This window comes from Oxalobacter paraformigenes (assembly GCF_000158475.2).
Taxonomy (GTDB): domain Bacteria; phylum Pseudomonadota; class Gammaproteobacteria; order Burkholderiales; family Burkholderiaceae_D; genus Oxalobacter; species Oxalobacter paraformigenes.
Window position 1 is genome coordinate 526287 of the sequence record NZ_KI392031.1, and the last position, 57671, is coordinate 583957.

General features: G+C 58.3%; 42 protein-coding genes and 1 pseudogene (1 of these 43 only partly in view). 12 read left to right on the forward strand and 31 right to left on the reverse strand.

Annotation, left to right across the window (positions count from 1 at the left end):
- The first annotated feature begins 642 nt into the window (after nucleotides 1–642).
- From OFAG_RS05980 to OFAG_RS14295, 3 genes are all read left to right on the forward strand, one after another.
- On the forward strand, nucleotides 643–1962 hold the full coding sequence (locus OFAG_RS05980; protein WP_005877282.1) for an AAA family ATPase: 1320 nt from the start codon (nucleotides 643–645) through the stop codon (nucleotides 1960–1962).
- 4 nt (nucleotides 1963–1966) lie between these two features.
- Nucleotides 1967–2572 carry a hypothetical protein gene (locus OFAG_RS05985; protein ID WP_005877281.1) on the forward strand — a complete coding sequence of 202 codons (606 nt, stop codon included), beginning with the start codon at nucleotides 1967–1969 and terminating at the stop codon, nucleotides 2570–2572.
- A 644-nt stretch (nucleotides 2573–3216) separates the two neighbouring features.
- Complete coding sequence (locus OFAG_RS14295; protein WP_231371674.1) at nucleotides 3217–5751, forward strand: autotransporter outer membrane beta-barrel domain-containing protein; 2535 nt, start codon at nucleotides 3217–3219, stop codon at nucleotides 5749–5751.
- Between the two features lie 508 nt (nucleotides 5752–6259).
- Here the strand turns inward: OFAG_RS14295 and OFAG_RS14445 are convergent.
- The 3 genes from OFAG_RS14445 to OFAG_RS06025 form a co-directional block, all read right to left on the reverse strand.
- Nucleotides 6260–8626: a PatB family C-S lyase gene (locus OFAG_RS14445; RefSeq protein WP_020994943.1), complete on the reverse strand. Its 2367-nt coding sequence runs from the start codon at nucleotides 8624–8626 to the stop codon at nucleotides 6260–6262.
- 41 nt (nucleotides 8627–8667) lie between these two features.
- Entirely contained in the window at nucleotides 8668–9603 is a 936-nt protein-coding gene (gene cysK / locus OFAG_RS06015; protein ID WP_020994944.1) for a cysteine synthase A, read from the reverse strand.
- Nucleotides 9604–9880: 277 nt separating this feature from the next.
- Nucleotides 9881–10345: an RrF2 family transcriptional regulator gene (locus OFAG_RS06025; protein WP_005877270.1), complete on the reverse strand. Its 465-nt coding sequence runs from the start codon at nucleotides 10343–10345 to the stop codon at nucleotides 9881–9883.
- Between the two features lie 1058 nt (nucleotides 10346–11403).
- Here OFAG_RS06025 and OFAG_RS12800 point away from each other — a divergent pair.
- Nucleotides 11404–11631 carry a hypothetical protein gene (locus OFAG_RS12800; RefSeq protein ID WP_005877265.1) on the forward strand — a complete coding sequence of 76 codons (228 nt, stop codon included), beginning with the start codon at nucleotides 11404–11406 and terminating at the stop codon, nucleotides 11629–11631.
- Between the two features lie 785 nt (nucleotides 11632–12416).
- Nucleotides 12417–13103, forward strand: a complete 687-nt coding sequence (locus OFAG_RS06050) for a tetratricopeptide repeat protein (RefSeq protein WP_231371675.1) — start codon at nucleotides 12417–12419, stop codon at nucleotides 13101–13103.
- A gap of 246 nt (nucleotides 13104–13349) precedes the next feature.
- Here the strand turns inward: OFAG_RS06050 and OFAG_RS13750 are convergent, their stop codons facing one another.
- Together OFAG_RS13750 and OFAG_RS06055 are read right to left on the reverse strand one after the other, a co-directional pair.
- Nucleotides 13350–13508, reverse strand: a complete 159-nt coding sequence (locus OFAG_RS13750) for a hypothetical protein (RefSeq protein WP_155979185.1) — start codon at nucleotides 13506–13508, stop codon at nucleotides 13350–13352.
- A gap of 244 nt (nucleotides 13509–13752) precedes the next feature.
- Nucleotides 13753–14625, reverse strand: a complete 873-nt coding sequence (locus OFAG_RS06055; RefSeq protein WP_005877259.1) for a tetratricopeptide repeat protein — start codon at nucleotides 14623–14625, stop codon at nucleotides 13753–13755.
- Between the two features lie 438 nt (nucleotides 14626–15063).
- Between OFAG_RS06055 and OFAG_RS06060 the strand changes: the two genes are divergently transcribed.
- The gene (locus OFAG_RS06060; RefSeq protein WP_051347004.1) at nucleotides 15064–15921 is read left to right on the forward strand and encodes a tetratricopeptide repeat protein; all 858 of its coding nucleotides are present in this window, start codon (nucleotides 15064–15066) and stop codon (nucleotides 15919–15921) included.
- A gap of 7 nt (nucleotides 15922–15928) precedes the next feature.
- Here the strand turns inward: OFAG_RS06060 and OFAG_RS06065 are convergent, their stop codons facing one another.
- From OFAG_RS06065 to OFAG_RS06140, 13 genes and pseudogenes are all read right to left on the reverse strand, one after another.
- On the reverse strand, nucleotides 15929–17203 hold the full coding sequence (locus OFAG_RS06065) for a hypothetical protein (RefSeq protein ID WP_147617686.1): 1275 nt from the start codon (nucleotides 17201–17203) through the stop codon (nucleotides 15929–15931).
- Between the two features lie 663 nt (nucleotides 17204–17866).
- The gene (locus OFAG_RS06070; RefSeq protein ID WP_231371677.1) at nucleotides 17867–19450 is read right to left on the reverse strand and encodes an SEL1-like repeat protein; all 1584 of its coding nucleotides are present in this window, start codon (nucleotides 19448–19450) and stop codon (nucleotides 17867–17869) included.
- A gap of 56 nt (nucleotides 19451–19506) precedes the next feature.
- Nucleotides 19507–20649 carry a permease gene (locus OFAG_RS06075; protein WP_005877251.1) on the reverse strand — a complete coding sequence of 381 codons (1143 nt, stop codon included), beginning with the start codon at nucleotides 20647–20649 and terminating at the stop codon, nucleotides 19507–19509.
- 56 nt (nucleotides 20650–20705) lie between these two features.
- A complete protein-coding gene (locus tag OFAG_RS06080; protein ID WP_005877249.1) occupies nucleotides 20706–21044 on the reverse strand; it encodes an ArsR/SmtB family transcription factor in 339 nt (112 codons plus the stop codon).
- An 839-nt stretch (nucleotides 21045–21883) separates the two neighbouring features.
- Nucleotides 21884–22537, reverse strand: a complete 654-nt coding sequence (locus OFAG_RS12805) for a tetratricopeptide repeat protein (protein WP_005877247.1) — start codon at nucleotides 22535–22537, stop codon at nucleotides 21884–21886.
- A gap of 95 nt (nucleotides 22538–22632) precedes the next feature.
- A complete protein-coding gene (locus OFAG_RS12810) occupies nucleotides 22633–25806 on the reverse strand; it encodes a PAS domain-containing hybrid sensor histidine kinase/response regulator (RefSeq protein WP_020994950.1) in 3174 nt (1057 codons plus the stop codon).
- A 401-nt stretch (nucleotides 25807–26207) separates the two neighbouring features.
- Nucleotides 26208–28478 (reverse strand): ATP-binding response regulator, encoded by a 2271-nt coding sequence (locus tag OFAG_RS06105; protein ID WP_020994951.1) that lies wholly within the window; start codon nucleotides 28476–28478, stop codon nucleotides 26208–26210.
- A gap of 364 nt (nucleotides 28479–28842) precedes the next feature.
- A pseudogene (locus tag OFAG_RS13320) lies at nucleotides 28843–29273 on the reverse strand (GGDEF domain-containing protein).
- A complete protein-coding gene (locus tag OFAG_RS12820) occupies nucleotides 29261–29977 on the reverse strand; it encodes a PAS domain-containing protein (protein ID WP_005877239.1) in 717 nt (238 codons plus the stop codon). The pseudogene OFAG_RS13320 and the gene OFAG_RS12820 overlap by 13 nt, the downstream one beginning before the upstream one ends.
- A 3-nt stretch (nucleotides 29978–29980) precedes the next feature.
- On the reverse strand, nucleotides 29981–30217 hold the full coding sequence (locus OFAG_RS13755) for a PAS domain-containing protein (protein ID WP_147617685.1): 237 nt from the start codon (nucleotides 30215–30217) through the stop codon (nucleotides 29981–29983).
- Nucleotides 30218–30563: 346 nt separating this feature from the next.
- Nucleotides 30564–30977, reverse strand: a complete 414-nt coding sequence (locus OFAG_RS06120) for a rhodanese-like domain-containing protein (RefSeq protein WP_005877235.1) — start codon at nucleotides 30975–30977, stop codon at nucleotides 30564–30566.
- 102 nt (nucleotides 30978–31079) lie between these two features.
- A complete protein-coding gene (locus OFAG_RS06125; protein ID WP_005877233.1) occupies nucleotides 31080–31691 on the reverse strand; it encodes a YdcF family protein in 612 nt (203 codons plus the stop codon).
- 492 nt (nucleotides 31692–32183) lie between these two features.
- Nucleotides 32184–32471: a DUF5334 family protein gene (locus OFAG_RS06140; RefSeq protein WP_005877231.1), complete on the reverse strand. Its 288-nt coding sequence runs from the start codon at nucleotides 32469–32471 to the stop codon at nucleotides 32184–32186.
- Nucleotides 32472–32534: 63 nt separating this feature from the next.
- Here OFAG_RS06140 and OFAG_RS06145 point away from each other — a divergent pair, with 63 nt between their 5' ends.
- Together OFAG_RS06145 and OFAG_RS14450 are read left to right on the forward strand one after the other, a co-directional pair.
- Nucleotides 32535–32969 (forward strand): hypothetical protein, encoded by a 435-nt coding sequence (locus OFAG_RS06145; RefSeq protein ID WP_040719747.1) that lies wholly within the window; start codon nucleotides 32535–32537, stop codon nucleotides 32967–32969.
- A 17-nt stretch (nucleotides 32970–32986) separates the two neighbouring features.
- A complete protein-coding gene (locus tag OFAG_RS14450) occupies nucleotides 32987–33118 on the forward strand; it encodes a hypothetical protein (protein ID WP_020994953.1) in 132 nt (43 codons plus the stop codon).
- A gap of 299 nt (nucleotides 33119–33417) precedes the next feature.
- Here OFAG_RS14450 and OFAG_RS06155 read toward each other — a convergent pair whose 3' ends face one another.
- A complete protein-coding gene (locus OFAG_RS06155; RefSeq protein ID WP_040719751.1) occupies nucleotides 33418–34692 on the reverse strand; it encodes a hypothetical protein in 1275 nt (424 codons plus the stop codon).
- 438 nt (nucleotides 34693–35130) lie between these two features.
- Here OFAG_RS06155 and OFAG_RS13760 point away from each other — a divergent pair, with 438 nt between their 5' ends.
- A complete protein-coding gene (locus OFAG_RS13760) occupies nucleotides 35131–35295 on the forward strand; it encodes a hypothetical protein (protein ID WP_155979186.1) in 165 nt (54 codons plus the stop codon).
- Nucleotides 35296–35842: 547 nt separating this feature from the next.
- Here OFAG_RS13760 and OFAG_RS12825 read toward each other — a convergent pair.
- The 4 genes from OFAG_RS12825 to OFAG_RS13325 form a co-directional block, all read right to left on the reverse strand.
- Nucleotides 35843–36397: a hypothetical protein gene (locus OFAG_RS12825; protein WP_020994955.1), complete on the reverse strand. Its 555-nt coding sequence runs from the start codon at nucleotides 36395–36397 to the stop codon at nucleotides 35843–35845.
- A gap of 156 nt (nucleotides 36398–36553) precedes the next feature.
- Entirely contained in the window at nucleotides 36554–37408 is an 855-nt protein-coding gene (locus OFAG_RS06170; protein ID WP_005877226.1) for an SDR family NAD(P)-dependent oxidoreductase, read from the reverse strand.
- Nucleotides 37409–38134: 726 nt separating this feature from the next.
- Nucleotides 38135–38968, reverse strand: a complete 834-nt coding sequence (locus OFAG_RS06180) for a thymidylate synthase (RefSeq protein ID WP_005877224.1) — start codon at nucleotides 38966–38968, stop codon at nucleotides 38135–38137.
- A 74-nt stretch (nucleotides 38969–39042) separates the two neighbouring features.
- Complete coding sequence (locus tag OFAG_RS13325; RefSeq protein ID WP_155979187.1) at nucleotides 39043–40998, reverse strand: tetratricopeptide repeat protein; 1956 nt, start codon at nucleotides 40996–40998, stop codon at nucleotides 39043–39045.
- 732 nt (nucleotides 40999–41730) lie between these two features.
- Here OFAG_RS13325 and OFAG_RS12830 point away from each other — a divergent pair.
- The gene (locus tag OFAG_RS12830) at nucleotides 41731–42744 is read left to right on the forward strand and encodes a glycosyltransferase family 2 protein (protein WP_005877221.1); all 1014 of its coding nucleotides are present in this window, start codon (nucleotides 41731–41733) and stop codon (nucleotides 42742–42744) included.
- 198 nt (nucleotides 42745–42942) lie between these two features.
- On the opposite strand, the gene OFAG_RS06200 is transcribed toward OFAG_RS12830, so the two are convergent.
- The 7 genes from OFAG_RS06200 to OFAG_RS12855 all read right to left on the reverse strand — a co-directional run bounded on the left by OFAG_RS06200 (nucleotide 42943) and on the right by OFAG_RS12855 (nucleotide 49954).
- Nucleotides 42943–44406: an NAD-dependent succinate-semialdehyde dehydrogenase gene (locus tag OFAG_RS06200; protein WP_005877219.1), complete on the reverse strand. Its 1464-nt coding sequence runs from the start codon at nucleotides 44404–44406 to the stop codon at nucleotides 42943–42945.
- A gap of 232 nt (nucleotides 44407–44638) precedes the next feature.
- Complete coding sequence (locus OFAG_RS12835) at nucleotides 44639–45475, reverse strand: hypothetical protein (RefSeq protein ID WP_005877217.1); 837 nt, start codon at nucleotides 45473–45475, stop codon at nucleotides 44639–44641.
- A gap of 11 nt (nucleotides 45476–45486) precedes the next feature.
- Nucleotides 45487–46434, reverse strand: coding sequence for a hypothetical protein (locus OFAG_RS06210; protein WP_005877215.1), 948 nt, complete (start codon nucleotides 46432–46434; stop codon nucleotides 45487–45489).
- 99 nt (nucleotides 46435–46533) lie between these two features.
- Complete coding sequence (locus OFAG_RS12840; RefSeq protein ID WP_005877214.1) at nucleotides 46534–47193, reverse strand: DUF4376 domain-containing protein; 660 nt, start codon at nucleotides 47191–47193, stop codon at nucleotides 46534–46536.
- Nucleotides 47194–47202: 9 nt separating this feature from the next.
- Nucleotides 47203–48186: a phage tail protein gene (locus OFAG_RS12845; RefSeq protein ID WP_147617684.1), complete on the reverse strand. Its 984-nt coding sequence runs from the start codon at nucleotides 48184–48186 to the stop codon at nucleotides 47203–47205.
- Between the two features lie 97 nt (nucleotides 48187–48283).
- Nucleotides 48284–48943 carry a DUF4376 domain-containing protein gene (locus OFAG_RS12850; RefSeq protein ID WP_005877210.1) on the reverse strand — a complete coding sequence of 220 codons (660 nt, stop codon included), beginning with the start codon at nucleotides 48941–48943 and terminating at the stop codon, nucleotides 48284–48286.
- A gap of 9 nt (nucleotides 48944–48952) precedes the next feature.
- Nucleotides 48953–49954: a tail fiber protein gene (locus OFAG_RS12855; protein ID WP_005877208.1), complete on the reverse strand. Its 1002-nt coding sequence runs from the start codon at nucleotides 49952–49954 to the stop codon at nucleotides 48953–48955.
- 202 nt (nucleotides 49955–50156) lie between these two features.
- Between OFAG_RS12855 and OFAG_RS06245 the strand changes: the two genes are divergently transcribed.
- The gene (locus OFAG_RS06245; protein WP_005877206.1) at nucleotides 50157–50621 is read left to right on the forward strand and encodes a GNAT family N-acetyltransferase; all 465 of its coding nucleotides are present in this window, start codon (nucleotides 50157–50159) and stop codon (nucleotides 50619–50621) included.
- Nucleotides 50622–51608: 987 nt separating this feature from the next.
- Nucleotides 51609–51815 (forward strand): hypothetical protein, encoded by a 207-nt coding sequence (locus tag OFAG_RS06255; protein WP_005877204.1) that lies wholly within the window; start codon nucleotides 51609–51611, stop codon nucleotides 51813–51815.
- A 751-nt stretch (nucleotides 51816–52566) separates the two neighbouring features.
- Here OFAG_RS06255 and OFAG_RS13765 read toward each other — a convergent pair.
- Nucleotides 52567–57671, reverse strand: the 3' portion of a protein-coding gene (locus tag OFAG_RS13765) for a tetratricopeptide repeat protein (RefSeq protein WP_187138758.1). Its footprint extends 25 nt past the window's final position; only the last 5105 of its 5130 coding nucleotides appear in the window; the start codon falls outside the window, past its right edge; its stop codon occupies nucleotides 52567–52569.

The following is a 57671-nucleotide window of genomic DNA, read 5'->3' on the forward strand; positions in this document are numbered from 1 at the left end:
TACGGCGCTGTTTTCCGGGGGCGGGACGCCTGCCGTTTTTCCGTTTGCCTCTTCCCCGTTTTTGTTTTCCGCTTCTCCCATTCCTTTTTTTCGCATGCAACTGAGGGTTTTTCTTTTTTTGTTCTGCTAATACTCATTTCTGTATTTTTGGCTTTTTTTAACCGCATGATTTTTATCGGTTTTTTTGTTAAGTTGCCTTGGCGTGAAGAAGGCGGGCAACGGTGTCGCCCGCGGACGGTTTTCCGTTTTCGTCTGTTTTTCCCTGAAATTTGATAGACTTACGCTGTTCTCTTGTCGAAATGGAAAGAGTGGATGGGTCTGTTAATGAGTATTAACAGACCTTGACCGGATGGCGGGTTTCGTCTTTTCCGCACAACATCATTTTTTGCGGGTTTCCCCGTTCGGGGAAGCTTCTTTCGCCGGGCGGATTTTTGCGGCGGATTTTTTCCCGGCCTCAAAAAAAACGGCAAATCCGGGAGGCGGCAACTGCCGCGTTCCTGTCATGACCGCTGTGGCAGGGCGCGATTGCCGGCGCGGGACGGGAGGGAATGACGCCGGAACGGTTTTCATCGGGTATACTGACCGGATCGCAGGGGTTTGCGGACGGCTTTTGGCCATTCCGTTTTCTGAAAGGAGGCTTGTGTGCTGTCTTCGTTTTCGATTCGCAATTTCCGCTCCATTCTCGATATGACGGTCAATTTTTCCTTTGCGGAAAAAAAGGCGCCGGCCGGGTTCCGGGAGTCGGATACCGTTTTTTTCATCGGGTCCCAAAAGAACGGGCGGCTGGTGCCGGCGCTGGCCCTGTACGGCTCGAACGCTTCGGGCAAATCGAATGTCCTGATGGCGCTGGGGACGTTCAGGGAATGCGCGGTTTCCGGTGTAGAGGGCAAGTTCCATCCCAACAAGCTGCATCCCGGTTTACGCCCGACGATGTTTGAGGCCTCGTTTGTCCGTGACGGCAAACGTTTTGTCTATGCCATCGAGTATGACCGGGACGAATTCCTGAAGGAATCGCTGATGCTGGACAATACGGTGCTTTTTGCGCTGGAAGCGGAACGCCATTATGTCGATCCGGTGGCGACGCCCGCCTATCCGGCCGCGCGGCTGGAAGAGATTTTCCGGGTCGAGTGCAGTACGCCGCAGGGCAAGCAGACGGCGTCGTTTCTGTCGGTGATCGGCAAGCGTTATCCGGGATTGAATCCGCTGGTGACGGCGGTTTATGATTTTTTCAATGACGGGATCGTGGTGTTAAGCGAAAACAGCATTCATATTTCGCGCGGCGTGGATAGGCTGGCTGGCGTGCTGGAAAAGGCGGACGATCCCGACCCGTTAAGGAACGCGTTTGGACGGATTACGGAATTGCTGGAAAGTCTGGATATCCAGATCAACCGGATGGAACTGAACCGCAAACGCATGCGGCTCGACCGCGACGCGCGCGCGCGGAATTATCTGGATGTCGATCCCGAGTTTCTGACTTGCCTGACGAGTTTCGAGAAGGAAGGCGAGAATATCGTGTTAAATACCGACCGTATCCGCTCGTTTCATCAGGATGCCGAAGGCAAGGAGGTCGAGTTCGATTTCATGACGGAAGAGTCGAGCGGCACGCAGATCGTGGCGGGACTTCTGGGCGTTTTTCTGGCGGCGCTGGAAAGCGGCGGGGTGGTGGCGGTCGATGAGCTGGATCGCTCGCTTCATCCGCTTTTGCTGATCGAGATGGTGCGCCTTTTCAAGGACAGGCGGTACAACGACCGGGGAGCGCAGCTTGTTTTCACGGCGCACAATACCGATATCCTGGACGCGAATCTCTTGCGCGTGTCGGAGGTGGGGATCGTCAGCAAGACCTTGCGGGACGGTTCGGTGATGACCCGGATTTCGGATTTCCGCCATGTCGGCAATATCGCGAATTTCAGGAAACAGTATCTGACCGGCCGTTTTTCAGGCATTCCCTTTCCTTATATCTGAAACAATGGGCAAAAAGAAACGCAAACCGCTGACCGAGACGGTGGTCGTCATTTGCGAGGGCGCTTCGGAATATGTTTATTTGCAGGAGATAAACCGTTTTTTCCGCGAACACAAAATCCGGCTCGCCTTTGCCGCCAGGGTGATCGGCAGCGGTGTTTACAAGGCGGCGGTGAACCGGTACCGCGACGTTCGCCGCGAACTGAAAGACGCCGAGATCGTGATCTGGGTGGATCGGGACATTTATCTGCACAGCCAGAAAAAGCTCTATGAGAACAAGCCCGATACGGTGCCCGATTTTCTTTTTTCCCGCATGAATTTCGAGGATTTTCTCGCGCTGCATATGGATCGGCGGACGTTGATGAAATGGCAGGCGGTCTGCGAGGAACACCACCATTTTTCCGAACCGCTGCCGTCCGGGATTTATTTGCCGCTTTACAGGGTGGCCTGTTTTCCCGCTTACAAAAAGGGCAAGCTGCCTTTTAAAATCACCGATGAGACACTGGGGCGTCTTTTCGCCAACCTGAAACGCAAGCAGGTGCGCTTCAAATGCGATTTCGGCACGTTTCTGGAAGAACGGATGCGGATTGTGGAACAGCAGGATGAGGAGTGAGGGACTGCCCGTAAAGGGGGTGTTCTGTCTGCATGTCCGCTTCTGTTCAGGTGAAATCGCCACAGGGCAGGGCTGTTCCCGATAAACGAAAGGGTGTACAGGACAGGTTCCCGTGTCAGGCAGAATCGGTTTCAGGCAAACACAGCCGTTTTCCGGTTGGGCGGAAAGGAACGGGAAGCACATCGTACCGTCAGCGGGAAACGGGTGGAAGACCGGCGCTTTCATGTATCGCCATGCAGGCGGAAGGTCTCATGACTGGCCGGCGTATGACCGGTGTTGTGCAGGCGATACACCGTTCGGGAACGGTCAATGTCCGGCAATAACCGTTAACGGATTTATTTCTCATGCCACCCATACCGTGAACCACAGCGCCAAGTTTATCAAAAACAAGGGAAAAAACCGGAAGACCGCGGATTTCCCCTTTCCTTTTTTTCCGGACTGATTGACGGCATTTATCAGAATGGAAAATAAAAACCCCATTTAAATCATATTGTTACTGAATTCCAAACATCCGTTAACGGTTATTAACAGACATTTGCGGTGTCAATCAGGTTGGGGGAGAAATGAACCGGATATTCAGGGTGTTGTTTGGCAGGACAAGCGAGATGAATGGGGTATGCGGGGAGACGGCGGAAAACCGGGGGATGCATCCGCTAAAAGCAACGGTAGCCATCACGGCGCTGGCGATGACGGGGATGGCCGGGGAAGCGGTCGCGGCGGTTTCATGGGTTGATGGGGAATACCTTGTTTCAGGCAAGGGGATAACGACACAGGAAGAAGCGAATGCCATTCATTTTTCCGGAGACGTAACCCTCATCAAAAAATCACCGGATTTATATGCTGGCCTGATTGGTGATGCCGGAAGCAAAACGGATGAGGCTCTTTCATTCGATGGGCAAAATCAGTCCGCGGTGTTTTCCACGGAAGGGGATACAAGAGGTGTCGGCGGGGTTATCGGTAGTGTGAACAATCCGGTCCGTTTTTTGAACTTCAGGGATCTGACTTTTAAAGCGAATACCGGTAATGTCATTAACGGCACGCAACTGAATATAGGTCAGTCAGGCGCATCCATAGACACCCTGAATATTCTGACCCATGAGAAATCCGGCGCGAATTACGCCTGGATAGTGTACGGGAAGTACGACGGAAACGAATGGCAGAAGGCGACCAGTCAGGTTTACAGCAAGACCGTCAATATTGGCGCATTCGATAACCCGGCCAGGTATGGTGTCTCGGCAGCCAATAAAGGCACACTGTATGTTGAATCGGAACAAACCCGGATTTATTCAAAAGGGGCTGCAATAAACGCGCAAAAAGATACGAAACTCACGATCAGGGCGCGAAAGGCAGACGGCAGCGGTCAATTGGGCCTTTATACGAACGATATTACCCTTCATGCTTCTGGCGGCACTCTGGAACTTGATGCGGATAAGCTTGAGGTGGTTTCTTCATATGAAGATTCACCCGCTGCACGGAATCTTGCCCTGTTTGCTTATAATGGGGCAACGGTAGATATCAAAGCCGATACGGCGACTTTCAGCACGGTAAACAATGCGACCGGTGAAAATGATGCAAATGCGTTTGTATTAAATTCGACAGCCGGTTCAAACGTCAGTATCACCACCCGAAAGAGCCTGACCATTAATGGCGGGATTGGTTCAGCGCTTTCCAATACGGATGGTGAAACGTATCCGGGATCATCACTGACCTTGACTGCTGACGGTGGCAGGATGACTGTCAACGGGGATATTCAAAGTGTCAACAGCTATGAGGCAGGGGAAAGTTTTAATCATCAGAGGATAAACCTTGTTGCCCGTTCCGGCGCCATTGTGGAGACTCATGGCGAAATCAGGGATAACGGTACTTCAGGAGTTGGCGGCGTTTCCATTGAGCTGGCGGATTCGACATGGAATGTCGGCGGGATGAAAAATAACCTGAACACCATCACAGGCGATCATGCCCTCATCAACAACCATGTCGATGCGCAGATACAGGTGGGGGAACTGAAAACAGAACAGGGAAGCATGACCACCTATAATACGGGCAGCGCAACGGAAGGCCAGTTGAAAATCGGGAAAAAAGAGGGAGGGCTGACCGTCCTGCTCGATAGCCGGGGCGTGGATGAACTCGGTGGAAGCAGCGCAGCGGAAGCGGCTGGAAAGCTGGCGGCCATAGCCGAAGTGGAAAGCGGCGACAAGGCTGTCACGTATGCCACTGAAGAAGGTTCGGTTATCGGAAAAATGGAAGTCAAAACCGATGCATCGGGCAATATTACCCGTGTATCGGAAGCCAAAAACACGGTCACCGACAGCCTGCAAAAAATCGGCGCGATGAACTTTTTAAGCTTCCGTGCGCAGACAAACGACGTATCCAGACGCATGGGCGATTTGCGCACGATGCCGCAAGCCGACGGAGCCTGGGCCAGAGCCATTGCGGGCCAAAGCGAATACAAAAGCATCCACAACACCTACCAGACCCTGCAAATCGGAGGCGACAAACGGATCGGCAACTTCTATGTCGGCGGAACCGCCAGCTACACCGATGGAGACGGCAAACTCCATAACGGCACGACCGACGACAAGAACTGGAACTTCGGAATATACGGAGGGTGGATAAACGACGACGGCCAGTACATCGACGTGATCGTCAAACGGCACAAACTGGAAACCGACTTCGACCTGCACAACACAAGCGGAACCGGCGTATCGGGAAGCTACGATACCTGGGGAACTTCCGCCAGCGTCGAATACGGATGGAGAGTCGGCATAGGCGGTACCCCCTACTACCTCGAACCGCAGGCCGAACTCATGCTCGGTCACCTGAACGGCGTCAACTACCGAACCGGCGCGGGAACCGACGTCAAACAGGAAGGAATCGACACGGCAGTAGGGCGACTGGGCCTGGCAGCGGGCTGGGTCAGTCCGGAAAAGAAGGGAAGTGCCTACATCAAGGCCAGCGTCCTGCATGACTGGGAAGGAGACGCGAAGACACGAGTTGGCAAAGGAAACATCAGCCGGAGCTATACCGAAGAAATGGGCGGCACCTGGGGAGAATTCGCGCTGGGCGGCACCTGGAACATCAACAAGAGCCTTGCGGCCTATGGCGAAGTGGAAACGACCGCCGGCAGCCCGGTCAGAACCACCTATCAGGTCAGCGGAGGCATCCGTTACAGCTTCTGATGGACCCGAAAGCGCTTTCCCGTCTGACGGAGAAAGCGGGCTTTTCCCTTTCCCCTGTCTTTTAAAAAAAGGCGGGGGTTTTTGTTTGGGCAGTAGCGGGCAAAGAGAAGGGAAAAGAAACGAAAGAATGCAAACGGGAAAACCGGAAAAAGCGGAGAAGAAGCGGCGGGGGATGCCAGTCAAACAGGCAGAGGGGAAAAGGGATTGAAAAGGAAAGGAAAAAACGGGAAATACACGGAGTTGTCCACAGAAAACGGGGATAAACGGGCCGGCAGGTAAAAAAGGGAAACACGGGAGGGCCGTTCGGGATGTCCGGTTTCCTGTGGCGGTAAAAATGGAAAGGAAAAAGCGGGAATGGCCGGGGAAGGTATGGTGCGGTCAGGCTTTTTCCGGGGTGCTTGGTGAAAACGGCGATGTGGCGGGCGATGAAAGGGGAAACCATGCCCCGGATGTTTCCGGAGGAACGGGGGAACCTCCGGAAAAAAGGGGATGGCCGGCATGAAAAACCCTAGCGGTGTTTCCGTTTTTTCAGCGCGGTCTCAAGCTGTTTTAGCGCCTGTTTCAGCCTGGCGGCCGGGCAGGCGATGTTGATGCGGGCGAATCCTTTTCCACCGGGGCCGAAGATTTCGCCGTCGTCCAGCCACAGACCCGCTTCGTTCACGATGAAGTCGTCCAGTTTCTTGCCCATCAGGCCGGTACCGGAAAAGTCGAGCCAGGGAAGGTAGGTGCCTTCCGGTTCGATCAGGTCAACGCCCGGCAGGCGTTCGGCAACGAATTGGCGCAGGATCGCCAGATTGCCGGAGAGATAGGCCAAAAGAGCGTTCAGCCATTTTTCGCCGTCTTCGTAGGCAGCCTGCGCGGCGACGAGGCCGGCGGTGTTCATCTGGCTGTAGCCGGTGGCGTCGATTTCACGCTGGAACTGGCGGCGGATCGCTTCATTGGCGATGAAGATGTTGGAGACTTGCAAGCCGGCGAGGTTGAAGGTTTTGCTGGGCGCGGTGCAGACGATGGCTTCCTGAAGGTATGGGTCGCCCAGCGTGCCGAACGGGGTATAAGTATGGCCCGGGAAGGTGAAATCGGCATGGATTTCGTCGGAAATGACGGTGACCTTGTGGGCATGGCAGATGTCGGCCATTGCCGTCAGTTCTTTTTTCGTCCAGACGCGGCCGACCGGGTTGTGCGGGTTGCAGAGGATGAAGAGCCGTACCCTGTTTTCGACGATTTTGCGTTCGAAGTCCGCGAAATCGACGGTGTAGCGGCCCTCCCGCAGGATGAGTTCGTTGTTGACGACTTTGCGCCGGTTGTCGCGGATGGAAGCGGCAAAGGGGTAATAGACCGGCGGCTGGATCAGGATGGCGTCGCCTTCTCCGGTCAGGGCGCGGATGGCGGCGCAAATGGCGAAAACGACGCCCGGGGTTTTGACGAGCCATTCTTCTTTCACGTTCCAGTGGTGCCGCCGGGCGAACCAGCCTTGCAGGGCGGAAAAGTAGCCGGGTTTGGGTTCCGTATAACCGTAAATGGCGTGTTCGGCCATGTTCCGGAGGGCGGCGGTCACAGCCGGGGGACAGCGGAAATCCATGTCGGCGACCCACATCGGGATGACGTTTTCCGGTTTGCCGCGCGCTTTGGCGAAGTCGAATTTGAGCGATCCGGTGCCGGTGCGGTCGATGATTTCATCGAAGTGGTAAGGGTCCGGACAACTGGAGGAGGGGCAGGCGGACGGGATATCCATGTCCATGGCCTGCGCCAGATCGGCGATCAGGTCGCCAGCGTTTTCCAGCCCGACCGAGAGGCGCAGCAAGCGGTTGGTGATGCCGCGGGCGTTGCGTTCGGCTTCCGGAATGGCGGCGTGCGTTTGCGTGGCCGGGTAGGTAATCAGGGTTTCGGTGCCGCCAAGGCTTTCGGCGAACCGGATGAGTCTGACGCGTTCGAGGATGCGGCGTACCAGTTTTTCGCCGCCGGCCGCTTCCGTGACCTCAAAGGAAATCATGCCGCCGAAGCCGGTGGCCTGTCTGAGGGATGTGTCATGTCCCTTGTGGCCGGGCAGGCCCGGATAGTGCACCTTGCCGACTTTCGGGCAGGCCGCGAGCCAGTGGGCGATCTGCCGGGCGGTTTCTTCCTGTTTTTTCAGGCGGACGGCCAGGGTTTTGAGACCGCGGGAGACGAGCCAGCTGTCGAAGGGCGCCAATGCCGCGCCGGTGGTCAGCCGGATGAATTTGAGTTTTTCGGCGACGATTTCCGAGTCGCAGACGAGTATGCCGGCGACGGTGTCGTTGTGTCCGGCGAGATATTTGGTCGCGCTGTGCAAAACGATATCCGCGCCGAGTTCGATCGGCCGCTGGAAGACCGGCGACAGAAAGGTGTTATCGACGATCAGGAGGATATGGTTTTTTCGCGCGATGCGGGCGATCGCCCGGATATCGGTGACGTGCATTAACGGGTTGGTCGGCGTTTCGATGAAGATCGCCTTCGTTTCGGGCCGCAACAGGGCTTCGACTTTGGCGGGGTCGGAAGTGTCGGCCCAGTCGAAAGTCAGGCCGTTTTTCATCGAGATGCGGGAAAAGAGACGCCAGGTGCCGCCGTACAGGTCGTCGGAGGCGACGATGTGGTCGCCCGGCGAGAACAGTTCCATCAGGGCGGTGGCGGCGGCCATGCCGGAGGTGAAGGCCAGCGCGGCCGCGCCGCCTTCGAGTTCTGTCATGGTCGCTTCCAGCGCGTCGCGCGTCGGGTTGGTGTCGCGGGTGTAATCGTAGCCGGTGCTTTTGCCCAGTGCCGGATGGGCGAAAGTCGCGGTCTGGTAGATCGGGGTCGAGAGGGCGCCGCTTTTGTCGGTGTCCGCTTTCCCCGCATGGATACAGAGGGTTTCCAGTTCCATTGATCGTCTCTTTTTCGTTGTCCTGATGGGTCAGGTTTCCGTCACGCGTCGGGAAACAGGGCCGTTGAAAGGTAACGCTCGCCATTGTCGGCCAAAAGCGCCACAATGGTCTTGCCCCGGTTTTCCGGGCGTCTGGCCAGTTCGGTCGCCGCCCAGAGCGCCGCGCCGGACGAGATGCCGACCAGTACGCCTTCGGTGTGGGCCAGCTGTTGCGCGGCGGCAAAGGCCGCTTCGTTCGGTACCGGCAGGACTTCGTCATAAACGGCGGTGTCCAGTACGCCGGGGATGAAGCCCGCGCCGATGCCCTGTATCTTGTGGGGGCCGCTCTGGCCGCCGGAAAGGACAGGCGAGGAAGCCGGTTCGACGGCGACGACTTTGACGGCGGGATTTTTTTCTTTCAGGAAAGCGCCGGTTCCGGTCAGGGTGCCGCCGGTGCCGACGCCGGCAACGAAAATATCGACTTTTCCATCCGTATCCCGCCAGATTTCCGGGCCGGTCGTCGCCTTGTGGGCAGCCGGGTTGGCGGGATTGTCGAATTGCAGGGGAACGAAGCTGCCGGGGATGGATTCGGCCAGTTCCTGCGCTTTTTCAATCGCGCCTTTCATGCCTTTGGCGCCTTCGGTCAACACGAGGTCGGCGCCGTAGCCGCGGATCAGTTTCTGGCGTTCGACGCTCATGGTGTCGGGCATGGTGATGATGATGCGGTAGCCGCGGGCGGCGGCAACAGCGGCCAGGCCGATGCCGGTATTGCCGGAGGTCGGTTCGATGATTGTCGAGCCGGGCACGAGCTTGCCTTCGGCTTCGGCCGCGTCGATCATGGCTTTGGCGACGCGGTCCTTGACGCTGCCGGCCGGATTGAAGTATTCCAGCTTCGCCAAAATAGGGGTGTCGAGCGAGTTTTTGGCGGCATAGCGGGACAGTTCGAGCAGGGGGGTGTTGCCGATCAGGTCGGTGGCGCTTTTGGCGATGTTTGGCATGGTAGCTCCTTGATAATCAGTGAAATCGTTGACAGCATGAAAAACGGGAAAATGGCCGCGCATGGGCCGGCCGCTTCACATTCGGGAAAGCGGAAAGCGGCAACGGCAGAAAAGGGATGCGCGGACAGGAAAAAACGGCATTTGCCGTACCGGCAGAAGGGGCCGGTTTTCCGGAACGGGTTCACATCGGGCGGCGTCCCGAATGGAGGGAGCCGGAAAATGTCGGGTCATGGTTTTTCTTTCTTCGCTCGGTTAAAGGATATGTCTGTCGCGGCTTTCAAAAGCAGATGGGCAGTTGCCTGCCGGATTCATTCATGTCGGGGCAGGTTCCCATGCCGCGCATGTCCGCGAGCTCTTTCAGGTTTGTCGAGTTAAGGTAGTTCAAGACGACATGATGAAGGCCTTCCCAGAAGCGGACGGCTGTGCAGTTGGCGTATTGGGGGCATTCGTTCGGCGTCGTTTCCAGACAGGCCACACAGGCGAGATTGCCTTCGATGGGCCGGAGAATGTCGCCGATCGTATAACTTTCCGGCTGGCGGGAGAGTTTGTAGCCGCCTTGCGGCCCGCGGACGCTTTGGATCAGGCCGGCTTTGCCGAGCGCGGTCGCGATCTGTTCCAGATATTTGGGGGAAATGTGTTGCCGTGCAATGACGTCTTTCAGCGAGATATAGTTGCCGTTGCCATATTGCACCAGGTCGATCATGAAGCGCAGCGCGTATCGTCCTTTGGTCGAAATCTTCATTGTTTACTTTATCAGGCAGATTGTAACGTGAAGGTCTGGATTGTCTACAGGCATGATTTTACCTGTTTTGCCGTATTATACCCATTTCCTATGTATAAGGTAGGAATTTATGAAGAATGTTGGAAAATGGAAAATTTCCGGGTGTTTCCGGAAAAGGTCGAGGGGGAACTGGTCTGGTGTGCCGTTTCTGTCCGTTTCCGCCGGAGCGCTTTTCCCTTTGCGGGAAGGGGAGGAAAATGTTCCCGGCCTTTTTCCGGAAACCGGGTGGAAAAAAGCTTGTAAAAAGGGCGGGGGCTGGACTAAAATAAACATGCGGGGACTTGATGGACGGTTTCTCCGGAAACCGGAACCGATCGAAAACCCCATACGCGGCTTCGCCAGAGCCGCGTTTTCTTTTGGGCAAACGCGTTGCCTGTTTTTCCGTTTTTTCTTCTTTGCCGCCGCTTCCCGTTTTCTTTTCGCCTCTCGGCCGTTTGTCCGGCTGTTTTTTTCCTTTCCGCCCGCTTTGGCGGTATGCGGATGGGGTTTTGCGGCCGTATCCGTCTGGCAAGCGGATTGCGCCGCCGGTTTTTTCCGCGTTCGGCAAGCGTGCCATTTGGGCGGTTCGCTGCCGTTTTCCCTTTCCGACGGCCAGGTCGGGAGCCGGTTTTCAAGGGTCATGCCAGCCGGCGGAAAGCGGGATGGCCGTCTTTTTTCCATCCGGGACGTTGTTTTCCGGGGACAGGGCAGGCGATTGTGAGGCCGCGTTCCGAAGAGACGGCAGTGGGAAGAGCGGACGGCGGGAAAACGAAAGTTCCAGACAAATTAAGGGGATGCCCGCGCTCTGGCGGGCGTCGTCACCGCCGGGAAAACAGGGCAATAAAAAAAAGCTGAACAAACAGGTATAAAAAACTTTCTTGCCGGTGAACTGGAGTTGTTTTAAAACGTATCCCGCTGCCTTCACGCATCCTCTCCGGTGAAAACAATATGGCGGCATTGAGTTCAACATTAAACCTTAAAGGAGCGTTAGTTTCAAAAAATGGAGGAGAGAGAATTTTCAAAAAATCAAGGTACTTATAATGTCTACTCAAACCAAATCTCAAGCAGTCGGGGCATTCATGGCTTCGGTTTTCGTCTGTTTTATGGCGATCGGTGTTATTCTGGGCGGCGTATATGGCACGCAGCAAAAGGCGGAATTCAATCCGCTGCCTTATGCGCTGGGCAACGCGTATGACGCGGAGATGTTCCAGGCATTGAATACCCATCATGCCAGCTATGATATGGACGCGAATACCAGTCGTGCCTGATCCGGCTTTTTGAGTTCGGCCCGCATCGCGAGCGATGCGGGTTCGGCAAAAGCCGTTTTTTCTTTTTCTCCGTTTCCTGCCCTGACCGGGCTCTGCAACGGTTTGTTCCCGGTTCCTTCCTGATTTTCTGTCTGTGTTTTTTTCTGTACTGACGCCACTGTGACGTCGCTTGCCGCTTGTCGTCCTGTTGGCTGTTTTCCGGTTACCTGTCCGGAAAATGACGGCAGACCCGGAAGCGGTTTTCCTGCGTTATGGAAATCTCCGGTTTCGCGTCAGCGCAGGACGATTTCCTGTTTTCCCTTCCCGCAAAGGCCGGGCGTTTTTGCCGGACAGGTCAGCTTCGGCGATTGTTGTACCCCAAGGGGTCCCCGGAAGCCAGGCCCCCGGCTTCGGCGGGATCGCCGCGACGGTTTCTTCCGTTCTGGACGGGCTTTTGGCCGGCTATGTCGGTGAGGAAGTCGCTAAATGGGAGGGGGAACAGTTAAGCAAAATTAACACAAGCAAACGCTGATTTTTATAAATATTTTTAATAGCAAATCCGTTTTCAGGTTTGTTATTATATGAAGAGATTTGGAAAAACCCTTCTTTAATGAACCGTGCTTTTTTTCCTGCATTTATTAAATAAAAGAATCCATAAGCTCACTTATCTTTTTTGTGGGTTAGTGATTTCTTTTATGTTGCCTTCTTATGCACATGAAAATCCAAAATGCCTGAACTATTATAAAAATTATCAATATGGTAAAGCACTTGCCTGTTTCAAAGAATCTTCTACATCAGGAGATCCGGTGGTACAACGCAAATTGGGTTATATGTACCTTAATGGCCTTGCCGTTAAAAAAAACAGTTCAAAGGCAATGGAATGGTTTGTCAAATCGTCAAAACAGGGAAATGCGGAAGCACCTTTTGATATCGGAGTCATGTATCAAAACGGAAAAGGGGTGAAACAGGACTACAGAAAAGCTAAAGAATGGTATTTGATTGCAACTCAACGCGGTCATGCTGAAGCTGGAACCAATATCGGGTATCTTTATGAAAAAGGTCTGGGCGTTGCGCAAGATTGCTCACAAGCCAGAGAATGGTACGAAAAAGCCATGGCACAAGGCGATGTTTCCGCCATGATAAACCTGGGCAATTTATTTTATAAAGGTTGCGATGGCGAACAGGACAGGGTTCTGGCGTTCATGCTCTGCAAAAAGGCGGCCGAACTGGGTGACGCCTATGCCCAGTTCAATCTGGCCGAATTGTACCGCACCGGCCGCGTCACCTCGGAAAACTCCGGCAAGGCGCTTTACTGGTACCGGAAAAGCGCCGATCAGGGCACAGTCAAAGCCATGCGCAAGCTGGCGACGATCCATGACAGGGGCTGGCTGGGCCAGCCGGTCAACAAGCCGCTCGCCCGCGAATGGGAAAGAAAGGCTGATGCCGCCGAAGCGCGGCAACGACGTGAAGAAACGGAATCCGGTCCGGTTTGAAGCCGCATTATTGTTGGTTTGGCGGGGTATTGCTTGAAATGGGACGAGACAAATCCGCTTTCTTGCGGGTTAAACGACGTATCAGTTTCACGTGCACAGTCTGAAACAAAATCGCACACCGTAAAATCCGGATACTGACCCATCAACTCACTGGATTTCTCCGGTCGGGTTGAGCCGTCAACGGTATAAGCAAGCTCAACCGGCGGCATGTGGAGTTCGTCAAACGCCTTATGCATTTCAGGGATGTTACTGATTGAAGTAATCATCCGGCCACGGATGTTTGCGCAGTCCAGCCAATTCGTCATAATCGGCCAGCCGGAACCCGATATCGTGTGTTCCTCTGCTTGCCAGCAAGGCAGAGTACAGTAGAACAGGATAGGTAGCTGATCTACAGGTCAATGCCATCTTCCCTGTTTTGCCGTTGAATCGCCTTCCGATCCGGTCAGAGAAGAGCTATGGACAAATCCTGTTCCCGCTTTTGAAAACGCTTTCTGACAAGAGAAGTATTGCCCTTTCAAACGTTTGACTGACGACTTTTTCAGAAAAAACAGTTTTTGCAATGGAAAAATTCTGTCATCTGTTATCGGTCAGTGCCTCGTGTGTTTTCAAACGGCCTGTTCAGGCAGCCTATCTGCCAGAAAAAACAGGCCTAAGGCTCCATTTCCTCGCGTCGTTGCCGTGCTTCGGCGGCATCAGCCTTTCTTTCCCATTCGCGGGCGAGCGGCTTGTTGACGGGCTGGCCCAGCCAGCCCCTGTCATGGATCGTCGCCAGCTTGCGCATGGCTTTGACTGTCCCCTGATCGGCGCTTTTCCGGTACCAGTAAAGCGCCTTGCCGGGGTTTTCCGAGGTGACGCGGCCGGTGCGGTACAATTCGGCCAGATTGAACTGGGCATAGGCGTCACCCAGTTCGGCCGCCTTTTTGCAGAGCATGAACGCCAGAACCCTGTCCTGTTCGCCACCCAGCCCTTCATAAAACAAATTGCCCAGATTGACTATCGCAGAGGCATGGCCTTGTGCGGCAGCGCGGGCATACCAGAATCGGGCTTGTTCATAGCTTTGCTCTACACCATCGCCTTGCGCATAAAGGAGGCCCAAATAGTATTGAGCGTTTGCATATCCTTTGCTGGCTGATTTCAGGTGCCACTGTCGCGCTGTTTGATAATTCTGGGTAATGCCCTGCCCATTTCCATACATGACTCCGATATCGAACATGGCCTGTGCATTACCCTGTTTGGCCGATTTGAGAAACCAGTACAGCGCTTTTTCCGAATCTTTGGGCACAACGATCCCTTTCAGATACATGTAAGCTATATTCCGTTGAACTCTGGAGTTGCGTTGTGCATCGGGTTTGGAAAAGTATTGCCATGCTTTCTCAAATTGCCTGTCTTGATAATACTGAAGACCGGTTGAGGCATTATCAGCGTATGAAAGACGAAAAAAAGGCAAAACGGACAGGAAAAAAACAACGATAAAAAATCGGTGCTTTTTTAATAAAAAATGAAAATTCTTCAAAAATAGCATCCCCTTTTTCTTTCGTTTATCCACATTACCAAATAAATATGAATTTTTGAAGAGCTAATAATGGTTGTTTTGGTCTTGTTTTGGATAATTCTGTTTTAGCCATTCCCCCTCCCATTTAGCGACTTCCTCACCGACATAGCCGGCCAAAAGCCCGTCCAGAACGGAAGAAACCGTCGCGGCGATCTCGCCGAAATTGGGCGCGTAACGGCTGGGGAAAAGCCCCCCCCCCCCGGCACAAAACGCTCTGTCATCGCCGCGATCGCTCCGGCCGCAATGGACTGGGCCAGCAAGTCGTTTCCGGTTTAGTGGAAGAATGTGGGAGTCATGATGAATTGGAAAATGAATACGGTATTCCTCACTGACGGATAACGGATTTGTTATGATTGACTAACTATTCCCATTTTTTAATGACCATTGAAAATGCCTACCTCGTTTTATATGTCGAGTAAAACAGTCAAATGTCTTGTTTATTCTGCTTTTCTTTTTCTGGCAGTATTGATGACGGTCGCAAATGCGGACAATGTTTCAAAAGGCTTGATGTTCTATAAAAATAAACAGTATTCACAGGCGTTGACTTATTTGACCAGACCGGACGCACGGAAAAATCCGCAAGTGCAAACCACGTTGGGACGAATGTATTTTTACGGATTGGGCGTTAAACAGGATTATGCAAGAGCACTGGAATGGCACCGAAAAGCTGTTGAGCAGGGTTCAGCCAAGGCAGAGTATCGCATTGGAACGATGTATGGCTCCGGTAAAGGTTTACCTAAAGATTATAAAAAAGCCTTTGAATGGTATCTTAAAGCGGGCAAAAAGAACGATGAGGAAGCCCAGTACAATCTGGGTTACTATTTTCATTATGGATTAGGTATAAGGCAAGATTACGAACAGGCCCGGTTCTGGTATGCCCGGGCTGCCGCACAAGGCCATGCCTCTGCAATAGTCAATCTGGGGGTTTTCTTTTATGAAGGGCTGGGCGGCGAACGGGACAGGGTTCTGGCGTTCATGCTTTACAAAAAGGCGGCCGAATTGGGCAATGCCCGTGCCCAGTTCAATCTGGCCGAATTGTACCGTACCGGCCGCGTCACCTCGGAAAACCCCGGCAAGGCGCTTTACTGGTACCGGAAAAGCGCCGATCAGGGGACAGTCAAAGCCATGCGCAAGCTGGCGGTCATTTATGACAAGGGCTGGCTGGGCCAGCCGGTCAACAAGCCGCTCGCCCGCGAATGGGAAAGAAAGGCCGACGCCGCCGAAGCGCGGCAACGACGTGAAGAAACGGAATCCGGTCCGGTTTGAAGCCGGATTATTGTTGGTTTGGCGAATCGTCGATCAGCTTTTTCGCCTCCCATTCAGCGACTTCCTCACCGACATAGCCGGCCAAAAGCCCGTCCAGAACGGAAGAAACCGTCGCGGCGATCTCGCCGAAATTGGGCGCGTAACGGCTGGGGAAAAGCCCCCCCGGCACAAAACGCTCTGTCATCGCCGCGATCGCTCCGGCCGCAATGGACTGGGCCAGCAAGTCGTTTCCGGTTTTATCCAGGACTTGCCGGTGAATCTGTCCGGCCAGACGGTTCCATTCATGCGCCGTCCAGTAAATGGTGCTGCCCGGCAGCCTGCGCGACACGGCAATCAGGATAGCCGGTTCCACCACCGAACCCGACAAGGCGCTCATCTTTTCTTTCATTTCGTGAATCTGCTGGGCCGTCTTGTCCGGATATGAAAAGTCCTGCCGTTCTTTCTGATACGTGTCTTCCAGCCGCTTTTCCCAGTCCGCCAGATAGCGGGCGTCCGACTGCGCCTTGTCAAGCGGAGGCGTTCGGGCAAACCGGTCGGGGCGCTCGCTGGCCCGCTCGAAAACGGTCGCCTCATGATTGGGCCTCATGCCATTCAGAAACGACTGGCGAAGCGACTTGAAAAACGGCCGCGCATAATCGGGCCCCTTTTCCTGTTCCCACTGGTGCAAACGGGATAACTCGCTGTTGACGCGGGCGACCGCTTCCATACCCGACACGGGTGACGCGCTTTCCCGCATCTGCCGCCAGAGCAATGCCCCCGGCTGCCTGTCCGGATTGAACGCCATGTCAAAGGTCTTCTCCGGCACATCGTGCCGCGCGGCCTGCATGAGACGCACCGAGGGCGCATTGGCGAAATCGTGTTCTTCTTCCAGAGAGGACGCGACGGCTTTATGCTGTCCGGCCTGAAACAGGCGGGAAGACGCCTGATTGTCCGGATCGTGTTCTGTGCCGAGCGTATCGGCCGTTGCCTGCAAACCGGCGGCCAGACCGGACGGGTACGGTGGTTTGAGGGCGCGGGTACCGGAAATAGCCGGCGTAAAACCGCTCTGTGCCGGCGGGGAGGCGGCCGGCGTTTTCGGTGATGAAGGGGGCGTCAAGGCCTGTGTTTGCCCGAACGGCAGGGCATTACGTGCAGCCCGCGGGGGTTTGGCCGATCCGGACGCGCCCGGATCCGGCCGGGAAAAGTCGCCGTTTTCGTCACTGGCCCCGTCGCAGAGGCCGTCTTTTTGGAGCCGGGCCGGGTAGGGGGAAGCGGTCTTCCCCCATTCGATGCGGTCTTGCATGGGATTGTCCTTTATGAAAGCTGTTTGCCGGACGGCCGATCCCGTCCGGTTTTTATGTTCAGGGGCGCGCTGCCTGCGCGCTGTCCGTTTTAAAATAACACGACCTTTCATGGCTTCCGCACTTTTCTGGCACTTTTCTGGCAGGGAAAGACTTGTCGGGCTTTCTCTTTTGCGGTGGAAAAACGATGCACGGAAAGGAGACGGGGCCGGGAAAGCGCACGCATGGGCCATCTGCCGGTCAGGGACTGCCGGCCGGAAAACGGCACGCCAAGGGGGGCGTTTGCGGAAAGGTGTCTGTTGGACGGTGCCCGCTCTTTGCCGCCTTGTTATCGGGGTGTTCCTGCCGCTTGCCTGCGCAGGACGGTTTGGGCGAAAGGGAGGGACGTCCCCTGATTCAACCGGTATCGCTGCGCCGGTTAGGCTGTGCGGGTTTTGCCGGTGGCGGCTACGGGCAACACCCGAAAAACGCCTTCAAAAGGCGGGAGGGACTGCCGGTTCCGGTGAGATGAGCGGCTTGCCGCGTTGTATGGATGCGGCTGCCGCCGGCATGTTTTCTGGGGAAGCGTTCCGTTTTCATGGCGGCGCGACGGGGTTCCGGTTTTGCCGGAGAAGACGGGAATGGCGGAAAGGGGGCGAGGCGCCTGCTGGAGGGGCGGGGCGCTTTTACCGGAGCCAGTCCTCGTCGAATTTGTCGGCCGGCCCGGTTTTTTCTTCAGCTGGTTTGGCTTTTGCCGGGCTTTCCGCGTCGCGTTGCGGCAGCGGAAGAACGACTTGCGCCGCTTTTTCTTTTGCCAGTGCCGCATCGGCCCGCTGTTGCCATTTTTCCGCCAGTTTCGCGTTCGGGCGCTGTCCCAGTTTGCCGTACCGGTACACGTCGGCCAGATATTCCATGGCGGCGGCATGGCCGTTTGCGGCGCTTTTTCCGAACCATTTCCGGGCAAGCGCGTCGGTTTTCGCGCGGTTCGCTTTCGTCAGGGCTTCGGGGTGCTGGACGTAGAGGGTTGCCAGATTGTACTGGGCATGGGCGTTTCCGCGTTTCGCGGCTTTCAGGAAATAGTGTCCCGCCCTGACGCGATCCGTGGCAACGCCCATGCCGTCGAGATAAGCCATGCCCAGATTGTTGAGGGCTTTGGGATGGCCCTGTTCTGCCGCTTTGGCAAACCATCCGGCGGCCCTGGCGTAATCCTGCGGGGTGCCGTGGCCGAGGTAATGGAGCTGGCCGAGATTGAACATGGCAGAGACGTTGCCTTGCGCGGCTGCCGCCTCGTACCATTTCCGGGCGGTTATAAAGTCCTGCATGACGCCGGTTCCGCTGTCGTAGAGATAGCCGAGGTTGTTCTGGGCGGGCGCATAGCCTTTTTCCGCCGCTTTCGTGTACCAGCTGGCGGCGCGCGGTTCGTCTTTGCCGACGCCCAGGCCGGTTTCATAGAGCCAGGCCAGCGCGGTCTGCGCCTGTACGTTACCCTGTTCGGCGGCCTTGTAGAACCACCGCGCCGCTTCCAGGTCGTCGCGTTTGACGCCCCGGCCTTCGCTGTAGGCGCGTCCGAGCCGGGTTTGCGCGCTTGCAATGCCGCCTTCGGCCGCTTTCCGGTACCAGAGAAGGGCCTGTGCCGGGCTGGCGTGGACGCCGATGCCTTTTTCATACAGGTAACCGAGCTTGTACTGGGCGTTCGGGATGCCGGCTGTGGCGGCACGGTGGTACCAGTTGAAGGCTTCGCGGCTGTTTTTCGTAGTGCCCAGCCCTTTTTCAAAGGAATAGGCGGTATAGAGCTGGGCGATGGAGTGGTTTTGTCTGGCCGCTTTCAGGTACCAGGAAAAGGCTTTGCCGTGGTCGGTCGGCACGCCCAGTCCCATGCTGAACATGTTGCCGAGCGCGGTTTGTACAAGCGGGTCTTTTTGCGCGCCGGACGCCATCAGGTAGGGGAGGGCTTCGAGGTATTTCTGTTGCCCGTAGAGCTGGATGCCCCGGGTTTTCGCGTCGATGGGCGTTTGCGGGGCGGTTTCCGCGTTGCCGGGGGCTTCGCTGGCCGTTTCTTTGGCCGTTTCGCCGGCCCTGTCCGGCGAGGCGCGTTCAACCTGCCTTTCTCCACTGGCCGCCGGTTTTCCGGTTTCCGCATGAAGCGGGCAGAAGGCGGCGGCCGCCAGCAGCGCGATGGCGAAAAGGCGGGAAAACAGGGAGGACAGACCGGTTTGCATCATGATGGAATAAGGTAAGGCCGGTTCGGCGGCGTTCATTATGACAGGCATTTTCTCCGCTGTGAATGGGCCGGGTTCCTTCGGGAAACGGGACGGCTGGCGATGTCTCAGAGCAGGATGGGAGCGAGAAAATTGTAAAGCCAGCCGGTTGCCGTCAGGAGGACGAACAGAACGGCGACAAAGAGCGCCAGTAGCGGCCAGCGCATGACCTGTTTTAACATGACCAGTTCCGGCAGGCTGGCGGCGACAGTACCCATGCAGAAAGCCAGTGTCGTCCCGACCGGAAGGCCCTTGTTCAGCAGGCTTTCCATGACGGGCACGATTCCCGTGACGTTGGTATAAAGTGGAATGCCTGCCATGACGGCCAGCGGGACAGACCACCAGCGATCCGGTCCGGAGTGGGCCGCGAACCATTCTTGCGGAACAAAGCCGTGAAGGGCGGCGCCAAGGCCGACGCCGATGACGATCCACAGCCAGACCCGGCGGAAAATGCCACGTGTTTCGGACAGGGCGAAACGGTGCCGGAAAGACCAGCCGGTTTTGGGCGGGGCGGCAGGCGGGGCGGCGGGCCGGGCGGGAATCAGGGTAATGACCGGACGGGCGGGCTGTCGTTGCAGGAAGGGCTGAAGCCAGCGTTCGGCAGAGAGGGCATCCATGAGAAAGCCGCCTGCCATGCCGCAAAAGAGTCCGGTGGCAATATAGATCAGGGTGAATTGCCAGCCGATCAGGCTCCAGAGCAGGATGACGGCGATTTCATTGATGAGCGGGGACGTGATCAGAAAGGCCATGGTAATGCCCGGCGGGATGCGGGCGGTCGTAAAACCGATGAAAAGGGGAACGCTGGAACAGGAACAGAAGGGGGTGACAGCTCCGAAAACGGCTCCCAGCAGGTAGCCGGCGCTCCGGCTTTTTCCGGCCAGGAAGTCGCGGATTTTCCCGGTCGGAAGCGAGGCGCGCAGCCAGCCGATGACGTAAACCGTCAGAATCAGCAGCAAAAAGATTTTGAGAGTGTCGTAAATGAAGAATTCGAGGGCGTCGCCCAGTGGGGTGTCCGCCGGAAGCGCCGCCACATCCCGGATCAGCCAGCGTGCAAACGCTTCGATTTTCGAGTAAGCCAGCCACCAGAACGTCAGGGCGACAGCGGCTGTCGCGAGATAGCGTATTTTAGAGGCGGTTTTCCGGTTTCCGGTCAACCGGGAGGGGGATGTGTCCGGTTTTTCGGGAGGAAGGTTTTCACAGCAGGCCGGCATGGGGCTTTCCTTTTATTTTATTATTTGGCTAAATGAGCAAGTTCAGGGTAAAAAAATCATTTCAGCTTGTCGAGTTTGTCACGGGCCTGCCGGCGGATGGCATCTGCCGTGCAGTGCAGGAACTGGTCCAGACAGCACATGGCAAGGCGGTAATAGATGTTGGTGCCGCGTTTTTCGGAATCGACGATGCCGGCCGTTTTCAGGACGGAAAGATGCCGGGATACGGTGGACATGTCGTCGCCGACGAGAGACTGCAAATCGCAGACGCACTTTTCACCTTTGCGCAGGGCATCGACCATTTGCAGACGGCTGGGGTGACCCAGGGCCTTGAAGATTTTGGCCTGTTCGTCGATGAAGGCGCTGAATTCGGTCATGGCGGTGTGGTGTATAAACATGGCTGTTTGGTAATTTAGCCAAATAATGGGATCCTGTCAAGGAAGGAACCGGGGAACGGTTTTGCCGGATTGGCGCGGGGGCGGGCCTGCTTCCGGCTGGCAGGAAGGGGGTGTGTGGTTTCAGGCGAGGGGGTGTCGCGAAGGGAACGACCGGTCTGTTTCGGCAGGAGACGGGGCCGGTACGGATTCGCACGGGCCGGCGTCCCGGAAAGACGGCAGGCAAATTCCGGAACAGGACGGGGCGCGTGAAGCGTCCGCGGCGGCAAGCCCGGTTTTCCGGGGGCGCCGTGGAAAGGGGGGAGGGGAACGCGGGTTTGCCGCCTGTGGAGGACAGCGGATCCGGTTTCCGGATAAACCGGACGGGGTTTCCGGCCAGTATTTTCAGTCACCCTTCCCCATAAAAAGGCCTGGTAAATCGTTTGACGGCGGTTTTCCATCCCTGTAACAAGGGATTTTTTCCGATCCAAAGCGGGATTTCCCGTCTTTTTCCTGCGGTTTTTTCCCGGATTTTCACCCGAACTGTCCGGAAAACAACATGTTTTACAAAGACCGGCAAACCCCGTATTCATGCGGGGTTGAAGCCTTTTTCGGCCTTTTTTGTTCATCCTGTTTCTAACACCTCCCTGCTTGTGGTCGGGCGAGGTGGCGGGGGTGGACGGCTTTTGGCCGGATAGGGATGGCCCGGCCGTTTTTGCGGGCGGGTATGGGGGGGTTAGGCGTTTTTTCCCGGAGAAGCGGCAAGGTTTCCGGGCAGGGCGACGGGATGCCGGGAAGGAGTGGGCGGGCGCGGGCGGCTGGAAGAAAAAGGCCGGCAAGGGGAACCATGCCGGGCGCTGTTTTTACCGGACGGCTGGGGGACTGTTTTTTTCCTCTGGCGGACGGCTCTTTTCCGGCGGTGTTTCAGTTAACCAGGCCCGGAGCCGGGCCGCGTCGGTTTTCAGGCCGGCTTCGATGTCGGACAGGCCGGAGAGGAGGCGGCGGGCTTCGTGGTGGCCTTGCCGGGAAGCCTGTTTTAGCCAGTGGCGGGCTTTTTCAAGGTTTTCCTCGCCCGGGTTTTCGGAAAGGAGGAGTTTCGCCAGCCCGGTCTGGGCTTCGGCATGCCCTCTGGCGGCCGCTTTTTCCAGCCATGCTTTCGCCTGCGACAGGTCAGGTGCGGCGCCCAGCCCTTCCAGGTAGAGCGTGCCGAGGCGGGCTTCGGCATCGTCCAGTCCCTGCCGGGCGGCTTTTTCGATCCAGAAGCGGGCTTCGCGGTTATCCTGCGGGACGCCTTCGCCTTTGAGGTAGAGAAGGCCGACTGTCAATTGCGCTCTGGCGTCGCCGTCGTGCGCTTTCGCCAGTTCGGTGGCCGGATCGGCCGAGAGGGCGGCGGTTGTGGCGGGTTTTCCGGGGGGTGCGGCAGGTTCCTTCTGGCAGCCGTTCAGGAAAACGGCCGCGAACGGAAGCAGAAGGGCAAAGCCCAGTGCGGTGAATGGTTTTCTGAAAGACAGCGACATGGCGGAGGCGGTTAAAATCGTTTTGTCAGTCTATTTTAAACCGGAAATGAAGGGTTTGCCGACAGGGGCGTCTGCTGTGGAAAGAGGGATGTCTTTCAGGCCGTTTGGAGAGGCTGGCCGTTTTTCGGATGGAAGGCGGTGTCGCCCAGCCATTTTTGCAGCAGCCCGTTTAAGCGGTCTATGTCCAGTGGTTTGGGAATATGGCCGTTCATGCCCGCCAAAAACGCTTTCCGGATGTCTTCGGGAAAGGTATTGGCTGTCATGGCGATGATGGGAACGGTGCGCGCGTCCGGGCGCGGCAGTTCCCGGATCGCGCCGGTGGCTTCATGGCCGTTCATGACCGGCATCTGGATGTCCATAAAGACGAGATGGTAAAAACCGGCGGGCGAGGCGGCGAATTTGTCAACGGCCGCTTTGCCGTCTCCGGCCGTTTCCACGATAACGCCGCTCATGGCGATCAGTTCGCAGGCGATTTCGGCGTTTAGGGGGTTGTCTTCGGCAAGCAATATCCGTTTCCCGGCGAATTGCGGCCTGGCGGCAGGCGGGGCAAGGGTTCCGGCGTTTTTCAGCGGGTGTCGGAGGCGTTTCAGCGTATCGGTCAGGGTGGTTTTGAAAACGGGTTTGGGCATGACGGCCGTTATTTCCGCGTCGTTAGCGTCGGTTGCCGCGCCGGGCCAGTCGTCGTCCATGAGGACGAGGGCCGGTTTTCCGTTTTTCCGGATGGCGTGTATGGCGCTGGCCGCCTCGCTGCCGCTCATGTCCGGGAGGGCGTTATCGAGCAGAACGGCGTCCCAGTCCTGCCGCTTTTCATGAGACTGCCGGATTTTGCGCAGGGCTTCTTTTCCGGAAGAGGCGCTGTCGTGACGGCTCCCCAGTTCGTAAAGCAGCCGGCAAAGGCTGTCGCGCAGGCCGGTTTCGCCAGCGACGACGAGTACGCGCAGTGGAGCGAAGGCGTGCCCGTGGTCGCTGGCGTCTTCCAGCCATTTGAGATAGAGCGTGACGGTGAAACGCGAGCCTTTGCCCGCTTCGCTTTCGACGTCGATGCTGCCGTTCATCAGGCGGGCGATGGTCAAGGCGATGGTCATGCCCAGTCCCGTTCCCTGTATGTGGTTCGTGCGCGAGTCTTTTTCGCGCTCGAACGGCTCGAAGATTTTTTTCCGGAATTCGTCTGACATGCCGATGCCGTTATCCTCGAAGACGAACCGGTAACAGCCGACGCCGCGTATTGCCGCTTCCGATTCGGAAATGGTCCAGGTAATGACGCCGCCGTCCGGCGTGTATTTGATGGCGTTGGAGAGGATGTTCAGGAAAATTTCCTGTATTCTCTGCGGGTCGCCTTTGATGGTTTCGTGTTCCAGTTGCCGGACATTCACGCGCAGGGTGTGCTTTTGCCGCTGGATGGCCGGGCGGGTCATGGCAAGCGTATCGCCGATCAGCCCGGAGAGCGTGAACGGTTTTTCTTCCAGAAAGAATTTGCCGCTTTCGATTCGGCATGTGTCCAGCACTTCATTGATCAGGTTCAGCAGGTGCTGGCTGGACGTGTCGATTTTTTCCAGACAGTCCCGGATTTTTCCCGTATCGCCGGGATGGTTTTTCGCAATGGTCGTCAGCCCGATGATGGCGTTCATCGGGGTGCGCATGTCGTGCGACATTCTGGAGAGGAAATGGCTTTTGGCTTCATTGGCGCTTTTGGCCGCTTCAAACGCCTCGGTCAGCGCCTGCCGGTGCTGTTCCTCTTTTTTCAGCATGTCGTGGATATCGCGCAGGGTCATCAGGATGCGCTGCCGTTTGTTGCCGATATAGCAAAGCGACAGTTCCTTGTGGCGCAGTTCGCCGTTTTGCGGGCTGCGGAAATAGAGATGGATATCCTTTTCCCGGTCGAGTTTTTCGGGCAGGGAGGCGTTCAGCATCTCGTCCAGAAACGGCCGGCGGTCTTCCTCGCAAACGAAAAGGGCCGCGAATTTCCGGACGCCGGAGGTGTTCCGGCCGAAAGGGGGCATGCCCCGCGCGTCGAACCGGTCGGAGAAACGGGCTTCGTAGGTGCCGGTTTCGACATTCCAGATCAGGATGCAGTCATAGTTCCGCTGGATCGTGAAATCGTAAATGGACTGGAGCTTGATGTTTTCCAGTTCGGCTTTCTTGTGTTCGGTAATGTCGCCTGAGAGACCGACGACAAAGGTGGGACGGCCGTCGTCGTCTTCCGAAATGGTCGTGAAAATCACTTCGCGCCAGGTCTGGCCGTCTTTCAGACGATAGGTGGTCGTTGCGGTTTTTTCGCCTTCGCGGATTTTCCGGTAGGCCTGAAAATAGTTTTCGTGGTCTTCCCCGAAAACCATTTCGCGGGCGAAATCATAAGGCACGTCGGGGTAGCGTTCGCGATATCCGTAGTGTTCGTACATGCGGCGCGGCAGGATGGCCAGGTTCTTCCGGGGATAGTAATAGAACTCGTACATCGACGTGTTTTTCAGCGCTTCGTGCAAAATGGTCTGCCGGGCGCGGTTCAGTTCTTCCTGCCGGAGCGCGGCCTGTTTGTCGTCGTCGATATTGCGTGAGAGGAGGATGGCGATCACGTCGTCATTGACCGGATTGTCCAGAAAAATGAAGTGCGTGTCTGTCCAGCGGTACTGGTTGTCATGGCGTTTCTGCCGATGCTCCATGACGATCTCGCGCGTGCCCTGCGCATGCGCCGGGAGCAGCGCTTTTCGGCTGAACCGGTTCCCGAATTCCTCCCGGAAATCGGGATGCAGGGTGTCTGAGGCAGTCTGGAAAAGATCGTCGAATTTCCCGGTTGCCGGCGGATTGTTCAGGTTGTCCAGCGCATTGTGAAGGATGGAATAGGTGTTGCGCGAGAGGTTGACGGAAATGGCGCGGGGATAGAGTTTTGCCGTGACCGTTTCGAGTTTGCGCCTTTCCAGTTCCAGACGCCGTTCCGCTTCGGAGGGTTTGTGGGGAGCCAGTGAAATCAGGTAAGCGTCTTCTTCTTCCCACTGCATGGAAATGGCGGTCACATCGAGGGTGGGCTCGCCGAAAACCGGGGCGTATCTGTCCGTTTCGTAAGTCCCGGTTTTGCCGATGTGCTGCAGGGGGCAACGCGCGCAGTTCCTCTGCCAGGCGTCCTGGCAAATGTCGCCATGCCGGATGTGCGGAATGGCTTTTCTGACCAGATCGTTGAAGTAGAGAATGCGGCGGTCGCTCTGCCGTATGACGTAAAGGGCTGTCCCGTTCAGATTGTTCAGGATGGTTTCGAGATTTTTTGCCTGATTGACCATGCCATTCCTTCGGGATGCCGCCAGCGGCTTGCCCGCAGCGTGTTACCGCGCTGCCGTTTTGCCGCCAGCGGCTGGAAATCCGGTTTCCGGGACGCTGAAGCGATGCGTTTTTCCCTATTGTAAACCTGAAAGTTGTCTTCAGGAAAATTTTTGCCAGGTCCGGCCTTTTCGTGAAAGGCGCGGGCGGGCGTATTGTGGAAAACGGCCGGGAAAAGGCGGGGAAAACGCTTTTCGCCGTCCCGGGCGGGATGAGGGGAACCTGGCGGGGTTTTCCAGACGGGTGGACGTCCCCTGCGGGAGCGGTCCTGAAAGGGCCGTTCTGGCGGACGCGGCGCGAAACGGATGCGCGAAAGGTGCCGGTTCTTTCGCCGGAGGGGATGAAACCGGAAAGGCGTTTTTCCTTACGGCGCTTTCAGGTGTTTTCTCAGGGCGCTCCGGATGTCTTCCATGCTGACGGGCTTGGTGACATAGCCGTCCATGCCTGCCGCGTATGCGTTTTCCACGTCTTCCATGAACGCGTTTGCCGACATGGCCACGATCGGGGCCGGAAAGCGGCCACTGGCCTGCTCGAATTGCCGTATCAGGCGGGTGGCTTCGTACCCATCCATTTCGGGCATCTGGATGTCCATGAAAACGAGGCTGTAATACCCTTCCGGCGCATGGCTGAAAAGCTGGAGCGCTTCCTTGCCGTTCCAGGCCATGTCGATCGTGGCGGCGCTGCAGTGCCGGATGAACTCGTTCGATATTTCCTGATTCATTTCATTGTCTTCGACCAGCAGAATGCGGCCTTGCAGCTCGGCGCCGGATTTTCCGGCCGGTTCGGCTTTCTGCGGCAGGGACTGGCCGCCGGTGATGATTTCGTGCATCACATGGTACAGTTGCGACTTGAAAAGCGGTTTGGCCAGGAAGGCGTTGACGCCGGCTTCTTTCGCTTCTTCCTCGATTTCCGTCCAGTCGTAGGCGGTCAGGATAATGATGGGCAATTCATTGCCCACGATGCTCCGGATGCAACGGGTCGTTTCCAGCCCGTCCATTTCCGGCATTTTCCAGTCGATGATGACGGAGTGATAGTCCCGGTTGAGCCGGTGGGCGGTTTCGACCTTGCCGACGGCTTCCGCGCCGGAGAGCACCCATTCGCTGCGCATGCCGATTTCCTCCAGCATGGCACTGGTGTTTTCGCAGATGTCCCTGTCGTCGTCCACCACGAGAGAGCGCAGTTCCCGGAGAACGCTGAAATCGAACCGTTCGGCTTCTTTTTTTTGCAGTTTCAGGGGAAGGGTGACGGTAAAGGTCGTTCCCTTGCCCGGTTCGCTTTGCACGTCGATCTGGCCGTTCATCATGTCCACGATGTTTTTCGTGATGGCCATGCCGAGACCGGTGCCCTCTATCTTGCTGCCGGTTGCGGTTTTGGCGCGTTCGAACGGGTTGTAGATTTTTTTCAGGAAATCGCTGTCCATGCCGATACCGGTATCGCTGACAACGAACCGGTACGTGCCGTACCCCGGATATTGCGGCGGCAATTCGGTGATGGCCAGACGAATCCTGCCGCCTGCCGGCGTGAATTTCAGCGCGTTGCCCATGAGGTTCAGCAAGATCTGGTTGACGCGCAGCGTGTCGCCGATGACTTTTTCATGGTCGATGCCCGACACGCTGATGTCCAGGTCCAGCCGGCGTGAGCTGGCTTGTTGCTGGAGGATGGTGAAAAGGCCGGCGACCAGTTCCGGCAAATCGAATTCCTCGTTGTTCAGGGCGATTTTCCCGCTTTCGATCTTGCTCATGTCCAGCACATCGTTGATCAGGCCCAGCAGATGGCGGGAAGACGCCGATATCTTGCCGAGACAGTCGCGAATCCGGGACGGTTCGTGCAGGTGCAATGTGGCCAGCGTCGTCATGCCGATAATGGCGTTCATCGGCGTGCGGATGTCGTGCGACATGTTGAACAGGAACTGCGATTTGGCGGCATTGGCGTTCTGGGCGGATTCGAGCGCTTCCCGCAGCGCGTTTTGCATGGTTTCTTCCTGTTCGTTTTTTTTCTTCAGCAGGTACAAATAGATGAAGAGCGCCGCCATGACCGCCATAATGAGGAGGGTCGAGAAAAAGAACGTGCTGTTGCGGAAATCCTGCGACTGTTTCGCGAACTGGGCGAATTTCGTCTGGGAGCCGGCCAGTATGGACCCGGTGAGGCGATACATTTCCCCGATTTTGGGCGTGATGTTTTTCGCGATGAACGAGGCGGTATCCCTGGCGGTAAAACCGGGGTCGTCGCACAGGTCAAGCAGCTGGTCCTGTTCCTTTTTGAGGTCGGCATAAAGCTGGCGCAACATCGACACGTCTTCCGGCCGATAGGTATAGTTGCTCCGCATGAAATCCAGATTCGGGAGGATGGACGCGTCGATATTTTTATAATGACGGCGCACGCTTTCCGTCATGCCGGGCGTGCGCGCATAGACCAGACGCTCCGGCAGGATGCCGAGCTGGGCCAGATCGGCGTTGACCTTGCCTACCGCAACTGCAATGGGATAGGGATGGTCGCCGATGTTTTTTATCTGGTCGGTGATCCGGCTGGTGTTGACCAGGGTAAGGATATAGTAAACGGCCAGCAGACAGGTCAGCATGACGGCAGTCCATGCCGACAGTTGCCTTGCGTTAAGCCGGGTTATCTTGTTCAGCAAAGGGATCGTTCTCCTTTCTGAACGCATCCGGTTCGCCTGGTAAAAATATCGGTTGACCGTCCGGTTTTCTAAGGCTTTCCCTTCATGAAAGCCCGGCGCCGACAGGGCAAGACAGAAGACAGGGACCTTTTTTCCGGCTACCCGCCGGGAGAGGGCAGTCCGGAGAAAAATCCTGCGAAACGGTTTTTTTAAACAGGATGTGTTCAAATATTGTTGATTTTACGTTGTCCGGCAATGGTTTGGCAATGAAAATATGGTTTGACGGCAAAAAATGCGGCACCGTCAAATGGCAACCCCCCTGTCCGGAACGGACAGGGAAGGCGGTTCGGGCAAATTGCCGGATAACCGGCAGGGGGCGGGAGACTCAGCGGAGGTCGAGGCGGGTATCGGAGACGTCGATGGGAACGCCTGTTTGCGCCTCGGTCCATTGTTTGACGGCCACCCGGTTGACGGGACGGTTTTTCGCCTTTTCGGCCATCATTTTTTTGTCTGCCAGGGCGACCGGTTTGTTGATCGAGGTCTGGCCAATCGCATTGACCGGTCCGAACGACAGGAAAACCGGCATCGTGTCCGGCGTGGCGTTGTGAATGTCCATGACGGCACGGATCCTGTCGAGTACCTGACGGGTGGCGGGTTTAGGGCACCGCAGCAGCAAAATGGTGAATTCGTCGCCGCCGGTGCGGGCGACGATATCGTTTGCGCGGGTGCCCTGCCGGCTCAGCGAGGCGGCGGTTTCAAGAGGGTGTCGCCTGCGGTGTGTCCCAGATTGTCGTTGATGAGTTTCAGGCCGTCCACGTCGCCGTAGATGATACTGGCGGGATACTGTTCTGCGCGGTGACAGCCGCGAGTTGTTCGTCGAAATGGAAGCGGCTGTACAGCCCGGTCAGGGTATCGTGGTTGATCAGGTGGGCCAGCGATTCCTGGGTGTGGCGCAATTTGGTGATGTCGGTGTGCAGGCCGACGATCCGCTCGGCTTTTCCGTTTTTATCGCGCCGGGTGGCCTTGCCGCGCCCCAGTATCCACTTGTAATCGCCGCTGGCTGTCCTGAACCGGTAAATGCATTCGAACATATCGCCCAGTTCGGGGGATTCGATGAATTCGAACTGTTTTTGGACGGTGGCGTTCAGGTCGTCCGGATGCACGCGTTCGATCCAGCTTTCGACCCGTTGCGGAAATTCGTCCGGCGTGTAACCGCACATGGCGATATAGCGGGAGCTGAAATACACTTCGCCGGTGGCGGGCGTCCAGTCCCGGATGCCGTCGCGCGCCGCTTCCAGCGCGAAGCGCATGCGGTCGTGGGCGACGGCAAGTTTTCGGACGATGGATTCGGGCGTTTCCGTGCCGATGTGGATGCCGACGAGCCGTATCGCCCGGCCGTCGCCGTCGCGGCAGACGACGAAACCGCGCGAGAGAAGCCGCAGGTAGTCGCCTTTTGCCGTTTTCAGCCGGAAACGGGTTTCAAAAGATTCGCCCGCGTCGGGTGTTTCGATGATTTGCATCTGCTAATGGAAATTAAGCGTCCAGTCTTCCGGATGAATGAGATTTTCCCAGGTCGTGATATGGTAGGGGAACTGCCCGGGCGCGTAGCCGAGCATGGTGAGATAGGTCTTGTTGAAGTAAAGCGTGTGCGTGTACGGTTCCCACAGCCAGATGCCGTAATCGGCTTTCAGGAGACCGTTAAAGAGCGGGAAAATGTCTTCCCCGTTTTCGGAAACGACGGCATCGGGGTTGAAAAACATGGGCTGAAGGGGTTTCCGGATGAAAGCGAAATTTGTCTGTTGTAGCAGCGTTTTAAACGATGTGTTAAAAGGCCGGGCGCTCCCGGCGCGGACTTGAAGGAGCTTCCCCGACGGGAAGCCTTGGCCTCGCCGGGTGCGCTGTCCGGATACGGCGTTTTGGGAACCGTTTTCCTGCGGGCAGGATGCCGGAAACGCCAGCGGCCGGGCAGGCAATGGAAAGACGCTTGCCAAAGCGGCTTTTGCCGGACCGGCAGGGAAAACCGCGGTTCCGGAGCCGGCCCGTCTTTTCGGTTCAGACTGTTTTTTCGGGCAGGCCGGGGCGTTTCTGTCCGTGAAACGGTGCCGTTTACAGAAATTCGTACTTCCCGCCGGCATGATAGACGGGTGTGCCTTGCAGGTACCAGAGATTGTCTTTTTGCGGACGGGCTTTCCGGATGATGTCGTAGGCTATGCCGGCGCGCCGTCCGGTGCGGCAGACGATCAGCACGGGGCCGTCGGGAATGTTGTCGAGATTTTGGGGCATGACGTCAACCGGGATCAGTTTGGCGCCGGGAATGTGGCCGCGGGCGTATTCTTCAGGCGTGCGCACGTCGATGATGGTCAGCCTTTTGCCCTCTGAATGGATCAGCGCTATCGCTTTTTCCGGAAGGAGCGGGCCGGATCGCGGCAGGGAACCGGCGGCACAGGCGAAGCCGGAAAAACCGACAAACAGGGCGATCAGCAAGGCAGAAAGCCAGTGGCGGGAAAGGGAACGTTGCATGAAATCTCCGGATTGAAAAGAGGGAAAACAGGTTTGGGGTGGTTTGGAACGCTTATTGTAACGGCATCCGGAAGAAATGGCTTGCCGTCAACGCAAGACAGGTCAGTCGTCTTCCCGGACGGCTTGCCGTTCCGGCAGGCCGTCCGGATAGATGAAGTAGCCGATCATGTGCCAGGTTTCCTGCGTGAGGAAGGAAATTTTGGCTTTCAGGCTGGCGTAGCGGGTCGAGGGCGTGGGCGAGGACCAGGCGGTCATGCCGATGTCGCCGGCAATGTGCATGGCGCGTTTCATATGGATGGGATCGCTGACGATGAGGGCGGTGGAAAGGCCGTTTGCCTGCATGATGGCTTTTGCGTTCAACAGGTTTTCCCGCGTGGTCTGGGACGCTTCCTCAATCAGGATGTCGTTTTCGGGAATGGCGTGCGAGAGCGCGTAGCGGCGGGCGACGAACGCTTCGGAATACGGCGCGTTTTTCGATTTGCCGCCGGTCAGGATCAGTTTTCTGACGTAGCCGTTTTCGTAAAGCCACAGGCCGTGCCGGATCCGCTCCTCGAAGACAGGGGAGGGGCGCTTGTACCAGGCGGCCGCGCCTAAAATGATGGCGGCGTCCGCCGTTTTTTTCTGATCGACTGTCGAAAAGAGGGCAATCGAGCAAAAGATGTAGGCAACAAACAGAAAGGCGGCGATAACGAGAATCCTCAAGCTTTTCTTCATGCCGCTATTGTACCTCCACCCCCTGCCATCGTGTAGGACGGCCGGCAGGGGGAACGTTTGGGGAAAAGCGGATCGGGCATGTTTTCGGCAAGCGGCCGGGAATGCGGGACGCGCCCTGGCGTTTTGTCCCGTTTCCGGGGCGGCCGCTCAATCCGGGTGCAGTGCGGAATCCGCCGGCGCTCTTGCCGGACGCGAGACGGGCAGCCATGCGGGTTTTGCCGTGAAGCAGGCCGGGGCCGGGCCAAAAAGGTGGCGCGGGGCGTTTCGCGCGTCCTGAATGGCTGGCCGGAAAAGGCGGCGTGTTCTTTGCCCTTTGACGGCGCGTCTTTGCCGGACACGGGATGAGGCACGGCATGGCTTTTCCGGAGGCGAAAAAGGGATTGTGTCCGGTCGGGCGCGACAGGAAGGCGGCCGGAAAAACGGGGGATCTGGCGGCCGGCCGCCTGCCGGTTCGCGCGGTTTCCGGGAGGGCTGCCGGGCGGCGATGGCCGGTCAGGGCGCTTGTTTTCGCCCGCCTTCCATGATGAAAACCCGTTCTTCGCCGGTGTCTTTGTCATAGACCTCGATTTTCACGTCTTTTCCATGACTGGAAATGCGGTCGATTTCCACTTCGTGATATTCCTCCTTGCCCTGGTCGAAGATTTCGACGGTATGGCCTTTTTTGACCTTGACGAGTCTGGAGGTGATGGCGATGGGGGTGCCGGTTTTCTCCTCGACGCCGTCCCAGGCAAACGCGGCGGTGAGGGGAAAGAGCAGCAGCAGGGCAAACCGTTTTTTCATGGCCTTGAAAGGGGAGTGGGGTTTTCAGGATATCCGGCCTGTTTTGGATACGGATTTGCCTCAATGATAGCAGCAGACCCGGCATTTTTCAGCATCGGACTGAAGGGGAGGTCGGAACACCGGCTCATGGGAGTGTCGGCTCCGGCCCGCCGGAACGGGATTGCCAAGGCGGCCGGCATTTCCGAAAAGAGAAGCGGGGCGGCGTTCTCCGCCTTGCGCCGGAAAGGACGAAACGGAAAAGCCTTCCCGCCCGGGCAGCCTGCGCCGGGCGGGGGCATAAAGAACGCGGCGGGATGGTTTTCGCGCCGGGGCGGGGAGAAGGGCAATACCGGCCAGCCGTTTTGCGAGGGCCGGCCTGTCGTGGCGGGTGAAGGAGGGGGTGTTCAGGGTTCAGCCTGTGCCGGTAACACGCGGTTTGCTGGCAGGGATAACGGTAATGTTACCGCCGGTATCGACAGGCGGGGTAAATTCCGGTTGGGGCTTGCCAGTGTCTGTTAGGCGCCGGGCAGGAAAAGATGACGCTGGCGAAATGCCGCGCGCGTCCGGAAACGGGCGAAGCGGCCGCCCTGTTTGCCGATCCCGGTTTTGCCCGTTTGGCAGGGCAGATGGCGTTTGCGGGCGGCAGGCTTGCCGTGACGTTTGCCTGACGGGAGAACGGAGTCCGGTTTCTTCCGTGAATGCCTTGCCGTTTGCCGGCCTGCCGGGAAGCGGACTGTCCGGGCCGGTTCCCTGCCGCGCCAGCTGCCGGATTGTCGCTGTCCGGCTGGAAAACCCCTGAAAGAGCGAGGGAGTCCGGCAAGCCCGGCATGGCGCGGCGTTTCTGCCGCGACAGAAGAAAGGGCGGGAAGAGGACGGAAAAAGGACAGAAAGGCGCGAAAAAGAAGTGAAACAGAGCGAAAAAGAGAAACGGGACGAAAAGGCGGAATAAAGACGGAAAAGACCGCCTTTATTCCGGCCGGATTGGTTTTTTCACGGCGCCGTTTTCAACGACAGCGTACATGAGGCGGCCGTCAAAGACGCCGTCCCTGTCCTGAAATCCGAGTGTCGCGGTAAAACGGATGTTGCCGTTTTCGTTGTCTTCCGTTTGGATATCCAGAGACTGCAAGCGGATTTTGCCGGCCCATTTTTCCGGTGATACCGGCGGGAGTCCGGCGTTTTTCCGCCAGAGGTTGGCGGAATCGGCGAGGCCTTCGGCTATCCGGTGCTGCCAGATTTTCAGGCCGTCTTCTTCCATCTCGCGGAGATGGCGGCCGATGGCGGACAAATGCCTTTTTATTCCTTCTTCATGCGGGCACGGGACTTTCACGGGCTTTTTGGCGCCCGCTTCCCGGATGAGTTCGATGGCTTTTTCCAGATAGCGGATTTTTTCGTCCAGATCGATTCGCGGGTTTTCCCAGAGCGTTTCCAGTATGGTCAGGCGTTCTTCAAGCGGCTTGCCGGGAAGGACGGCGGATCGTTCCAGATGTTCCTGCGTCTCGCGCTCTTCCCGCGTCATGTCGGGTTCGATGCCGTAGAGCCGGTTTCCTCCCTCGATCATCCGGTCGGTCAGATCGTCGAGCAAATGCGCCAGTTCGTGCACTTCCCGCGGGAGACCGATTCCGTTTTTTTCCGCTTTTTCTTCCACGATCCGGACAAGTTGCAGGATTTTGGCCAGCACGACCGTAAACTGCGTGTCGTCCCGCATCAGTTCGCCGGGCAACTGCATGGCTTGCAGCAAATCGTGGAGTTCGATGAGGGACGCATTGACCTGCCGGCATTTCGCCGGAAGATCAATGCCGGGGTTGTTCCATATTGTGGCCGCTTTCCGGAACGCCCCGATAAAACTGTGCGGGTCGATATAGTCCCAGTACCGGCGTTCCAGCGCGTCGTCCGCGGGCGGAGGCAGCCTGGCCTTCAGCGCTTTCAGGCGGGTTTGCAGGGTTTTTATATAGTGTTTTTGCGCCGGGGAAAGCGGAGCGCTTCGTGTACGTTTCGGCGGGGTTTGCGGCACGGCAGGCGAGGCGGCGGACGTTTCGGGCGAGGCGATGGCAAGCGAAAAGGCAATCCTTTTTCGCCAGACGGTCGCTTTTGTTTCCGGCGGCGTCTTGTAGCCCCGGAACCGGAAAGTGACCCCGTCGGGCTGGAAAACCGTGTGTTCTTCCAGCGTCAGCCGGGAAAGCCCGGCTATTTTGTCGGCGGGACGAAATGCCCAGCTTTTTTCCCTGCTCTGTTTGCTTGTCATGATGTCGGTCGCTTGTGTTTGCCGCTTGCCGGAAAAGGAAAACGCCCCTTCATCGCCTTTTTCCGGAAATCGCGGCGGCGCCGGGCCGGTACGGTCTGTTTTCCCGGAAAAAACGGCTCTGGCGGAAAACCGGAACGGTTTCGCTTTCGCCTGTCTGGCCAAACGGACTGAACCTTTTTATACGGACAGTAACATAAATGCAGGCAAAAGAAAAAACATCTTTTCGCTCCTTTTGCTTTTTTCAGGGTTTGCGGCCAGAGAGAGGCAAAACGCGATTGACAGGAAGGGCTATCCCTTTGCCGCTACGGTCGCCGGCCGGGACGTCCGCCGTCCTGCCCGTTTGTCCTGTGTCTGTGCCACTGCGCTCCCTGCGACGCCCCGTCCGGCCGGGGGCGGCCGATGCCGTAAAGGGCCGAGGCGGATTCAGCGGAAAAGCGGATGGACGCAGGGCAAAAGGCGGCTGATCCGGATACAGGCAGGGAGCCTCCGATCCGGCGGCATTCCAATCCGGAGGGGAAAAAGGCCTTGTCGCGCCTGTCGGGGAAGGAAGACAAACTGTTTTCCGGTTCGGGGAACAGGGCGGTTCGGGCGGCCAGCCTTTAAAGCGGGCACTTTACCGGATATGGACAGGGTTTTCGGCCTCGACCGTTTTCGCCGGCGGTCTGGCAGCGGGCAGGGTGACATGAGGTAAGGCGATACGGTTTTCCGCCTGTCCCCTCCGTTACGGCAAGCGCGCCAGTGCCGTTTCGGGTTGGGCCGGTTCCCGGAAACAGGGGCTTCGCGCATTCAAGGGACGTGGCCTGTCGCATCGGCCTGTTTGCGGTATGGCTGTGTTTTCATCTGCGCGCCCGCAAGGGAGGCGACGGTGTCTTCGGGAAGCCCGATATACCGGGCTTTTCAGGGGCCGGATTCGGGAACCGCGCCATGTTTGACGCCAAAGGAAGCGGTTTTTCCGAACGGTTCGGTTTTTACAGCGTTTTTCAGGAACTGGCCCGTGCGGACGCCTCACCGGGGAGGGCCTCTGGGCCCGGGACGCCCGCGTTTTCTGCCCGGCAGGGCGATGAAGGAAGGGGGCGGCGGTTTTCAGGCAGGGAAAACCGAAACGGTTCCGGATTGGCCGGAACCCCGGGAAGAGGGAAAGGAACGGCCCCTATTTCCGGACGCCGGTTTTTCCGGTTTTGGTTGCGGCGTCCGTCGGGGGTTCCTTGCGGAAATTCCGGTTTCTCAGTTTGCGCAGCAGGAAATACTGGACGATCCACATGACAAGGATCAGGACGGCGGTGCCGAGAAACATGACCTTGCGCAGGAAGGCCCGGTCTTCGGCTTCTTTCGGGTCTTCGGCGACGGTCGCTTTTTCGTATGCCGGGGCTGGCTGCGCTTCTTTTTCACTGCCCGTCCTGTTGCCGGCAAGGGGCGGGGCGGCTGGCGTGGCGGTGTTTTTGCCGTTGGCGGACGCGTCGCGGTCGGTCATGGCGACAGCCGGGGTCTTGTCGGCGTATAGCGTGTCCAGCGCCCTGATGGCTTCTTCGTGGCCTTCTCTGGCGGCTTTTTCAAGGTAGGGAATGGCGTCCTGGTATTTTTTCGCCTGATACAGTTCCAGTCCCCGCGACAGGTCGTCGGCATGCGCCAGATGAACCGGGGCAATGATGGCGAAGGTCAGGGAGAGCAGGAGGCAGAACAGGAACGGCAGTGTTTTTTTCGGCATGATAAGGTTTCGTTGCAAGGCAAAAGGCAGGCTGCCGCCCGGGCGACAGCCTTGCAAGGCTTTATTCTAGCAAAGTTATGCGGCCGTAAACAGGGGACAGGCCGAAACGCCGCCCCTTTTGCGGGACGGGGCGGAAAGGGGATCTCTCCTGCCCGCTTATTCCGGATAGTTGGTGTCGATGGCGACCGGTTCGATGCCGTTCATGTCGGCCTGGATTTTTTTGATCTGGCGGTTGGCGACCTTGTAGGCGTCCGGGCCGAGGAATAGATGCAGGGGCGGGTTTTCCATGCCGGAAACGGACAGGATGATTTCCGCGCCGCGCACGGGGTCGCCGATTTGCTGGTGGTTCATTTTTTTCAGCAGCATGTGGAAGGCTTCGCGTTTTGCGGCGTAATCGGGAATGGACGTGTCTTCAAACTGCATGGAGTCGGCCAGAAAGTCGGTGCGGAAGTTGCCCGGTTTGACGCAGGTGACCCGGATGCCGAAGTCGGCCAGTTCGTCGCGCAGGGATTCGGAAAGTCCGGCTATGGCGAATTTGGACGCGCAGTAAATGCCGCTGCCCGGAAATCCGGTGAAACCGGCCATCGACGAGAGGTTGAAGATGTGGCCGGAGCGCTGCCGGCGCAGGTAGGGCAGGGCGTTGCGGATGACGTTCAGGACGCCGAAGACGTTGACGTCGAATTCGCGCCGGGCCAGCGTGTCGCTGATTTCTTCCACATAGCCGAACTGGCCGTAGCCGGCGTTGTTGACGATGACGTCGAGCCCGCCGAATTTTTCGACGGTTTTCGTCAAGGCGTTTTTGACGGAAACTTCGTTGACGAGATCGGTTTCAAGGGGAAGAAAGCGGTCGTTTTCCCGGCCGATGGCCAGTTCGAGTCTGGCCAGTTGCCGTGTGGTCGAGGCAACGCGGTGGCCTTTTTCCAGCAGGAGGTTGGTCAATTCCAGTCCGAATCCGCGCGAGGCGCCGGTGATGAACCAGACTTTTCCGTTTTTCGGGCGCTTGTTTTCCATTTCCTGACTCCTTTAAGTGGTAAGGCCTGACGGGGCAGGCGTTGGCGGGATGGGACTGGAGTAAGTGTAACGGATACGGCGGAAAAATGGCGGAAGTCAGCCGGTTTTTTCGCGAAAAAACGGCGGCCGTTGCAACGCGCGTGCCGGGTGGGCGGCTTTTCAGGGCCTCTGTGTCCACGGACGGAGCCGCCGCGTCTTTTTCGTGAGGTCTTTTCGTGCCGGCGCTGGCGGTTTTTGCTGCGGAAAGGGCGTGCCGGCGGAAAAAGCCGGGGAAACGCCGGCTGCCCGCTCTGGCGGAGCCACCCCGCTGTGTTCGGGGCAGCCTGCGGCAGCGGCGATCGAAAGCCGTCAGAACGCGTTTTTCGGGACAGAGGAGCAGGACAGGGAACGGCGGAAACCGGGACGGCCGCTGGTTTACGGCCAGTCGCCGCCGTGCCGGGTTTCCCGGTTTTCGGGGGGCGCAAGGCGGCGCCATGAAGCGGGAAGAGGCGCGTTTGCGGCGGGAAAAGGCCGGCAGGCCGGTTTTTTTCGCGCCGATGAAAGAAAAAGAGCGGGCCGGTATAAGGCTGTCGCCCTTGCCTTTAGGCCGATCCCGTTTTGCCGGACTGAAATGGCGGGGGACGCGGCTTTTGTGGGACACGCCGGTTTCCGGCAGGGTTTTCCGGCCGGCCGGGTGAACCGGACACTGTCGGGCGCGTGTCCTGTCCGGTTTTGTTTTGTCGCCTGTCAGACGGCGATGGGGGCGGCGATGGCCGGGTGCGGATCGTATCCGGTGATTTCGAAGTCGTCGAGCGTGTAATCGAAAATGGAGGGTTTGTTCTTCAGTTTCAGCCCGGGCAGGGCGCGCGGTTCGCGGGAAAGCTGGAGGCGGGCCTGATCGAAATGGTTTTTGTACAGGTGCAGGTCGCCGATGGAATGGATCACTTCGCCGGGTTCCAGCCCGCACTGCCGGGCGATCATGTGGGTTAACAGGGCGGTGGAAGCCGTGTTGTACGGGATGCCGAGGAAAATGTCGCCGGAGCGCTGGGTCATCATGCAGGAAAGCCGCCCGGCCGCCACCTGGAACTGGTACATGACATGGCAGGGGGCGAGCGCCATTTTGCCGTCTTTGACGTTGTCTTGCGGCGATTTCTTTTCGCTGGGCAAAAGCGCCACGTTCCAGGCGCTGATGATGTGGCGGCGGCTGTCGGGATTTTCCCGGATGGAGTCGATCACGGCGGCAACCTGATCGTATCGCTTCCCGTCGGAACCTTCCCAGGATCGCCACTGGGCGCCGTAGATCGGGCCAAGGTCACCGGTTTCGGTAGCCCATTCGTCCCAGATCGTGACCTTGTTTTCGTGCAGATAGCGCACGTTGGTGCCGCCTTGCAAAAACCAGAGCAGTTCGCAGATGATGGAACGGATGTGCAGCCGTTTGGTGGTCAAAAGCGGCAGGCCGTTTTTCAGGTCGTGCCGCATCATGCGGCCGAAGACGGCGCGGGTGCCGGTGCCGGTGCGGTCGCCCTTGTCGGCGCCGGTTTCCAGTATTTCCTTTAAGAGGTTCAGGTATTGACGTTCCATGTTTTATCGACGAACCGCCGTTTTATCGGTTCGGGAGGAAGGGTGAAAACGGCATTGTAGCGCATCCGGCCGGCTCAGTTAAAGACGTCTTGCGCCGGAACCTGCGGTACGCTCACAGGCGGTATGGCGGCAGGCGGCGGGCTGGCCGCTTTGCCCGCCGCCTGTGCCGGGGGAAGGCGGGCGGAACCGTCCGGTGGCGCTGTTCTCATGTCGTCGAGTTTTGAAAGCGCCCGGGCGGCGTCGGGATGGCCCGCTTTTTGCGCCATCCCGAACCAGTCGCGGGCCTTGTCCGGATCGCGCGCTACGCCGTTGCCTCTGGCGTAGATCGTTCCCAGAATGAAGGCCGATTCGGCATGGCCGGCCCGGGCGGCTTTGGTGAAATAATGGATGGCTTCGGGAATGTCTTGCGGCACGCCGACGCCCAGATACAGGAGGCTGGCGTAAAAGTGGCTGGCGTCGGCATAGCCGCTGCCCGCGCTTTTCCTGAGCCATGTTGCCGCGGTGTCGGGCTCCTGTTTCAGGGCGTTGGCGGAAAGCAGAAACAGGGCCAGACGGTACTGGGCGGGAGCATAGCCCTGCCGGGCCGCCTTTTCAAACCATTCGCGGGCTTTGGCCGGGTCGGCCGGCGCGCCACGGCCGTGAGCGTAAAGGAGCGCCAGCTGTTCCTGCGCATACGGGTCGTTCAGGCGCGCCGCTTTTTCAAACCGGCGGAACGCTTCCGTGTCGTTTTGCGCCGTGCCGATGCCTTTAAGAGAGAGGTAACCGAGCGCGGATATCGCGCGGATATCGTTTTGGGCGGCCGCTTTTGAAAACCATGTTGCGGCTTCTTCCGGATCCGGCGGGATGCCGTCGCCTTTCAGCGTCAGGTAGCCGAGCGTGTATTGCGCCGGCGGGAAGCCTTCTTCCGCCAGCCGCGTGAATTCTTTTATCGCGGCCTGCCGGTTTTCGGGGCCGCCTTTTCCGGCAAATTGCAGCAGGGCAAGCTGATAGGCGGCGTTCCGGTGACCGCTTTGGGCCGCCTTTTCAAACCACTCGCGGGCACTGGCCGGATCGGCCGGCATGCCGATGCCGTTTTTGGCCATCATGCCGAGTTCGAACCGGGCTTGCCTGTCGTTTCGGGCGGCCGCTTTTTCCAGCCATTTTCGGGCGGCGGCCGGGTCGGGCGGCGCGGTCGTTTTGCGCAGGTTCAGGATGCCGAGCGCGGTCATGGCCGGAACATGGCCCTTTTCGGCCGACTGACGGAACCATTGCATGGCCAGCGCCTCGTTTTTCGGCGTTCCCTCACCGGATACGAGCATCGTGCCGAGCCAGTACATGGCAGCGGGATGCCCTGTCTTGGCCGCTGCCGCGAACAGGGCGAGGGCTTTTTCCGGATCGGCTTTCACGCAGATTCCGTTTTTGTAGAGCATGCCGCGATCGACATATTCATCGGCGTCCTGCGCTTCTGGATGGGCACGGAGGATGTCGAGCACGGCGGCGCACCGGCTGTCTTCTCCGTTTGCCGCGGGTGAAGCGGAAGGGGTGGCCGCAGCGGCGGGAATGGAGGAAGCCGGAAGGGAACCGGAAGAATCCGCGGCAACCGGAGCAACCGGAAAAGGCGCTCTGGCCGGGCTGGCGGCCGTTTCCGGAGCGGACGGGGCGGCTGGAGGGAGGGCAACAGCGGGTGAAACCGGCAAAGCGGAAGGTGCTGACGATACTGACGGGGCAGGCGAGGCCGATAAGGCAGGCGAGGCAGGGGGGGCCGGGGGGAGAGAGGAAGCGGAAGCGCTGCCGATGCCGGAAGCGGGTGGCGCGCTGGTGTCTGGGTGTTCCTGTTCTTCCGCCTGCGATTCGTATTTCAGAATGTCCGGCCGGGTATCGACGGGTTTTCCCGAGCTGATGATTTCGCCGATGAAGGTGAAAAGGGCGGGCGTTTTCCATTCGGCGGGACGGGAGGCGTTTTCATACAGGCGGTCGTCGGCATGGACGGCCGAAACGCTGGCCAACAGCGGGAAAAACGCCAAAAGGCAGGGAAAAAGACGGGGATGCATATGCCTGAAGCGGGGCCAAATTTTTATGGTAGTGCCAAAGGGCGTTTTATGCAATAAAAGGCGGGGGCAAAAGCGTGTCCGTTCACGGACTTTGCGGCAAGGGCTGAAAGGGCTGGCAAAGGGTTCCCTTGCGGCGGAAGCCAGAAGAGGCCGGGGCCGGGCGGCACGGTTTCTTTCGGCCCTTGCAGGGAAAAGGACGGCTTTATCGCCGGTACCGCTCCCTGTTTTCCCGGACGGGGAAGACGCGGGCAAAAAAGAGGCTTTCTTGCGGCGGATGTGTTGTATGGCGCCTGAGATCGGGGAAGGGCTATGGCGGTTGCCGGGGTTCGGCGGGTCAAGCGGATGTGACCGTTTGCGCGATATCGTTCCCTTTTCCGGGCCGGTTCCGGAAAAGGCCGGCAGGCGGATCGGGAGAGAAGGGGCCGGTACCGGGGAAAATGGAGGAAAGGCGGGGCGGCCCCGACCGGTCTGTCGCGGAAGTCTTTGTCTGGCGCCCTGCCCCCGGCAAGGACGGAAAGCGGCGTACAGCCTGTCCGGCGTTCTTTTGCGGGCAGGCGGCGACATCCGGGGGGAAGCAAAACGGCGGGAGACAGTGCATCCGGTTTGGTAAGCCGGAGGCGTCAGGGTGTGGCCCGGTTGCCGAAAATTCCCGGAAAAAGGGCTTTATGGCATAAAATGGCGGAATTCTCCGGCCAGAGCCGGATTGTTGACTGATTAATGGAAACGTTTTGTATGGCTTTACCGCTTGTCTCCGTCATTGTCCCGGTTTACCGGGCGCAGGCGTACCTGGCGCGCTGTCTGGATTCGATTGTCGGCCAGACTTACCCGAATCTGGAAATTCTTCTGGTGGACGACGGTTCTCCGGATGCCTGCGGCGCGATATGCGACGATTACGCGGCAAGGGATGCCCGCATCCGGGTGTTTCATCTGGAAAACGGCGGGGTGGCCAGAGCGCGGAATGTCGCGCTCGACGCCATGACGGGCGAATATGTCATTTTCGTCGATGCCGACGATTATATCGCGCCGGAACTGGTCGAAAAGGCGCTTCAAACGGCGCGGGAACGTTCGGCGGACATTGTGGTGTTCGATTTCTGGAATATCGAAAAAGACGGGCTGCAACTGATGACCCAGTGTTATCATCCCGGCGATGTCGGCATTGAAAAAATGCGGGAACTGATCCTGAAAGACGAGCTTTTAAGCTATATGTGGAACAAGTTTTTCCGGGCCAGCCTCTTTGAAGGTATCCGCATCGCGTCGGTCCGGACTTTTTCGGACTTGCTGGTGATGCCGCGGATTTTCATGCAGGCCAAAAGCGCGGTTTATGTCCGGACGCCCTATTATTACTACAATCTCCTGAACGACGGTTCCCTGACGTCCATAAAAAGCGTGTCCAACAAGCAGAATGCGAAAAACCGCTACGGCATGTTCCGGGCATGGGAAGAACGCGAGCGGGTGGCCCGGGAATGCTGTGAAAGCGTGGTGGAATACAGCGAACGCCGGGCGGTCAACAGTGCGATCAGTACGCGCGTGATTGATTTGTACAGACCCGCTTTGTCGGAAGAGGAAACGGAACGGCTCGGGCGGTTTCTGGAAGACAAGAAACGGAACCGGGTGTCCCGCATCGACGCGAAATACCGGACGCTCTGGTGGCTGTCCGATCATTGTCCGCTCCTTTGCCGTCTGTACGGGTATCTCAGCGTGAAATTGTTCCAGTGGAAACTGGCCCTGAAAGAAAGGAAAGCCTGAAGCCGGACAGGCCAGCCGGGCTGTGCCGGCGGGGCGCGGGAAAACGCCCTTTTCCGGAAAAGTCCGGCCTTGCAAGACGGCTGGCGCGGGAACGCCTTTTCCGGCCGTCCTGTGGCCGTATGGGGGCAAAAGGAAAGTCCGCGAAGCCATCCGTCTCCGGACGGCCACGCGGGGAAAGGGGAAGAGGGCGTCTTTTTTTTATTCCAGATTGCCCAGATGCAATGTCTTCACTTCCAGATAGTCTTCCAGTCCCAGCACCGAGCCTTCCCGGCCGAGTCCCGATTCCTTGACGCCGCCGAACGGGGCGACGGTGGAGGAAACGCCGGTGTCGTTGATGCCGATCATCCCGGCCTCGACCGCTTCCGACATCCGGAAAACGCGCGAGAGGTCTTTCGTATAGAAATACGCAGCCAGCCCGAAAGGCGTGTTGTTGGCGCGATAGACGGCTTCCTGTTCCGTTTGGAAGCGGAAACAGGCGGCGACCGGCCCGAAGGTTTCCTCGTGCGCGAGCGCCATATCGTCAGAGCAGTGCGAAAGCAGCGTCGGTTCGTAAAACGTGCCGCCCAGCGGACTCCGTTTGCCGCCGGTCACGATTTCCGCGCCTTTGTCCAGAGCGTCTTTGACGTGCCGTTCAACTTTTTCCAGCGCTTTTTCATCAATTAAGGGGCCGATGGCAACGCCGGGCGTCATGCCGTCGCCAACCGTCAGCCTGCCGATGGCTTCCGCCAGTTTTCCGACATAGGCGTCATAGACGGCATCCTGTACATAAATGCGGTTGATGGCGACGCACACCTGTCCGGCATTGCGGAACTTGTTGGCAACCGTGCCGGCCACGGCGGCGTCGATGTCGGCATCGTCGAACACGATCAAGGGCGCGTTGCCGCCCAGTTCCATCGTGACGCGCTTTAAGGTGTCGGCCGCGTTTCTGACCAGCGTCTTGCCGACCGCGGTCGAACCGGTGAACGTGATCTTGCGCACGTCGGAAGACGCCATGATCGCGTCGGAAATGGCGTGTGTATCGCCGCAGACGCCGTTCAGTACGCCGGGCGGGATGCCGGCCGCGTCGGCCAGCGCCAGCAGGGCATTGGCGCACAGCGGGGTTTCGGCGGCCGGCTTGATCAGCGCGGTGCAGCCGGCCGCCAGCGCGGGCCCCAGTTTCCGGGTCAGCATGGCCATCGGGAAATTCCAGGGCGTGATGGCGGCGACGACGCCGACCGGTTCGCGCGTTGCGAAAATCCGGGAATGCGGCTTGAAGGGCGGGATGATTTCCCCGTTGGCGCGCCGGGCTTCTTCGGCGAACCACTGGATGAAACTGGCGGCGTAATCGACTTCGCCCAATGCTTCGGGCAGGGGTTTGCCCTGTTCGGCCGTCATCAGTTCGCCGAGAAAGGGTTTGTTTTCCATAATCAGGGCATACCACCGGTTCAGGATGGCGGCCCGTTCGGCCGCGGTCGTTTTCCGCCAGTCGGAAAACGCCGTTTTCGCCGAAATGATGGCCGCTTCCGTTTCCTCGCGGCCGCTCCAGGCGACGTCGGCCAGCCGTTCGCCGGTGGCCGGGTTCGTGTCCGGGAACGTCTTGCCGGTCGTGATCCACTTGCCGTGGATGAAAGCGCCGGTCTTGAAAAATTCGTTGTTTTTGAGTCTGTCGTGCAGTGCGCTCATGGCGTCTCCTCGTTGTCAGGAACGTTTTTTGACAGGGACAAGCATACCGCAGGCAGACGGCTTTGACCATGATGCAAATGAAGGACAGGTATCCGCAAGGGCAGGCATGGCGGAATACGGCTTCGGGCATGGGCCGAAAGGCCTCTCCCTGCCGGGAGAGGCCTTGCGTGAAACAGGACGCCGCGTTCGCTCATGGCGCAAATGCGGCGGAAGACGGGGCGGCGACCGGTTTTCAGGCGCTTTCGCCGCAGGCGTGCCAGAGAAAACCGTTCCAGTGGCCGCTTTTCCTGTTGTTTAACTGGCAAGCCGTGAAACCGGAATCCGATTGGGCCGCCAGCCCGATGCTGGCGGCATGGTTCTTTTCTCCGGTGAAACCGGAGGGCGTCAGGCTGATGTGCCAAAGCGTTCCGAAAGCCCGCGGAAAAGCGATGGAAACCGTTCCTCCGGGGCCGATGGCGGCTTCTCCGCCCTGTTCCAGCCAGCCGTCCGGCCACAGGCAGTACCAGTTTTTCCCGTCGTGCCGCGAGTCGGCCATTTGCCTGTCAGTCGCCCGGCTAAAGGGGAGCGGGCCGGTTTCGCCGCTTGTGGTCTTGTCCGTTTCCGCCCGGCAGACGGACAGTTCGGCAGGAGCCTCAGGGCGGGAGGAAGAAGCGGGATTGCTGTGCCCGTCTGCGCCCCTGCCGGAAAAGTCGGCGGAAAAAGCCGGTTCTTCCGGACGGGTCTGGCCGCCTGCCGCGCCGGTTTTCGCGGCAGGGAACAAGCGGTTGTGAACGGTGTCCAGCGCGGCGGGCTTCTTTTCCGTGGCGTTGCCGGAGAACGCGGCCGGGGCCGGGTGCAGCGCCTCGTATTCGGCCTGCCAGCGTTCGACATAAGGGGCGACTTCGGCTTCATACGAGGCGATGGCTTCGTTCGACATGACCCCGCCGGTACGGTATTCGATATGGCCGCGGCCGTTGTGCCACTGGAGCGCGTGCAGGTTTTCGGCATGCGCCGTGAAGGCGCACGACAGGGCCATGCCGTCGCAAATGATGATCCCGTCGGCCGGAATGACGGTAACGTGTTCTTTCATACCGGGTCTCCTTACTGTTTCAGGATGAAGCAAAGGGCGTAATAGGGCGGTACGGTCGAAACCGAACCGGACAGGCTGTGGGAGTGGGGCTGGTTGCCGCCTTGTACTGTTGTGTACAAATAGGTAAAGGCAAAATTATCAGTGGTTCTTTCTACTTGAAATCCATTACCTGCGTTGCCACTACGGCTTATGTAATAACCAACGCCATGATTGTGCGATGGTATCTGATTGATCGTTAGAGTCGTCTCGCCTGTCTGGCCCGATACGGCACCAGTTGTCGCTCCTCCTTTTGCATACACCGCATACGCCTTGCCCGCCCCGACAACGAAGCGGTCGCGCAGGTCGGGCGTGCCGTTTTCTCCATTGCAGAGCAGCCAGCCGGAAGGGATATGGTCGGCCGCTCCCGAGTACATCGCGATCAGGCCGGAGGGGATGCCTTCGCTTTTGTCCAGCTTTTCCATCAGTTCGGTCTTGTCGGCCTTTTCGTCCAGTACCGGCATGAGGGAAACGCCGAAGGCAGGGTTTTCGAGCACCCATTTGTTCAGGGTGGCGTCGTATTTCATTTCCAGCCAGTGGCCGTCGCCGGCGATGTCGCCGGGCAAAAGGGGCAAGTTGTTGCCCTTGACGATCGGCAGGGCGCCGGTTTCGTCCGCCCGGAAAGTAGGGACAGCGGTCGTGCTGGCCGCTTTGGCCCGAATTTGCACATGCAGGCCGTGCAGCGGTTTCAGGATGGGCGGGGTGAAGGCGGCCGTCAGGGCGTCGGCCGTGCCGGCGGCGTCGGCGCGGTATTTTTCCTGTGCGCCGAAAACGTCGCGGGCGTCCTGTTTGTCGGCACTGTCGGTGCCGAAAAGATCGGCGATGAATTGCCGGAGGTTGCCCATCGCGAGCCGGAATTCGCCGGTCGTGGTTTCGGGTTTCTTGGTGCCTTCCAGCAGGTTCTTGTCAGGCAGAATAGCCATTCTCTCTCCATAAAAAAGCCTTCCCTGCCGGGAAGGGGGTGTGACAAAAAACGGGATACCCTGTTGCGGCCTATCCCGTCACAGAAACGGTTTCTTTTTTCAGGCTGCCATGCCGGACGCGATATCGACCGCTTCCAGTTTTTTCACCGACCGGGCCGCGGCAATGGCGTCGCACAAGGCCCACTTCCGCGCGTAAAGCGCTTCCCTGTGGGCGATGATCTCCAGTTGCAGGGTTTTCAGTTGCGAAAGCCTTAGCTCATGAAACGTGTTGTCATACGCACGGAACCGGGCCGTTTCCTGCCCTTTCGCTTCCATCGACAAAATAAGGTTCGCAACGTTCCGGCTCGCCGTCTCATCGGCATTAACCTCGAACCCGGCAGAAGACAGGCAATGCGCTTTTCCCGAAGCGCTGGCAAAAGCCGCATCCAGTTCGGCGAGTTTCCGTTGCCTGACCGTTTCCAGCGATGGCGGAGGCGGTTCCGTCAGGGCGCCTTCCGGGACGATCATGCCGGTTTCGGTGATCGTGTGTTCGGTGCCGTCGGGCAGCCAGTACGTCGTGCCGCGGTAATCGTAACGGACGCTCCAGCGTCCGTTTCGGAAGACGGCGCATTCGTGTTCGCCGGTGATGGGCGGTTCGAGTTCAGTGGCGTTGGCCGGAATCAGCCAGACGTCCTTTTCGCGCGGGGACGGTTCGGCCGTGGTTTCGCCGACATAAAGGCCAGCTTCGTCGTATTCATAAACGGTTCGTGTTGCTTTCATGGTTGCTCCTTAATATTTGATGCAGTAGCGGACGGTGATGGACGGCGGCCGGACGGTGTCGGAGGCGCCATAAATCGGATTGGAACGGGAAGCCTCGAATCCAGCCCGGTAATGGTTTTGACTTCCTGCGTGATAGCCTCCAAATGCGCCTACGTCGATATTATAAAAGGCGCCTGTCTGATAAGCGGTTGCATGGGCAATGGCTCCCGATACAATCGTTCCTGTCACATTCGGCAAACCGGCCGCCAATACTCTCCCCGCCGTGTCATTACCCTGCATCCAGCGTCCCCGGAAATCCGGCAGATTGAACGTCGTCAGCCCGTCTCCGCCGTAAGTTCCGCCGATCACCGCACAGAGTTCCGGGTAGGCCGACGGGCTCAGGCTTGCGCCATTGCAATACAGAAAGCCCTCCGGCGTGATGTTGCCGCCGACGGCGATAATGGTGCCGGCCGGCAGCTTTTCCGCCTTGTCCAGTTTGCCGGCCAGTTCTGCCATGATTTCCCACCGGTCGGCTTTTTCATTCACAACCGGCATGACCGAGACGCCGAAAGCGGGATTTTCCAGCACCCATTTTTCAAGGCTTCCGTCGTATTGCATTTCCAGCCAGTGACCATTTCCGGCGATGTCGCCGGGCAAAAGGGGCAAGTTGTTGCCCTTGACGATCGGCAGGGCGCCGGTTTCGTCCGCCCGGAAAGTCGGGGCGGCATTCGTGTTGGCCGAACGGGCCCTGACGCGCACATGCATGCCGTGCAGGGGAACCGTTACCGTGTGCGGGAAAACCGCTTCCAGGGCGTCGGAAGTGCCGGACGCTTCAGCCTGATACTTTTCCTGCACACCGAAAATGTCGCGCGCCTCCTGCTTGTCACGACTGTCGGTGCCGAAAAGATCCGCGATGAATTGCCGGAGGTTGCCCATCGCGAGCCGGAATTCGCCGGTCGTTGTTTCAGGCTCTTTCGTGCCCTCCAGCAGGTTTCTGTCGGGTAGTCTGGTCATGGTGTCTCCATAAAAAAAGACCTTCCTGCAAGGGAAGGCCGGGGTGGCATAATAAAAAAGGCGCGTGTGCGCCCGGTAATCAATGACGGTGCCGTTTTCAGACGGGCTGGTCAAAGGTAATGTCGATGTTTTCAAGCGCTTTTACCGACCGGGCGGCGGCAATCGCATCGCGCAAGGCCCATTTCCGGGCATAGAGCGCTTCCCTGTGGGCGATGATCTCCAGTTGCAGGGTTTTCAGTTGTGAAAGCCTTAGCTCATGAAACGTGTTGTCATACGCACGGAACCGGGCCGTTTCCTGCCCCTTCGCTTCCATCGACAGGACAAGATTCGCGACATTTTGGCTTGCCGTCTCATCGGCATTAACCTCGAACCCGGCAGAAAACAGGCAATGCGCTTTTCCCGAAGCGCTGGCAAAAGCCGCATCCAGTTCGGCGAGTTTCCGTTGCCTGACCGTTTCCAGCGATGGCGGCGGCGGTTCCGTCAGGGCGTCTTCCGGGACGATCATGCCGGTTTCGGTAATCGTGTGTTCGGTGCCGTCGGGCAGCCAGTACGTCGTGCCGCGGTAATCGTAACGGACGCTCCAGCGTCCGTTTCGGAAGACGGCGCATTCGTGTTCGCCGGTGATGGGCGGTTCGAGTTCAGTGGCGTTGGCCGGAATCAGCCAGACGTCCTTTTCGCGCGGGGACGGTTCGGCCGTGGTTTCGCCGACATAAAGGCCGGCTTCGTCGTATTCGTAAACGGTTCGTGTTGCTTTCATGGTTGCTCCTTAATATTTGATGCAGTAGCGGACATTTATTGACGGGGGACAGACTGTATCGGAAGCGCCGTAGATGCCATTCGACAGGGAAGCGTTGAAAACCACCATTGCAGGGCCGCCCGTATTGGAGTTGTAGGCTCCGGAACCGCCGCCAGTATAGGAGCCTGCAAAAACGCCTGTTCCGTTGGGTTCCGGGCCGTAAGACCAGCAAAAGTCGGTTATCGTACCGTAGAGATTCGGCAACCCTGCCGCCAGTACGCCTCCTGCCTTGTCGCTCCCTCTCATCCACCGGTTCCGCAAATCCGGCAGATGGAACATCGTCGCGCCATCGCCGCCATAGGTATAGCCGATGACGGCAAAGAGTTCCGGGTAAACGGAAATCAGCAACGGGGCGCCGTTGCAGTGCAGATAACCGTCTGGCGTGACGTTGCCGGCGACGGCGATCACGCTGCCGACGGGTATTTTTTCGGTGTTGTCGAGTTTTCCGGCCAGTTTTTCGTCCAGTTCCGTTTTGTCGGCTTTTTCCGCCAGTTTCGGTTCCATGAACGCGTCAACCGAGACGCCGCAGGCCGGGTTTTCGAGCACCCATTTGTTCAGGGTGGCGTCGTATTTCATTTCCAGCCAGTGGCCGTCCCCGGCGATGTCGCCGGGCAAAAGGGGCAGGTTGTTGCCCTTGACGACCGGCAGGGCGCCGGTTTCGTCCGCCCGGAAAGTCGGGGCGGCATTCGTGTTGGCTTCTTTGGCCCGAACTTGCGCGTGCAGGCCGTGCAGCGGTTTCAGGATGGGCGGGGTGAAGGCGGCCGTCAGGGCGTCGGCCGTGCCGGCGGCGTCGGCGCGGTATTTTTCCTGTGCGCCCAGCGTGTCGCGGGCGTCCTGTTTTTTCGAGCTGTCATTGCCGAGCAACTCGGCAATGAATTGCCGGAGGTTGCCCATCGCGAGCCGGAATTCGCCGGTCGTCGTTTCAGGCTCTTTCGTGCCTTCCAGCAGGTTTTTGTCGGGAAGAATAGCCATGTTTTCTCCATAAAAAAAGGCCTTCCTGCCAGGGAAGGCCTGTGTCGGTCAATAAAAAAGGGCGCAAACGCGCCCCACACCCTTATTTTAAGGGGAAATTTTTTTTCGGTCAGCTCAAACCGGCCGTTTTTTTATTTTATTTTCATGAATTTGAGGTTATAGTCGCGTTTTGTTTTTTCTTTTTTCTGGAAGGACATTCGTTTTGAGAATTCTGAAAGCGCAACCCGAGGATCTGGGCGTGATTCTGGCCTTGCAGTACCGTGCCTATCGCAGTGAAGCCCGATTGCTGGGCAATGACCGGATACCGCCTCTGATGCAGACGCTGAAAGAGGTGGAAAAGGAATTCAGGGAAGGCATTATCCTGAAAGCGGTGGATGAAGCCGGGGTGATTATCGGTTCGGTCAGGGCGCGCGAGGAAGGCGATACGCTTTATATCGGCAAGCTGATGGTCTTGCCGGAAAAGCAGGGCCGGGGCATCGGGACGCAATTGCTGGTCGCGATCGAAAAATCGTGTCCGAAACCGCGCTACGAACTGTTCACGAGCAACATCAGCATCAAAAACCTGAAGCTCTATGAAGGGCTGGGATACAAACGCTTCAAAGAAGAACAGGTGACGCCCAACCTGAATTTCGTCTATATGGAAAAGGTAATGAAAACGCCTGCCTGAGCGGAAGGCGAAAAAGCTCGGGAAGACGGCAGCCCGGATTATTCCGGCTGCCGTTTTGGTTTGTTTGGCCCGAAAAAGGCGCCTGGCCTGCCGGAACCGGTTCCCGCGAGGGAGACGGTGTCTTTTTCATCAGGTTTCGACCGTTTCTTTTTTCATCCCTGCGCTTCCGGCTCGCGAGCCGGGAAGTCCGCTTGCCGGGATTGGCGGGGACAGGTCCGGGGCGTCCGGTTCTCCCGCCGGGCAGGGAGGAGGCCTTGGACGCGGGAAAAGAAAAGGCCTTTCTTCCTGACAACCGGCCGAAGGCCATGAACGGGACAGTGTCATACGTCTTGACAAGGCGCATCGCATCGCGGGTTTTGCCGCCTTGCGGGAACCCGCCTGTTTCCGGAGGGGAAAAGCGGCTGTGCGGACCGGTCGCTGTTTGCTGAACGGGCGCGAAGCGGGAAGGATACAGCCGCCTGAACGTTGCGCCTTGCCTGCGCCAGACGGTATCGGCGGGGCAGGGTGTTCAACAGCGGGAACGGAAAAGTGTCCAAACACTTTTTTGCTGCAAGGCAGGGAATGAAGTAAAGTGGCAGACGGAGCCGTCATGGCGGTTCCGGAGGGCTGAACACCCTCTGCTTAACTCGGCTGGCAACCGATAAAGTGCTACCGACGTATGCCAGCGTGCGGGTTTATACTCGCGCGTTGGTGGCGGCGGTTGCACATTTTTTATGTGTGCAAAAACAACATGATCGGGTTTTCGATAAAACATACTTGTTTTGTTAATTGACTCGCAAGTGACGCACAAGCGGTACTGAACATACCTTGACTGAGCGACATTTGCGGGTCGATAGCCAATGTCGGTTCTCGTCTTCAGTCAAACGGGACGGGCGGGTGTCTGTGAATAAAAGACCTTCTCCGGAAGGAAATAAGCAGGCAGTGTAGTTAGGGCTGTGTTCAGCACCCGCTCTCCCGACCCTCGCACGGTCGTAACCGGACGAACACATGAATGACGAAGAGACCTTTTTTATCGCCGATCTGGGCGAACGCAGGGAAATTTTCATTAACGGACAAACCGAAAAAATCCCCCGGTACGTGGTCTGGAACAAAGCGGCGACAAAAATCGTTGAGCAGAGTGACGATCTGTCTTATCTGCTGGACAAGTATCGTCTGTCACGCATCCACGTGCTGAAGTATCGTCGTATTGAATGATTCAGGCCAACGGCTTGCCGGGTGGGGCAGCCGGTCGCCGTCGCGGCGCGAACGGTCTGAACCGGAATCGCGGTTTGCCGGCCGGATGCCAATGGCTTGTCCGGACTGGCGGACAAAACCCTGGCCGGTTTTGCCGGTTCTTTTGTCTGCCGTTCAGGACTGGCCTGCCGCTTGCGAGCCGGTTTTCTTTTCAATCGAACGGGACGGGCGGGTGGCTGTGAATAAGAGACCTTCTCCGGGGGGAAATCAGCAGGCAGTGTCGTTAAAGCTGTGTTCAGCGCCCGCTTTCCAGGCCATACCGTGGCGGCGCGGCAAAACGGGCAGCGTGCTGCTGCCGCTGATGTCGGGAGACGCGCCGGGCTGTTTTCTTATTCTTGTCGCTAAGGTATCGCCGAACCGGAAAAGGCTTCCGGCGCGCGCCGGAGCAAGGCGTTTGTGGCGCTCCGGTTACGGCGGCGGTGTTCACGGTTTTTTCTTCTGTTTCCGTCTGTTTGTCCTTGTTTTCCAACAGCGGCAGGGCCGGGTTTGACGGGTTTGCCCGGAGGCGCGGAAAAACGTGTCCGCTTCTCTGAAAGCATGCCGGGGCGGAAGGAGGTTGTGGCTTCTGAAACGCTGAATGCGGCCCGATCCGGCTTGCCGTTCGGGGTTCATGCCGCGCCGCTTCGGAGGGAACGGTCTTGCGGCAGGGCGGGAAAAGGCCGCGCAGCGAGCCGGGAGCGTGCGGCGTTTTGCGCCGTCAGGGAAACGGGGGTTACCGGCCCATTTCGTTCAGCCTTTTTTGCGCCTTGGCATTGCCGTTTCCGGCGGCCAGCGTGTACCAGTGGATGGCTTGCGCCCTGTCTTTCGGCACGTCCGATCCGGATTCATGGTACCGGCCAAGCAGGTATTGCGCGCCGGGCTGTCCCCGTTCGGCCGCTTCGCGCACCAGGGCAAGGCCTTTCTTTTTGTCGATGGGGGTTCCCGTTCCGGACAGGTAGCAGTTTCCCAGCAGAAAGAGGGCGGTGGGATCGCCGTCGCGCGCGCCTTCGGTGTACCAGTAGAAGGCTTTTTTCGTGTCCTTTTGGGTGCCAAGGCCCTGTTCGTAAAGGAAGGCGAGGGCGCTCTGGGCGTCGCGGTGTCCGGCCTTGGCGGCCAGCAAGTGCCAGTGGAAGGCTTTGGCGTGGTCTTTGGGCACGCCCAGTCCCATCTGATAGCGCATGCCCAGATCGTAGCGGGCTTCGGCAAAGTCGTGTTGCGCGGCTTTTTCCGTCCAGTAAAACGCCTTTTTTTCGTCTTTTTCGACGTAAAAGCCCTTGTCGTAAGCGCGGGCAAGCCGGTATTGGGCGATTTCATCGTCGCCGTTCGCCGCTTTTTCAAGCCATCCAAAGCCCGTTGCCCTATCCTGCGGCAGGCCGATGCCGTAAATGTAAAGCAGGGCCAGATGGTATTGCGCCGCCGGGTCGTCCTGCCGGGCGGCGGCATGCAGGAGCGTGGCGCCGCGGCTTTCGTCTTTCGCTGTGCCGCGGCCGTCGATCAAGGCCAGTCCGGCTTCCCGCATGGCTTCCACGTTTCCCGATGCGGCGCTCTGGCTGTACCAGTAAAAGGCCTGGGCGTCGTCCCGGGCGAGGCCAAGGCCTTCCCTGTAGAGGATGCCGAGCGCGTACTGGGCTTTGGGGAAGCCCGCTTCGGCAGAGCGCGTGTACCAGTGGGCGGCTTTGGCGAAGTCCTGTTCGCCGCCGTCTCCGGTGTCATAGCAGCGCGCCAGCCCGAATTGGCCGCCGGGTTCGTCTTGCCGGGCCGCTTTTTCAAACCAGAGGCAGGCCATTTTTGCGTTTTGGGGAACGCCCATCCCTTTGCTGTACAGTACGCCAAGCAGGTTCTGGGCTTCGGGCTGGCCTTTTTCGGCGACCGGGACAAGGATGTCCAGCGCTTTTCCGGTATCTTTTGGGACGCCGTTTCCGAGCAGGGTCATGTAGCCCAGCACGAAGGAGGCGTCGAGGTTGCCGTTACGGGAAGCCTTTTCGATCCAGAAGGCGGCCTGTTTTTCGTTTTTTGCAACGCCATGTCCGTTCCAGAGGGCTTTCCCGGTCATGTACTGGGCCTCAGCATAGCCGGCTTCGGCGGCCTGAAGAAAGGAGGCGAAGGCTTTTTTGGGGTCTTGCGGCGTGCCACGGCCTTCCTGATAACAATAGCCGAGGTAATGGAGGGCGGTCGGGTCGCCGGTTTGCGCCGCGTTTTCCAGCAGGGCAAAAGCTTTTCCGTCGTTTTTTTCGCTGTCAGGCGCGATGAGCAGTTGAAGGGCCTCGACGATGTCGCCTCTGGCGTTGTCGTCCCTGGTGACAGGCGGCGCGTTTTCCGCGGGATCGGACGCCCGGAAAGCGGCCGTTTGCGCGGTCCGGTTCCATCCGCTTTCCGACAGGGCTTGGATGGCGTCGGGCTGGTTTTGCGCGGCCGCTTTTTCCAGCCACTGGCGGCCTTTTTCCGGGTTTTGGGGAACGTTTTTTCCCAGGAGATAAAGCGTTCCCAGCAGGTACCGGGCGTCGGCATTTCCCTGTTCGGCGGCCTCGGTCAGCCATGTCAGGGCGGTTTCCGTTTCGTCGAAAGCAGCAAGGCTTGCCAGGGCGAGGATAGCGGCCTGATAGCGGGCCTGTGCCGGGCCCTGTTTTCCGGCCTTGACGAGCCAGCTTGCGCCGCTTGCCGGATCGGCCGGGCCGCCTTCGCCGTTGAGCAACATGAGGCCATAGGCATGCTGTGCGTTCGCATGGTTTTGCGCGGCGGCTTTTTCGAGCCATTGCCGCGCTTTGGGCTTGTTTTCCGGAATGATATCGCCATCGCGGAAAGCAAGACCCAACTGGTATTGGGCTTCGGCATGGCCGTTTTTGGCGGATTTTTCCATCCACCGGAAAGCTTCCGCGGGATTTTTTTCGCCGCCTTCCCCATTGAGCGTCAGGACACCCAGCCAGTATTGCGCTTCGGCGTGACTCTGGTCTGCCGCCTTGCGATACCACTGGCGCGCGGCTTCGGGGTTTTCAGGAAGGCGCTTTCCGATGTGGTTTTCCACTCCAAGGCGGTACTGGGCCGCCGGGTCGCCGTTTTCGGCCGCTTTTTCCAGCCATTGAAGCGCCATGGCGTCGTTTTTCGCGGTGCCGCTTGCATTGGTGTAAAGGAGGGCCAGTTTGTACTGGGCTTTCGTATCGCCCTGCCGGGCCGCTTTTTCGTAAAGGGCAAACGCTTCTTCCGGGTTTTCCGGACCGCCCAGTCCTTCCAGCAGGCAGGTCGCCAGCCAGTATTGCGCCTTGACGTGGCCCTGTTCGGCAGCCTGGCGGTACCACCGGCGGGCGGCTTCGAGGTTTTTGGGGATGCCTTCTCCGTTATGGTTCAGGATGCCCAGCGTGTACTGGGCGTCGGCATTCCCGTTTTTGGCGGCTTTTTCAAACCAGACGAGGGCTTTGCTGACATCTTGCGCGTCACTTGTTCCTTCCTGAAGACAATGGGCATACCAGTATTGCGCTGTGGCATAGCCCTGTTCGGCGGCGCGCCGGTACCATTCGCATGCCGCTTTCAGGTTTTTGGGGATGCGTTTTCCGGTATGGTTTTCCGTGCCCATCCAGTATTGGGCGTTGGCGTATCCCTTTTGCGCGGCTTCGCTTATCCATCTGAGCGCGGTTTTGGCCGATTCGGGGGAAGAGTCGTGAGCCAGTATGGCTTGCCCCCTGAAATACATGCCTTGCGGATCGCCCTGCTGCGCCGCTTCCAGAAGCAGGCGGGCTCCCGTTTTCGGATCGGCCGGGCCGCCTTCGCCGTTTCCCAGCATGAGGGCATAGGCGCTTTTCGCCGCGGCATGGTTCTGTGCGGCCGCTTTTTCCAGCCATTGCCGCGCTTTTTGCTTGTCTTCGGGAACACCCCTTCCGTCCCGGTAGGCCTGGCCGAGCAGGTATTGGGCTTCGGGCTGGCCGTTTTCCGCCGCGCGGGAAAGCCATTTTCGCGCTTTCGTCTCGTCTTTGGCGACGCCTTGTCCCGCATGGTACATCCGTGCCAGATTGAGCTGGGAGAGGGGATCGCCGTATTGTGCCGCTTTTTCAAACCAGATGAAGGCTTGCCCTTCGTCTTTGGCGACGCCTTTGCCGGCAAAATAGGCGCCGCCCATCATGTTTTGCGCCTGAATGTCGCCTTTTTCGGCGGCGCTTTTGAGGTAGGGAATGGCTTTTTCCGGATCGGCAACGCCACTTTCGTCATGAAAGAGCAAGGCGCCGAGCAGGAGTCCCGCCTCGGTATGGTCCTGTGCGGCGGCTTTTTCAAGCCAGAGGACGGCTTCTTTCCGGTTTTGGGCAACGCCGACGCCGGCGGTCAGCATTTTGCCGTAGAGGTTCTGGCTTTCCGCGTCGCCCGCTTCGGCGGCACGGCGGTACCAATAGGCCGCTTTTTTCATATCGACGCCGACGGCAAGGCCGGACTGATAGAGCGATCCCATCAGGCGCGTGGCTTCCAGATCGTTCCTTTCAGCCGCTTCTTCTACCCATTGGACGGCCTGTTTCGCTTCGTCGGGATTGTCTTTTTGCCGGGAATAACGCAGGAGATATGCCATTGCCAGCGACAGTTGCGCTTGCGGCCAGCCGCCTTTGGCCGAACGCACGAGCCATTTCCGCGCTTCGTCCGGGTTTTGGGGGAGGCCAGCGCCGTTTTTGTATTGTTTGTAAAGATGGTATTGCGCCTGTGCGTTGCCTGCATGGGCCGCTTTTTCCAGCCATCCGGCCGCTTCCTTTTCGTTTTGCGGCAGGCCGACGCCGTAAAGCAGGGCCAGTCCCATGCCGGTCTGCGCTCCGACATGGCCGTTTTCCGCGGCGATTCGGTACCAGTACATCGCTTCCCGTTCGCTTTTGGCCGTTCCCCGGCCTTTGGCGTAGCAGCCGGCGAGCCAGTACTGGGCGTCCGGCAGGTTTTGCCGGGCGCTTTGCAAAAACCAGTCGAAGGCTTTTTGGGGGTTGACGGTCGTGCCTTTCCCGGACAGATACATCAGGCCGAGAAAATATTGCGCATACGGTTCGCCGGCTTTGGCCGCTTCCTCAAACCGGAGGCGGGCGGCGTGCCAGTCCGGTTTGCCGGCAAGGCCCGAGGCCCGGATTGCCCCCGTCAGGGTTTTCATCAGCGGATCATCTGTCACCTGTTCCGCTTTTTCCAGCGCTTTTTCCAGCTCCGTGTCCGCCGGGAAGGCGTTTTGCCGGTTTTCTGCGGCGGAAAAGGAGGCATACGGATCCAAAGCCGTCGCAACGGCATGGGCGGCCGGCCCGCTTGCGAGAAGCGCCGCCAGACACAGGGCAGGGAGCGCGCGGGAGAGAAAGGAAGGGAAAAAGGGCATGGTGTTCTGGGCGGTGAGGCGTGTGCGCACGGTGTTGACGGTATTGAAAATGATCTTAGCAGGTCGGGAAAGTGTCGTGAAGCGTTCGGTGGAATCAGTGGGGAAAGTGCGACAGGGAGCGACAACATGCGGGCGATCGGTTGTCCCGCCGTTTTTGGCGGGGTGGCGCCGGAACGGTTTGAAACCGGGGGAGAGGGAAAACCGGAAACGGGGAAAGCGGAAAAACGGGAAAGCGGGAAAGCGGTCAGCCGTGGATGGCGTTTTTCGCTCTGGATGGGAATGTCCGTCTGGCGGGCGACAGGTGTGCCCGAAGAGGGCTTTTCTGCCCGGTTTTTCCCGCCACGCGGGTTGGGGGGCGATCTGGCGCGGGTTGTGTGCCGTTCGGCGGGGTTTTCTTTTGAAAAAAACGGCATGGCATGGCGGGGGCAGGTACCCGGCTTTCCTGTCTGTCCGGTTCGGCGTCATGTCGGGAGAGAAAAAGTGGGGGGTAAAAAAGCGAACAGCGTCATGGCGGGGTGTCG

Bases quoted from the DNA above. Each gene is read 5' to 3' on its own strand.
- OFAG_RS06120 (WP_005877235.1), bottom strand. From the start codon at position 30,977: ATGCAACGTTCCCTTTCCCGCCACTGGCTTTCTGCCTTGCTGATCGCC.
- OFAG_RS06080 (WP_005877249.1), bottom strand. From the start codon at position 21,044: ATGTTTATACACCACACCGCCATGACCGAATTCAGCGCCTTCATCGAC.
- OFAG_RS06070 (WP_231371677.1), bottom strand. From the start codon at position 19,450: ATGCCTGTCATAATGAACGCCGCCGAACCGGCCTTACCTTATTCCATC.
- OFAG_RS06025 (WP_005877270.1), bottom strand. From the start codon at position 10,345: ATGAAGATTTCGACCAAAGGACGATACGCGCTGCGCTTCATGATCGAC.
- OFAG_RS12800 (WP_005877265.1), top strand. From the start codon at position 11,404: ATGTCTACTCAAACCAAATCTCAAGCAGTCGGGGCATTCATGGCTTCG.
- OFAG_RS06255 (WP_005877204.1), top strand. From the start codon at position 51,609: ATGAATGACGAAGAGACCTTTTTTATCGCCGATCTGGGCGAACGCAGG.
- OFAG_RS06065 (WP_147617686.1), bottom strand. From the start codon at position 17,203: ATGCAAGACCGCATCGAATGGGGGAAGACCGCTTCCCCCTACCCGGCC.
- OFAG_RS06180 (WP_005877224.1), bottom strand. From the start codon at position 38,968: ATGGAACGTCAATACCTGAACCTCTTAAAGGAAATACTGGAAACCGGC.
- OFAG_RS12845 (WP_147617684.1), bottom strand. From the start codon at position 48,186: ATGACCAGACTACCCGACAGAAACCTGCTGGAGGGCACGAAAGAGCCT.
- OFAG_RS12855 (WP_005877208.1), bottom strand. From the start codon at position 49,954: ATGGCTATTCTTCCCGACAAAAACCTGCTGGAAGGCACGAAAGAGCCT.
- OFAG_RS13755 (WP_147617685.1), bottom strand. From the start codon at position 30,217: ATGTTTTTCAACCCCGATGCCGTCGTTTCCGAAAACGGGGAAGACATT.
- OFAG_RS06125 (WP_005877233.1), bottom strand. From the start codon at position 31,691: ATGAAGAAAAGCTTGAGGATTCTCGTTATCGCCGCCTTTCTGTTTGTT.
- OFAG_RS06075 (WP_005877251.1), bottom strand. From the start codon at position 20,649: ATGCCGGCCTGCTGTGAAAACCTTCCTCCCGAAAAACCGGACACATCC.
- OFAG_RS06200 (WP_005877219.1), bottom strand. From the start codon at position 44,406: ATGAGCGCACTGCACGACAGACTCAAAAACAACGAATTTTTCAAGACC.
- OFAG_RS06055 (WP_005877259.1), bottom strand. From the start codon at position 14,625: ATGCTATTTTTGAAGAATTTTCATTTTTTATTAAAAAAGCACCGATTT.
- OFAG_RS12820 (WP_005877239.1), bottom strand. From the start codon at position 29,977: ATGCAAATCATCGAAACACCCGACGCGGGCGAATCTTTTGAAACCCGT.
- OFAG_RS12840 (WP_005877214.1), bottom strand. From the start codon at position 47,193: ATGAAAGCAACACGAACCGTTTATGAATACGACGAAGCTGGCCTTTAT.
- OFAG_RS06210 (WP_005877215.1), bottom strand. From the start codon at position 46,434: ATGGCTATTCTGCCTGACAAGAACCTGCTGGAAGGCACCAAGAAACCC.
- OFAG_RS06145 (WP_040719747.1), top strand. From the start codon at position 32,535: ATGATAGCAGCAGACCCGGCATTTTTCAGCATCGGACTGAAGGGGAGG.
- OFAG_RS14295 (WP_231371674.1), top strand. From the start codon at position 3,217: ATGCATCCGCTAAAAGCAACGGTAGCCATCACGGCGCTGGCGATGACG.
- OFAG_RS05985 (WP_005877281.1), top strand. From the start codon at position 1,967: ATGGGCAAAAAGAAACGCAAACCGCTGACCGAGACGGTGGTCGTCATT.
- OFAG_RS13325 (WP_155979187.1), bottom strand. From the start codon at position 40,998: ATGCATCCCCGTCTTTTTCCCTGCCTTTTGGCGTTTTTCCCGCTGTTG.
- OFAG_RS14450 (WP_020994953.1), top strand. From the start codon at position 32,987: ATGACGCTGGCGAAATGCCGCGCGCGTCCGGAAACGGGCGAAGCGGCC.
- OFAG_RS12805 (WP_005877247.1), bottom strand. From the start codon at position 22,537: ATGTCGCTGTCTTTCAGAAAACCATTCACCGCACTGGGCTTTGCCCTT.
- OFAG_RS12825 (WP_020994955.1), bottom strand. From the start codon at position 36,397: ATGCCGAAAAAAACACTGCCGTTCCTGTTCTGCCTCCTGCTCTCCCTG.
- OFAG_RS12830 (WP_005877221.1), top strand. From the start codon at position 41,731: ATGGCTTTACCGCTTGTCTCCGTCATTGTCCCGGTTTACCGGGCGCAG.
- OFAG_RS14445 (WP_020994943.1), bottom strand. From the start codon at position 8,626: ATGGAACTGGAAACCCTCTGTATCCATGCGGGGAAAGCGGACACCGAC.
- OFAG_RS13760 (WP_155979186.1), top strand. From the start codon at position 35,131: ATGGACGCAGGGCAAAAGGCGGCTGATCCGGATACAGGCAGGGAGCCT.
- OFAG_RS06060 (WP_051347004.1), top strand. From the start codon at position 15,064: ATGTCGAGTAAAACAGTCAAATGTCTTGTTTATTCTGCTTTTCTTTTT.
- OFAG_RS12810 (WP_020994950.1), bottom strand. From the start codon at position 25,806: ATGGTCAATCAGGCAAAAAATCTCGAAACCATCCTGAACAATCTGAAC.
- OFAG_RS12835 (WP_005877217.1), bottom strand. From the start codon at position 45,475: ATGAAAGAACACGTTACCGTCATTCCGGCCGACGGGATCATCATTTGC.
- OFAG_RS06155 (WP_040719751.1), bottom strand. From the start codon at position 34,692: ATGACAAGCAAACAGAGCAGGGAAAAAAGCTGGGCATTTCGTCCCGCC.
- OFAG_RS13750 (WP_155979185.1), bottom strand. From the start codon at position 13,508: ATGGCATTGACCTGTAGATCAGCTACCTATCCTGTTCTACTGTACTCT.
- OFAG_RS12850 (WP_005877210.1), bottom strand. From the start codon at position 48,943: ATGAAAGCAACACGAACCGTTTACGAATACGACGAAGCCGGCCTTTAT.
- OFAG_RS06170 (WP_005877226.1), bottom strand. From the start codon at position 37,408: ATGGAAAACAAGCGCCCGAAAAACGGAAAAGTCTGGTTCATCACCGGC.
- cysK (WP_020994944.1), bottom strand. From the start codon at position 9,603: ATGCCAAACATCGCCAAAAGCGCCACCGACCTGATCGGCAACACCCCC.
- OFAG_RS06140 (WP_005877231.1), bottom strand. From the start codon at position 32,471: ATGAAAAAACGGTTTGCCCTGCTGCTGCTCTTTCCCCTCACCGCCGCG.